Origin of the sequence: Sphingomonas sp. LaA6.9, assembly GCF_022601895.1 — a bacterium.
Taxonomy (GTDB): Bacteria; Pseudomonadota; Alphaproteobacteria; order Sphingomonadales; family Sphingomonadaceae; genus Sphingobium_A.
The window spans coordinates 1-57114 of the sequence record NZ_JAKVIO010000020.1; the positions used below are offsets into that span (position 1 = coordinate 1).

The window sequence follows — 57114 nt, forward strand, 5'->3', positions numbered from 1 at the left end:
CGCCGCTTTGCGACGGGCGTCTATCTCGACTCGATGCTCTGGGGTTCGGGCTACTGGCTTGATGATCCCTGGTATTACCGCCTGCCGCCTGCCTATGGGCCGTATCGCTGGACGCGATACTATAACGATGTGCTGCTCGTCGACACGCGCACAGGCTATGTCGTCGACGTCATCTACAGCTTCTTCTGGTGAGGGCGAAGGGCGCCCGGTCATGTGCCGGGCGCCCTTTGTTCAGGCGCCGGCGGCGACTCCCAGCACGGTAAGCACATGATCCTGTCCGTCGCGCCCCGTCCAGCGAAAGGACTGGCCGACGCTCAGCCCGATCAGCGCTGCGCCAACGGGAGTCGCAACCGAAATCCGGCCCGCTTCGATATCGGCCTCTCCGGGATAAACGAGCGTGATCGTGCGCTCCTGCCCGTCCTCGTCGCGAAAACGGACCAGCGAGCCCATCGCGATGACCGAATGTGAAATTGCATCGGTCTCGCGGATTTCGGCGCGCCCCATTTCCTGCAGGAGCACTTTGGCGACCTCAGGTGCGGTCCGCTGGATGGCATAAGCGAGATCGTAGAGCCGATCCTGATCGGCCTCGCTGACGACGATTGTTGGAAGCGGCGCGTCGCCGCTCGCGATGTGACGCATGATGGCAGGTCCTGTGCATGGGCGCGCGTGCCGGCACGGCCGCGACGCCAAGAATTCATCGGATTGTGGAAAGAGACGCCCCAAGCCGGGGCGCAGGCGCGCCCTCAGACCTGGGGCACACCCAGCTCGAGCGGGTTCTCCCGACGCGAAAGCGCGCAGTAATGGGCAGGAGCGAAAGCCATGCGCGCAACATCGTGCCTCACCCGCCGGGATTCAAGCGCAAACTGGGCGCACGGCGTGACGGTCATGCTCCGCGCGCGGCCATGACACTGCGCATCGCAATGCTCGAATTGATCCGCACGACCCCCGGCAGCCGCGACAATATCTCTTTGTGGAGCCGCTCATAGGCGGCCGCGCTCGATGCGCGTGCGCGAAGGATATAATCGACGTCGCCCGTCATCAGGAAACATTCCTCTATCTCGGGGTGCCGGCGCACCGCGCTCTCGAAGCGGTTGAGATATTCCTCGGTCTGCCGTTCGAGCGTGATCCGGACGATGGCGACGATGCCCTCATCCTCGACCCCGCCGATGATCGCGGCATAGCCTTTTATCACCCCCGCCTTCTCGAGCAGCCCGACACGACGCAGACAGGCCGAGGCCGATAGCCCGACCTCGGTCGCGAGCTTGCTGTTGGGCATCCGCGCATTCTGGCGCAGCAGCCTGATGATGGTCCTGTCGATCGAATCGAGATGCACAACAATTCTCCGCGTTCGCGAACTTATAAGCGAATTTCGTACTTAGTTTCGTCGAGTCTTCGAATAATAGAAATGATATTCGAACGATCCACCTCCATCCTGCATGTCACGACAGGAGGAGCGCGATGACCCCGGACCCGGCGATCACAGGTGCCACGGGCAGGCTGACAATCGATCTGGACGCGCTGGCCGCCAATCATGCGCGGCTGGCGGCACATGTCGCACCGGCCGAATGTGCCGCAGTCGTCAAGGCGGATGCCTATGGCCTCGGCATCGCACCGACGCTCCGGACGCTCGTTGCCGCGGGCTGCCGCAGCTTCTTCGTCGCGCATCTGGCCGAAGCGCACGAGGCAAAGCCGCTGCTCCCCGACGATGCCGATCTCTATGTGCTCAACGGACTTGTCGCGGGCACCGAAGCACTGTGCGCTTCGGCAGGAATCATTCCGGTGCTCAATACCATAGCGCAGGCCGTGCGCTGGCAGGCGCTGGCGCAGCAATCGGGCCGGCCGCTCGACGCCGCGCTGCAGTTCGACAGCGGCATGTCGCGCCTCGGCGTAGCGCCCGAGGAAGCCCGATCGCTCGCGCAGGATCCCGATTTCCGCAAATGGGTGCGGCTGCGCCTCGTCATGAGCCATCTCGCCTGCGCCGATGACAGCGCCGCGCCCGCCAATGGGGCGCAGGCCGACGCTTTTGATGCCATGGCCGCGCTCTTTCCGGGCGTCCCCCGGTCGCTGGCCAATTCGGGCGGGATCTTCCTTCCCGCGCGCTTTCGCCATGATCTCGTGCGACCCGGCATCGCGCTGTACGGCGGCACGCCGAGCGACATCACGGCCCCGTCTATGCGGCCTGTGGTGCGCCTCGAAGCGCGGATCGTTCAGCTCCGCACGATCTCGGCGGGCACAGGTGTGGGTTATGGGCTGACTTTCCGGCCCGATGGACCCCGACGCATCGCGACACTCGGCGTGGGCTATGCCGATGGCTGGCCGCGATCGCTGTCCAACAGGGGCGCGGCCTGGCGCGGCGGGAAACGACTGCCGATCGTCGGGCGCGTGTCGATGGACAGCATGGCGATCGATGTCTCCGCGCTTCCCGAGGCCTCGATCGCCGAAGGCGACTGGGTCGACCTGATCGGCGCAGACCAGACGATCGACCCGGTTGCCGCCGATGCGGGGACGATTTCCTATGAGATATTGACGAGCCTCGGCCGTCGCTACGCGCGGCGCTATGTCGGGGGCTTCGGCGCACAGGGAGCTGAATGATGCGGATTGCGGTTCTGGGCGGCGGCGTGATCGGCGTTACATCGGCCTGGTACCTGGCCGAAGCGGGGCATGACGTCACGGTGATCGACCGCCAGCCGGGCCCTGCGCTCGAGACGAGCTTTGCCAATGCCGGCGAGATATCGCCGGGTTACGCCTCGCCATGGGCGGGACCGGGAATCCCGCAAAAGGCGATCAAATGGCTCCTGATGGACCACCCGCCGCTGATCCTGCGCCCCGCGATCGACCGCGAGATGCTCGGCTGGCTCTTCGCTATGCTGCGCAACTGCACCTCGGCGCGCTATGCGATCAACAAGGAACGCATGGTCCGTCTTGCCGAATTCAGCCGCGACCGGCTGATCGACCTGCGCGCGGACACGGGCATCGCCTATGACGAGCGCATGCAGGGGACGCTGCAGCTGTTCCGCACCGAAAAGCAGCTCGCCGACGCCGCCAAGGACGTGGCGGTGCTCAAGGCCAGCGGTGTTCCCCACGAGGTGCTCGACCCCGCCGGCTGCATCGCCGCCGAGCCCGCGCTGGCCGCGGTCAGCCACAAATTCGTCGGCGGCCTGCGCCTGCCCAATGACGAGACCGGCGACTGCTTCAAATTCACAGGTGCGCTGGCCGATATGGCCGCGCGCAAAGGCGTGACGTTCCGTTACGGAGAATCGATCGAGGCGATCGACGTCATGGGCGGAGAGGTCCGCGGCGTACGCACCGATCGCGGCGAGATCGTCGCGGACCGCTATCTGGTGGCGCTCGGCAGTCATTCGGCGCGCATGCTGCGGCCGCACGGCATCCGCCTGCCCGTCTATCCGGTGAAGGGCTATTCGATCACCGTGCCCATCGTCGATCCCGAACGTGCGCCCGTTTCGACACTGATGGACGAAAGCTACAAGATCGCGATCACGCGGCTGGGCGATCGCATCCGCGTCGGCGGCATGGCCGAGATTTCGGGCTACAACAACGCGCTTCCGCCGCGGCGCAAGGATACGCTGGCCTTCTCGGTCGGCGACCTGTTCCCCGGTGCGGGCGATCTAGGCGCGGCGAGCTTCTGGTCGGGACTGCGACCGATGACCCCCGACGGCACCCCCGTGATCGGCGCGACGCAAATTTCCAACCTGTTCCTCAACACCGGGCATGGAACACTGGGCTGGACCATGGCATGCGGTTCGGGTCACATGATCGCCGATCTGATGAGCGATCGCCGGGCGGCGATCGATACCAGCGACCTTTCGATCCGCCGCTACGCCTGAGCCTCGCCCGAAGCGTCAGGCATTCTCCACAGGCGCCTTGGCGCGCCGGGGCGCCTCATGGATTCGCTCGCGCAGCAGCGCGCTTTGCGCGCGTCGCGCATATTCGTCGGCGAGTCGCGTATGGACCTTGCGCGCGCAATTCTCGGCCGCCTTGTCGGCAAGCCTGCGCTCCTCACGCTCGCGCCGCGTATAATAGGAAAGGTCGTCCTGCTCGATCATCGTCACCCTCTGACTGCTGGAACCAGCCGGATGGACGCGCCCGACCGGTGCGCTGTGCCCACCCCATCATGCGAAGCGTGAGCATAAGCCAAAGCCGCGTGAGTCGCACCCCGGTATGTGGCCAGTGAGACCCACGTTTCGGATGAAGTGTTCGGCCGCAAACGAAACGAGCGGACCCATGGCGTTTGCGACCCGTTACCTTTTCATCCCAGTAAAAAAGGAGAGGGATAATGACTGACATCGCAACCGATGAAACCGCCACGCTGATTGCATCCGACAAGGTGGAAGGCACGGCCGTCTATAACCGCCAGGGCGAGCGACTGGGCTCTGTGTCGAACTTCATGGTCGACAAGATATCGGGCAACGTCGAATACGCCGTACTGTCGTTCGGCGGCTTCCTTGGCATGGGCAAGGATCATTACCCGCTGCCCTGGAGCATGCTGAACTACGATACCACCCAGGGCGGCTATGTCGTCGATCTCGACAAGTCGCTGCTCGACAACGCGCCGCGCTATGGCGTGGATGAGGAACCTGTCTATGACCGTGATTATGGCAGGCGGGTCTACGACCATTACGGCGTCACCTACCCGTACTGATCGGCTAATATTTTTCGCAAGCTGTGCGCTGGCGCACAGCTTGCGATAGTTAAAGATGTTTTAAGGCTCCTGCGACCCAAGGGCCACTTCTCTTGGAGCGGGGGCCCGCCCTGATGGCCTGGCAGGAATTTCCTGCCAGGCCATCTTGTTTTGGGCGCATGCGAAAAAACCGCTTGATCTCAACTTCACTTGAACTTCTATCGAAGGCGCTCCGAGACACAGCAAGGAGCCACTCCGCATGCATTCCATGCTCAATATCGCACTTATCTATGGCAGCACGCGCGAGCTCAGGTTGTGCGACACCGTCGCGCGCTGGGCGATTGCCGAAATCGCAGTGCGCCGCGACATCGCGCTGGACATCATCGATCCACGCGATGAGGAAACAGGCAGCGACGTGCTCGGAACCCGGATCGAAGCCGCAGACGGCTATATACTCGTGACGCCCGAATATAATCACGGCTACCCTGCGGCACTCAAGGCACTGCTCGATTCCGCGGACGACGCATGGAGCGCCAAACCCGTCGCCTTCATCTCCTATGGGGGTATCTCGGGCGGGCTGCGCGCCGTGGAACAGCTGAGGCTGGTCTGTGCCGAGCTCGACATGGTGACGGTGCGCGAACAGCTCAGTTTCGCGAATGTCTGGGAGCAGTTCGGCGCGAATGGCGCGTTGTACGAGCCCGAGCGCGCCCGACGCGCGCTCTCGACGATGCTCGATCGGCTGGTCTGGTGGGGGAGCGTGTTGCGCGACGCGCGCGCGAACCTCCCCCGCGCCCAGGCTGCCTGATCAGTCGCGCAGCAGTTCGTTGATGCCCGTCTTGGCGCGCGTCTGCGCGTCGACGCGCTTTACGATCACCGCGCAATAGAGCCCCGCACCCGGCGTGCCGTCGGCCAGCGGCTTGCCGGGCAGCGATCCGGGGACGACCACGGCATAGGACGGCACGCGTCCCACGAAGACTTCGCCGGTCGCGCGGTCGACGATCTTGGTCGAGGCGCCGAGATAGACGCCCATCGAGAGCACCGCGCCCTCCTCGACGATCACGCCCTCGGCCACTTCCGATCGTGCGCCGATAAAGCAATTATCCTCGATGATGACGGGATTGGCCTGAAGCGGCTCGAGCACGCCGCCAATGCCGACACCCCCCGACAGGTGGACGTTCTTGCCGATCTGCGCGCAGCTTCCGACCGTGGTCCAGGTGTCGACCATCGTGCCTTCGTCAACGAAGGCGCCAATATTGACGAAGCTCGGCATCAGCACCGCGCCCTTTGCGACGTGCGCGCCCGCGCGGACGATCGAGCCCGGCACCGCTCGGAAGCCCGCGGTACGGAAAGCGGCTTCGTCCCAGCCCGAGAATTTCGACGGAACCTTGTCCCACCAGTGCGCCGCACCCGGACCGTGCGAGATCAGCGCGTTGTCGTTGAGGCGAAAGGACAGAAGCACCGCCTTTTTGAGCCACTGGTTGACGACCCATTCGCCGTTTCCGGTCTTTTCGGCGACACGCGCACGGCCCGAATCAAGTTCGGCGAGCGCATGGCCCACCGCGTCGCGCACCTCGCCTTTGGTATCGAGTCCCAGCGTCTCGCGCGCGTCCCACGCCTGTTCGATCACCGCCCGGAGATTGTCGCTCATCGTCACTCGCTTTCGGTTATGTGTTTCAGCCATTCGCCAAGATCGGCGACCTCATAGTCGATCATCCCGGCCTGAACACCCTCATTGCCGAGTTCCGAGCCATTGTTGATCCAGACGGTCGTCATGCCGAGCGCCTTGGCGGGGACGAGGTTGCGCGCCATGTCCTCGACGAACAGCGACTGGTACGGATCGATGTCGAGCGCGGTACACATCCGTGCATAGCCTTCGGCCTGCGGCTTGGGCCGATAATCGAGCTGGTGGATGTCGTAGACGGTCTCGAACACGCCCCCCAGTCCCAGCTTGTCGAGTACGCGTGCCGCATAGAGCGCGTCGCCATTGGTGAACACGATGCGCCGCCCCGGCAGCGCTGCCAGCGTCTCCGCGACATGCGCGTCGTGCGACAGCCGATCGAGCGGAATGTCGTGGACGAAATCGAGGAAATGGTGCGGGTCGACGCCATGATCGGCCATCAGCCCCGCCAGAGTCGTGCCGTGCGCCCGGAAATAGCCCTTCTGGACGCGCCGTGCCTCGACAAGATCGACCGAAAGCAGTTCGGCGATATAGGCGCCCATACGTCCGTCGATCAGCGAGAACAGCTCGGCTCCGGGCGGATAGAGCGTGTTGTCGAGGTCGAAAATCCAGTTGCGGATATGGGTGAGCGCGCCGATCATTCGGGACAGGCGTTTAGCCGAGCCTCTATATTAAGTTCAAGGCAAGCCGCGATGCGGTAGCCTTTCGATGATTCGGGGGCTGGGGCTTGGAATGATGACCGCAAGACACATCCTGTTGCTGGGCACCGCGATTCCGCTCGCGGTATCGCTGGCGGCATGCGGCGGGGGAGGCGGCGTCAATTCGACTCCGACGCCAGCGCCGCTCGCGCCGCCGCCACCGCCACCGCCGCCTCCGCCTCCCAGCACCAATTTCGATACCGCCGAATATCGCCAGTCCAACGCCGCCGTCAGTTCGAAGGCGATCAGCGCCTATCAGGCCGGCGCCACGGGCACCGGAATCACCGCAGCTGTGGTCGATAGCGGGATCAATCCGGCGCTGTCCGAGTTCGCGGGCAAGATCAGCACCGCCTCGGCCGATCTTGCGGGCACGCGTCCCATGGCCGACGAGGACGGCCATGGGACCGCGGTCGCGGCCATCATCGGAGCCGTGAAGAACGACAGCGGGATGCACGGCGTCGCGTTCAATTCGACGCTGCTGATCGCCAAGACCGACGAACCCGGGAGCTGCACCAACACCAGCGGTCCCGTCGATCAGCAGGGTTGCCAGCATCCCGACAGCGCGATCGCGCGGGGGGTCGATCTGGCGCGAACCAATCAGGCGCGCGTGATCAATATCTCGCTCGGCGGCTCGGCTGCGGGCGGCGTGCTGCGCGCCGCTATCGACCGCGCAACGGCGCAGGGGATCGTCATCGTCATCTCGGCGGGCAATGACGCCGCCGCCACGCCCGATCCGCTGGCGCAGATCGCACTCGATCCGGTTGCGCGCGGACTCGTCATCATCGCGGGGGCGCTCGACGCCAATGATGCGCTCGCCAGCTTCAGCAATCAGGCCGGCGGAGCGCAGGCCCAGTATCTGACCGCGCTGGGCAGCCGGGTGGTCACCGTCAACGAGAATGGTGCGCTGATCCAGTTCAGCGGCACTTCGGCATCCGCCCCGGTGATCTCGGGCGCGGTGGCGTTGCTCGCGCAGGCCTTTCCCAATCTCACCGGCCGCCAGATCGTCGACCTGTTGTTCAATTCGGCGCGCGATCTGGGAACTGCAGGCGACGACGCGACCTATGGCCAGGGCGCGCTCGATCTCGCGCGCGCCTTCCAGCCGCAGGGGCAGACGTCGCTCGCGGGCTCGATGACCCCCGTGTCGATCGCAAGCAATGCGACCATGTCCCCCGCAATGGGCGACGCGGCGAAGGCCGGCACTGCGCAGTCGATCATGCTCGACGGCTATGGCCGCGCCTATGTGCTCGATCTTGCACGGACGCTCAGCCCAGGCGCACGTCCGCGCGCGCTGGCCCCTGCACTGGCGCAGGGCGGCCGCCAGCTTGCCGCAGCGGGGCGCGCGCTCGCCTTTTCGGTCTCGGTCACGGATGGTGGTCGCGGCACGCGCATGCTGCTGACGCGCGAGGAGGCCGAACTGGCGCGCGCGACCGCAGGCTTCGTCGCGAGCCGGATCGCCCCGCGCACCGAGTTTGCACTGGGCTTCCATACCAGCGCGGGAACGATTGCCGCCGCATTGAAGGGCAAGCGCGAACCCGCCTTCCTCGTCGCTGAAGCGCCGACGCGTGGCCTCGGGTTCGAACGTCAGACCAGATCTGCGGTCGCGGTGCGACACCAGCTTGCCGATCTGGGCATCATGGTCACCGCCGAAACCGGATCCGCGCTGCTCTATGACCCCGCCGAGGCGGTGCGACTGCGCGGCGATTATGGCCGTCATGGCTATGACCGGATTTCGCTCGGACTCGACGGCCGACTGGGCAAGCTCGCGCTGGGTGTGGAGGCAAGCCGGCTAGGCGAGAAGGAAACCGTGCTGGGCGCGCGCTTCGGCCCAGCACTCGGCGGCAATGGCGCGACGAGCTGGTTCCTCGACGTAGATGCCGCGTTCGATCTGGGCCGCGGCTGGCAGCTGGGCGGGACGCTGCGACAGGGCATCACACGGGCACCGCTCGGCACGCTCAGGAGCAACGCCTTCGGCTTCGATGCCATCAAAATTGGCGTGTTCGACGGCAACGACCGCGTCGCGTTGCGGATGGCGCAACCGCTCAGGATCGTCAGCGGCGGCCTCCGGCTGACATTGCCCGAAAACTACGATTATCGCACTGGCATAACGACCTATGCCGTCCGCCGTCTGGGGCTCTCCCCCGTGGGCCAGCAGATAGACCTCGAGGCCAGCTATGCGCGGCCATTGGGTCCGGGCTGGCTTACCACCAACCTGTTCTACCGTCAGGATCCGGGAAATCTGTGGTACGCGCCCGATGATATCGGGGTCGCGCTCCGCTTCGGCATGGACTTCTAGACGGTAAAGCTCTCGCCGCAGCCGCACGCGCCCTTGGCGTTGGGATTGTTGAAGACGAAGCCCGCGGTGAAATCGTCCTCGACCCAGTCCATCGTCGAGCCGATCAGGTAGAGGACCGAGGCAGCATCGATGAAGAAGGGCCCGGCGGGCGTCTCGATGCGCTCGTCGAAGCTCGCCGCCTCGCTCACATAATCGACCGAATAGGCGAGCCCCGAACAGCCGCGCCGCGGGGTCGAGAGCTTGAGGCCGAGCGTGCCCTCCGGCGCGCTCGCCATCAGCGTCGCGATCCGCGCCTCCGCCGAGGGGGTCAGGATCACCGCGGCGGGACGCGCGCGTGTTGTAGTGGCCGTCATCAACTCAACTCCAAACCCGCTCACCCTGAGGAGGCACTGAGCCTGGCGAAGTCCCGTCTCGAAGGACTGCCCTTCGAGACGCAGCTTCGTCTTTGCTCAGCTGCTCCTCAGGGTGAGCGGCCAAATTCATGTCAGAGCATTCCCAGTTCGAGCTTGGCCTCATCCGACATTTTCTGCGGGTCCCATGGCGGATCCCAGACGAGATTGACCTCGGCCGATCCGATCCCCGCCACCGCGCCCACGCGAAGCTCGACCTCGGCGGGCATCGACTCGGCGACCGGACAATGCGGCGTAGTCAGCGTCATCGTGACGACGGCATGGCCGTCCTCGGTGATGTCGACGCCATAGATCAGCCCGAGATCGTAGATGTTCACGGGAATCTCGGGATCGAAGATCTCCTTCAGCGAGGCGATCACCGCCTCGTAGAGGTCGCCGCCCGGCGCGCCCGCCGGGTCGGCCGCTGGCTTCTGCGATAGGAACCCCTCGAGATAGTCGCGCTTGCGCTCCATCGTCTCGCGCGGCGTTTCGGCCGCCACGTCCTCGACGCGCGCCTTGGGGGGCTTTACCGCCTCGCCGACTTCCTCGACCAATATCTTGCGTTCCTCGTTCACCCGAAGATCCTCGTTACCCGTTCTATACCCTTGGCGAGCGCCTCGACATCGGCCTCGCTCGAATAGACGCCGAAGCTCGCACGCGCGGTGGCGTCGACTCCCAGATGCGCCATCAGCGGCTGCGCGCAGTGATGTCCTGCGCGGATCGCCACATGGCTTTCGTCCAATATGGTGCCGATATCGTGGGGATGAACCCCCTCGATGCCAAAGCTGACGATTCCCGCCGAATCCTCGGGCCCGAACAGGCGCACGCTGTTGATCGCGCCAAGCGCCTCGCGCGCGGCCTTCACCAGCGCTGCTTCATGCGCGTGGATCGCGTTCAGCCCGATCGCGTCGACATAGTCCACTGCGGCGTGGAGACCGATCACGCCCACCACATGCGGCGTCCCCGCCTCGAAGCGCGCGGGGGGCGGGGCATAGGTGGTCTTCTCGAAAGTGACCTTGTCGATCATCGCACCGCCGCCGTGCCAGGGCGGCATCGATTCGAGGATCTCGCCCCGCGCCCAGAGCACGCCGATGCCAGTCGGGCCATAAAGCTTGTGCCCCGAAAAGGCATAGAAATCGGCGCCGATCTCGGCGACGTTCACGGGCAGGCGCGGCACCGCCTGGCAGCCGTCGAGCAGCAGCTTCGCGCCAACGACATGCGCCAGTTCGGCCGCACGCTTTGCATCGAGCACCGATCCGAGCACGTTCGAGACATGCGCCAGCGCGACGAGCTTGTGCGCAGGGGTCAGCATCGCCGCAACCGCGTCGAGGTCGATCCTGCCGTCCCCGGTCAGCGGCGCGACGTCGATCCCGATCCCCGTGCGGTCGCGCAGCAGCTGCCAGGGCACGATGTTCGAATGATGCTCGAGCATCGAGAGCAGCACGCGGTCCCCCGCCTTCAGATGCGTATTGCCCCAGCTATGCGCGACGAGATTGATGCTCTCGGTCGCGCCGCGCGTGAAGACGATCTCCTCGGCCGCGCCCGCACCGATGAAGCGCGCGATCCGCTGCCGTGCCGCCTCGAACGCCACGGTCATCTCGGCCGAGCGCTGATAGACGCCGCGGTGTACGGTGGCATAGGTCTCGCCATAGCCGCGCGCGATCGCGTCGATCACGGCGCGCGGCTTCTGGGCAGTCGCCGCGCTGTCGAGATAGCGCCAGCCCTCGGGGATCGCGGGAAAGTCCGCGAGATGGTCGAGAGGGCGGGTATCCGCGAGCACGCTCACAGCGCCGCCTCCAGCCACGCATCGGCATCCGCAGTGAATGCCTCGCGCACCGCGTCCTCGCCGATCCGCTCGAGCGCGTCGGCGACGAAGGCGCGCGTCAGCAGCGCCTCGGCCTGAGCCGGGGGAATCCCGCGCGATTCGAGGTAGAACAATGCGCGCTTGTCGAGTTCGCCGACGGTCGCGCCGTGCGCGCATTTGACGTCATCGGCAAAGATTTCGAGCTCGGGCTTGAGGTTCACAGTCGCGGTGCGCTGAAGCAGCAGTCCGCGCAGCGACTGTTCGCCATCGGTCTTCTGCGCGCCGCGCGCAACCTCGACGCGCGCGGCAAGACTGGCGGCCGATTTGTCCGCGGCCACCGCGCGCCAGGTCTGGCGGCTGACGCCATTTTCGGCGTCATGACGCAATACGATCGCGGCCTCCTGCCGCTGGTCGCCACGGCAGAGCAGCGTACCGCCAATCTCAGCAAAACCCGCATCACCGGTCAGCGCCACCGCGCCGTCGATCCGGCTGTCTGCGCCACCCGCGCCAAGGAAGATGCTGACAAGGCTGGCGCCCTGCCCGACCGTCGCCTCGTCGCGCAGCGAGACGAAGCCGCTCGACTGGAGCAGGCGTACCGAGCGCATCAGCCGCGCAGTCGGCGCAAGCGTGATTTCGGTGAGGCGATTGGACCAGCCATCACCGATAAAGGTTTCGACAATGCTTGCCTGCGCGTCTTCGTCGAGCGCGATGCGCCCCGCGACGTGATTGGCGCCGCCCGTGGCGACATGGACGATTTCGACCGGCCCCGAACTCGCCGCATCGCGACCAAGCGCGAGCGTCCAGCCCTTGGCCGTGGCGAGACTCCCGAGTGGGTGCGTGCTGGTTGCGGCGACGTCGCCGACCAGCATTTCACCCGGCGCGCTCTGCGAAGCATCGAACAGGCCATCGACGAAGAGGAGGCGCGGACCGCCGAGATCGAGCCAGGGCAGCTTGGCAAGCGGACGTTCGGCGTGCGGCGCCTCCGCAAGCGTGGACAGCGCCGAAAGATCCGACCAGCGCCACGCTTCCTCGCGCGTCGAGGGGAGCGCCAATGTCACGCCGCGATCGCTCCATAGCCTTCGCGTTCGAGTTCGAGCGCGAGTTCCTTGCCGCCCGAACGGACGATCTTTCCGTCGGCCAGAACATGGACGAAATCGGGCTGCACATAATCGAGCAGCCGCTGATAGTGCGTGATCAGCAGTACCGCCTTGTCAGGCGCCCGCATGATCCGGTTGATGCCGTCGCCGACGACGCGCAGCGCATCGATGTCGAGGCCGCTATCGGTCTCGTCGAGCACCGCGAGCTTCGGCCCGATGATCCCCATCTGGACCATCTCGTTGCGCTTCTTCTCGCCGCCCGAAAAGCCGACATTCACGGGGCGCTTGAGCATCTCCATGTCGAAGCCCAGCCGGTCGGCCTGCAGACGCGCGACTTTGAGGAACTCTCCCCCCGAAAGCGGCGCCTCGCCCCGCGCCTTGCGCTGGCTGTTGAGTGCCTCGCGCAGGAACTGGACATTGGAGACGCCGGGGATTTCAACGGGATACTGGAAACCGAGGAACAGCCCCGCCGCCGCACGCTCGTGCGGCTCCATCTCGAAAAGATCCTCGCCTTCGAAGCTGACCGACCCTGCGGTCACTTCATAGCCGGGCCGCCCGCCGAGCACATAGGCAAGCGTCGACTTGCCCGCGCCATTGGGGCCCATGATCGCATGGATCTCGCCCGCATTCAGGCTGAGCGACAGCCCCTTGAGGATCGGCTTGCCGTCAACTTCGGCGTGGAGGTTTTCAATCTTCAACATTAACGGCTTCTTTCAAATCTTTAAGCTGCTCCAGATCGCCGCCATATCGGCGGTATACCGCCCTCAGCTCGCGAATATCCTCGGCTGTCAGTCGGCCAAGGTTCAAGTCGAGATAGAGCTTCCGCAGCTCACCATAGACTCTGCTCACTCCGTTGATCTGATCGAGCCATGCGAAATGCGCTCGCTCATCGCCGTCTGACCAGTAGGTCGTGCTCTCAAAGAAAAAGAGGCTAGCCAACGGACCCCTCCAGGCTGATCCCGAGCAGCTTCTGCGCCTCGACCGCGAACTCCATCGGGAGCTGCTGGAGCACCTCCTTGGCGAACCCGTTCACGATCAGCGCCACCGCGCTTTCCTGATCGAGCCCGCGCTGCATCGCGTAGAAGAGCTGGTCGTCGCTGATCTTCGAGGTGGTCGCCTCATGCTCGATCTGCGCCGAGGGATTGCGCACCTCGATATAGGGCACGGTGTGTGCGCCGCATTTGTCGCCGAGCAACAGGCTGTCGCACTGGGTGAAGTTGCGGACATTCTCGGCGGTCGGGCCGACGCGGACGAGGCCGCGATAGGTGTTGCTCGACACCCCCGCGCTGATCCCCTTCGACACGATCGTCGAGCGGCTGTTCTTGCCCAAGTGGATCATCTTGGTGCCGGTATCGGCCTGCTGGTGGTTGTTGGTGACCGCCACCGAATAGAATTCGCCGACGCTGTTCTCGCCCGCGAGCACGCAGCTCGGATATTTCCATGTGATCGCCGAACCCGTCTCGACCTGCGTCCAGCTGACCTTGGAGTTCTTGCCCTGGCACAGTGCGCGCTTGGTGACGAAATTATAGATGCCGCCGCGCCCTTCCGCATCGCCCGGATACCAGTTCTGTACCGTCGAGTATTTAATTTCGGCATCGTCCAGTGCGACCAGCTCGACCACCGCGGCGTGGAGCTGGTTCTCATCGCGCATCGGCGCGGTGCAGCCTTCGAGGTATGAGACGTAAGCGCCCTTGTCCGCGACGATCAGCGTGCGCTCGAACTGCCCCGTATTCTCGGCATTGATCCGGAAATAGGTGCTGAGTTCCATCGGGCAGCGCACGCCCTCGGGGATGTAGACGAAGGTGCCGTCCGAAAAGACCGCGCAGTTCAAGGCCGCGAAATAATTGTCGTGCTGCGGCACGACCTTGCCGAGCCACTTCCTCACGAGCTCGGGATATTCGCGGATCGCCTCGCTGATCGAGCGGAAGATCACCCCCGCCTCCTCAAGCTCCTTGCGGAAGGTCGTGGCGACCGAAACCGAGTCGAACACCGCATCGACCGCGACCTTGCGCGCGCCCTTGACCCCTGCGAGCACTTCCTGCTCGGCGATCGGGATGCCCAGCTTGCGATAGGTTTCGAGGATTTCGGGATCGAGTTCGTCGAGCGAGTTCAGCTCGGCCTTTTTTTTCGGCTCCGCATAATAATAGGCGTCCTGATAATCGATCGGCGGGATCGAGAGCTTGGCCCAGTCGGGACTCTCCATCGTCAGCCAGTGGCGATAGGCCTTCAATCGCCATTCGAGCATCCATTCGGGCTCGCGCTTCTTGGCCGAAATGAAGCGGACGGTGTCCTCGTTCAGCCCCTTGGGCGCGAAATCCTGTTCGACATCGCTGGTGAAGCCCCATTCATACTGGCTGAGCTTCTCGGCGGCAGCGAGCGCTTCGGCGTTCTTGGTGGCCATCAGTGCGCCCTCCCCGAAAGCGATGCCAGTGTCACGCCAGCGAGCGCGCCGCGTACCGCGCCGCTGACCGCATTCATGTGCGGCTTCACGCGGCAATCGGCTTCGAGCGCGCAGTCATGGGCGCCATGTTCGGCACAGGGGGTCATTGCAATGGGTCCTTCGACGGCCTCGATCACATCGGCGAGGCTGATGGCGGCGGGCGGGCGCGCGAGGCGGATCCCGCCCCCCGTACCGCGGCTGGATTCGATAAGCCCCGCAGCGGACAGCCGGCTGACCAGCTTCTGCGCGGTGGGCAGCGGAATGCCCGTCTCGGCGGAGAGCGTCGTCGCGTTCATCTTCGTCGCGCCGCAATGGCGCGCCGCGGCCGACATCATCACGACGGCATAATCGGCAAGGCTCGAAAGACGCATCTTTGCGAATGACTCTCAAATCGGACTGATTCGTTCCGATTGCCATATGGCGAGGCTCCGCCGCGGGATCAACCCCGGAGGGCTCAGCTTCCCTGAAAGAGCGGATCCGTCGGCCCGGCGATATCGACGCGACCGCGCTTCAACTGCGCAAGCACGGGCAGCGCATCCTCGAAGCGCTTGGGCGTGATCCCCGTAAATTGCTTGATTTCCTTGATGAAGTGCGACTGGTCGTAGAAGTTTTCCGCCATAAGCCCGCTTGTCTCGCCGTCGCCGAGCGCCAGCGATGCCGCCACGCGAAGCGCGCGATATTTGCGCGCGAGCAGCTTGGGCGGCGCGCCATAATATCGCTTGCACAGCCTTTCGACCTGCCGCCGCGACAGTTCCAGCGTCGCCACGAGATCGTCGACCATGGGCGAAGGGGACGCAGCGAGCCACGCGTCGACCCGGCCCGTAAAGGCGAGCGCCACCTGCCGGTCGCGCTGGATGAGCTCGCGGAACAGCGCGCTGGCGATCACCGCCTTGTCCTCCACCGTCGGCGCGGCGTGCAGGCGCTCCATGATTCCCGCCAGCGCCGCGCCGAAAAAGTCCGTGGCATCGACCGCGCGATTGACGAGCATTGATGCCTCGAACCCCAACAGCGCGCCCCAGCCCGCAGGCAGCAGTCCCGCGCCGAACAGGTGAATCGGCCCCTCGGCGCGGATATTGGTGTTGCCCGTGGTCGGGCCGATGATGCTGATGATCGGGATCTGCTGGATATGGCCATCGGCGAAACGGCATGTGCCGCTGCCCGAAAAGCCGAAGCGGATCTGCGCATAGTCGGCGCACTCGCCCGCCTCGAAGTGCGGCACATCCGCGCGGAACTCGTAAAAAGCGGTGATATAGGCGCTCAGATCCGCGTCAGGCGCGGCATAGGTCAGCGACATATCCATCGGATACCCCCTCGCATCGACCCGGCGCGAGACTAGCGCACGCCATGGCGGGCATCAAATCTCCCGATCAATCAGGGGATTCAGGTCTGGAAGACGATCGGGTCGACCTTGCCGGCAAGCTCGGCGGGCTTGACGGTCAGCTTGGCGAGAACGGGCAGATCCTCGCTGAAGCGCTTGGGGGTAAGCCCGGTAAACTGCTTGATCTCGCGGATGAAATGCGACTGGTCGTAGAAACTTTCGCCGATCAGCTCGCCGACCTCGGCCTCGCCGCGCGCGAGCGTGGTGGCGGCGCGTATTGCGCGATATTTGCGCGAAAGCAGCTTGGGCGGCACGCCATAGAGGCGCTTGCACTGGCGTTCGACCTGCCGGCGCGAAAGCCCGATCCGGTCGACGAGATCCTGCACGTCGGGAGAAAGCGCGCTTTCCAGCCATTCGTCGACGACGCGCGTGAACCAGACCGGGGTTTCCTCGATCCGCTTGGCGAGCTCACGCGTCACGCGGCTGCCGATCGCGACCTTGGCCTCCAGGCTGTCGACGGCGCGCAGCTCCTCGATCACGTCGAACAGCCCCGGGCCGAAAAGGTGCGTCGCGTCGATCGCGCGGTTGACCAGCGTCGAAGCCTCGAACCCCATCAGCGCGCCCCAGCCCGCGGGCAGCAGCCCCGCGCCGAAGATGTGGATCGGCCCCTCGACACGCACTTTGGTATTGCCCGTGGTGGGCCCAACGATGGTGACGGGCGACGACGCCTGCTCATGCCCGTCCGCGAAATGATAGGTGCCCTGCCCCGACAGCATGAAGCGGATCTGCGCGAAATCGGCGCGTTCGACATCCTCGAACACTGGGATGGGCGCACGGAATTCATAGAAAACCGAAAGTAACTCGCGCAGATCGCCTTCGGGCGCCGCGTAATCGAGCGTGATGTCCATGCCCCGTTCGACCCGATTTTATTGTTGCGGAGGGCAATATACCGCAACAGCGAAGGCATGAAAAGCGACCCGGCCGGCAGAACGCCAGCCAGGTCGTAAGTTCAAGAACCCCTAAAGAATTTCAAGGGCCCTTCGGGTCGCATGACCCTTTAGGGCCCCGGTCGACGATTCGTATTGTATGGAATCGACATGCAGCGGGATTTCTTGGTTAATTCACAATACGTCACGCGGCCTTGCCGCCCGCCGCGATCCAGGCGTCGACGCGCTCCTCCATCACGTCGAGCGGTACGGGCCCGCTCTTGAGGATGACATCATGAAAGCCGCGCACGTCGAACCGCGCGCCCAGCGCCTTTTGCGCCCTGTCGCGCAGCTCGCTGATCTTCAGCCGCCCGACCAGATAGGCAGTCGCCTGTCCGGGATAGACGATATAGCGTTCGATCGCCTTGACGATCCCGCCGGGCGCGTCGGCTGAATTGTCCTCGACATATTTGATCGCCTGTTCGCGCGTCCATTTCTTGTGGTGGAGCCCTGAATCGACGACCAGCCGGATCGCGCGGTGGAGTTCGAGCTGGAGCCGCCCGAAATCGCGATAGGGATCGGTGTAGAGCCCCATGTCCTTGGCGAGCTTCTCCGAATAGAGCCCCCAGCCTTCCGCATAGGCGGTCACGCCGCCAAACTGGCGAAAGGCGGGCACGTCCTTCAATTCGGTCTGGATCGCGAGCTGGAGGTGATGCCCCGGAATCCCCTCATGATAGAACAGCGCCTCGACCTCGGTCAGCGGCATGTCCGCCATGTTGTAGAGATTGGCGTAATAGGTGCCCGGGCGCGTCCCGTCGGGCGAGGGGCGCTGGTAGAACGCCTTGCCCGCCGATTTCTCGCGGAATGCCTCGACGGGCTTCACCACCAGCGGCGCCTGCGGCAGCGTCGCGAACCAGTCGGGCAGCTTCGCAGTCACCCATTGCTTGGCCTTCTCGGTTTCGGAGAGATAGAGCGCGCGGCCCGCCTCGTCATTCGACGCATAGAAGCGCTTGTCCTCGCGCATGAACTTGAAGAAGCCCTGCAGGTCCCCGGAAAAGCCCGTCTTCTTCATGATCTCGCGCATCTCGCCATGGATGCGCGCGACATTGTCGAGCCCGACCTGATGGATCTGGTCGGGGGTCATTGCGGTGGTGGTGTAGTTGGCGAGCCGCTCGGCATAATAGGCGGCCCCCTCCTTGAAGCGCCACACGCCGTCATCGATGCCCGCGATCGCCTGCTGGCGCTCCATCTCGGTGATCAGGCGGCCATAAGCGGGCTTGACCGACTTCATCAGCGCATCCGATGCAGCCGCGAGCAGCGCGTCCTTCTCACCCTGCGCGATATCGAGCTTCGCCACCTTGACCTTGAAATCGGCATAAAGCGGCGCCTCGGTCGCCATCCGCGTGAAGGGGAAGCCCGAGATCACGTTCTTCGAATCCGAGATCACATAAGGGTACACCCATTTGGGCGGCATCACCCCAGCGGCGGCGCGCGCCTTCGATTCAGCGATCAGCTGGTCGATCGCGGGGCCAAGACCGTTGAGGCGGCTGACATAGGCTTCGGCATCGGCCTTCGTGTCGATGCGGTGAATATTGATCAGGAAGGCAGGCAGCTGGCTGTGCGGTCCGTTCATCTGGTCGAAGACATAGCCATAATCGCGATACTGGTACGCCCGCGTGCCCCGCTCGATCATCTTCTCGAACAGGCGGAAGGACAGCGCGTTCTCGGCGTTGAGCTGCGCGGGGTCGAATTTCGCGCGCATCGCCTTCAGCGCCGCCTGATCGGCGTCATATTCGCGCTCCTCGGCGGCGTCGGTGAACTCGTCCCATTTGCCATAGTCGGCATCCTTGATCCCGCGATAGGACTTGGACAGCGGCGAGCGCGCGAGCTGCGCGGCGTCATAATCGGCGAAGAATTTGAGGATCGCCGCATTCTGGTCGGCCTGCGCCTGCGCGGGCGCGGCGACGGGCAGAATGAGCAGTGGGGCAGCGGCGGCCAGGGCCAGCGCCGACAGGGCGGGGCGGATTACGCGCATCTTGTGGAATCTCCCAGACAAAGTTCTGCGCGGGACCCTAGAGGAAAGAACGCACTGTTGTGAACTCTCCCCATAGACTCGTCGAAGCGGATATGGCGTTCGTCGAAAGCGTGTGCATCCCGGCTATGTTTTGACCCGTCCCGCCGCTGCTGCCATAGGCTTGGCGCCATGCTTTACTCGCTGCTCCGCCCGCTCGTCTTCACGCTCGATGCCGAGCGCGCGCATCGCCTCAGCATCGCCGCGCTGAAGCTGCTGCCCGTCGCCGCGCCGCCCGCGCCCGATCCGCTGCTGTCGACGCGCTTCGCGGGGATCACCTTTCCCAATCCGGTGGGGCTCGCCGCGGGCTATGACAAGGATGGCGAGGTGCCGCACGCCATGCTCGGCCTCGGTTTCGGCTTTACCGAACTCGGCACGCTCACGCCGCTGCCGCAGGCGGGCAATCCGAAACCCCGCCTCTTCCGTCTTGTCGAGGACGAGGCGGTCATCAACCGCATGGGCTTCAACAATGGCGGGCAGGAAGCGGCGCGCGAACGGCTGAAGCGCGTGGCGCACCGTCCCGGCATCGTCGGGGTCAATATCGGCGCGAACAAGGACAGCACCGACCGCATCGCCGACTATGCGAAGGGGGTCGCGGCGATGAAGGAGGTCGCGACCTACCTCGCCATCAACATCTCCTCGCCCAACACGCCCGGACTGCGCGCGCTGCAGGATGCGGGGGCGCTCGAGGCGCTGCTCGACGCGGTGACGGCCGCGCGGGGAAGCGACGGCCCGCCGATATTCCTGAAGGTCGCCCCCGATCTCGAGCCCGCCGATATCGACGACATCGCGCGCATCGCCGCGGACAAGGCACTGGACGCGCTGATCGTCTCCAACACCACCATCACCCGCCCCGCTCTCGCGAGCCGCCACGCCGGCGAAACCGGCGGCCTGTCAGGCGCACCCTTGCGCGACCTGGCCCAGCAACGCCTCGCCGATTTCCGCAAGGCAACGGGTGGCACGATCCCGCTCATCGGCACGGGCGGCATCGCCACCGCCGAGGACGCCTATGCCCGCATCCGCGCCGGCGCGAGCCTGATCCAGATCTATTCGGCGATGGTCTATGAAGGGCCGGGCCTCGCGCGGAGGATCAGCAAGGGGTTGAAGGCGCTGCTCAGGCGCGACGGTTTCGCCAATGTCGCGGACGCGGTGGGAACCGATACACGCTGAAGCCGGACCGTCCCGCGATACCGGCTGTGCGGGTGAATATCGTTGTGGCCCCGCGCCGGGGGCGGCAAAAAATCCCACCTCGGGATGACGGGAGCGATCGGATGAGGCCGCGCTCGGTGCTCCTTGCAGCAATCATGATATCGACGGCTGGGACCGGCCTTGCGCAGGAGCGCCTACTGTCATCGCCGGCGTATGTGGCGCCGATCCGCACGCCGCGCGAGATTGCCAACCGCCAGTTCGCCGCGCGCATGGAAGCGCTGCGGCAGGAGGCGGTCCGCCAGCAACAGGCCGACGGCGGCACCCTCACACCCGAACACCGCGCCCAGCTACAGGCAAAGCTCGATCGCCTTCATGAGACCCATCGACGACTGGTGGCGCGTAACGACGCCTTGAGCGTCAACGCCGACGGCTCGCGCCGGGATTGAATTGCGGGAGGCGCGGGCGACGCGCTGACGCCTGTTTTGTGCTCATTGTCGTGGATTGCGGATGAGGTCGTCTAATCGCGCGCTATAACGCAAGTCCTTTCTGGTTGATCGTTTGCCGGGTGCATGGTCGTCTTCGGGGTCGGCATCGGCCGCCACATGATGGGGCTTCGCGGGTTGAGGCTTCCAATGTGGATGACGCACTGTGCTGGTATACAGCTGTGCACCTCATCTGACGGAATGGCTCTGCCCACGTCCCGGCAGGGACGTATCGGCGCGTTCGGGCCGGACGCTAACCGATTTCTAAGTTGCGGCGGCAGATCGGTTGAACATCTCGCCGGACTTCAGCATCGCATGCATTAGGACGGCGAGCTTCCGAGCGACGGCAACAGCTGCGCGCTTGAAGCCGACGCGCTCCCTGAGCTTGAGACCCCACGTCCGCAGATCGCTATCTGCCGAGGAACGGGTGAGGACAACTGTCGCTGCTTCGTAAAGGAGACCGCGCAGGTGACGGTCTCCTCGTCGTGATATGTGGCCATCATAGTCTACTTCTCCGGATTGGTAGCGCCGGGTCGTCAGCCCGAGCCATGCGCCCACGGAGCTGGATTTCTTGAAGTTATTGGGATCTTCGATCGCAGTCGCGAAAGATGTCGCGGTGATCGCGCCTATTCCTGGGATCGACATGAGGATTTGGCACGCTTCGCTCTCGCGTGCGTCGGCAACAAGCTGCCGCCCGAGTTCGGCTGCTCTGATGCGTATGCTACGCCAAGCCTCCAGGACCGGCAGCACGATAGCGGCGAGTCCCAGTTGGTCGACGAGGAGGTTCCGAACATGCTCCTCGAACTTGCTTCCCTTGCCTGCGGGTACGAGCAGGCCGAATGTCTTCATTAGCCCCCGGATTTGGTTCGAGAGCTCTGTCGCAATCCTGACCAACCGGGTTCGTGCCGCCACCAGCGTGCGGGCCAGCATGCTGTCGAACCCCTTTACCCGCACTTCCCGGAAGAAGCCGACCTCCGCCAGATGCGCCAGACCATCCGCGTCATTCGCGTCCGTCTTGTTCGCCGCCATATCGAGCGCCGCCTTGGCATGGCGCGCATCGATGCAGATCGCCGGTAGCCCTTCTGCGGAGAGCGTATGGTAGAACCACACCGACAGGGGTCCGGTCTCGAAGATAACCCGTCTCGCTGATGGCGCGCGCTTGCGTATCAGCTCCGCAATGAGCTTCGGCTCCGACGCACACTTCCCACGCCAGATGCGCGTGCCATCACGCCGCACAGAGACGGCCGTCTCTTTCATCGACACGTCGAGTCCGATATACTCTTCCATGGCTGTTCTCCGTTAGATGCTTGGGCCCGGCGCCAGTCGTGAGCCCGTATTTCCATCTTATCGGGGAACAGCCACCCGCTTCCATGCTGCGACTGCTTTGGGGCGACTCGCTCCCGCGATTACCCCATGTGGATGGCTCCCGCTCACGGCAGCTGAGTGCCAGGATGGGTTGCTGTCATGCAAACCCGAGCAAAGGAGCCACCGCCATGGAGATTAGCACGATCGGCCTGGATTTGGGCAGTGATCAGGCAGATCGACAAATCCGATCACTTCACTTCGCAGGGAACCGATTTTTCTTTCCGCATGCCTGACCTTTCTAACCTTCGGGCCGGACTTATCGCCCTGATCGATCACAGAAAGCCAGATAATCGACTGGATATTATTGCGAGCGATTCGCATATTGTGCGTGGAAGGAACACGCCATGTCCGCCGACTATCTGAAGACGCTCACCTATCTCGCGATCCACCTCACCATCGGGTTCAGCGTCGCCTATGCGCTCACCGGATCGGCGTCGGTCGCGGGCGGGATCGCGCTCGTTGAGCCGTGCATCAACGCGGTCGCTTTCTTCTTCCATGAAAAGGCATGGCGCGGTGATTTCGCCTTTGCCCGGCTGCGGAGCATGATTTCGGCATGAGCGCTTGCCGCAAGAACAAAGGCGGCTAGTATCGCGCCCCATGTTCAAGCGCATCTTTCTGATCTTCGCCCTTTTCCTGATTCCCACCGCCGCCACTGCCCAGGGCGGTGTCGTGTCCTCGGCCGATCCGCGCGCCACCGAGGCGGGGCGCGAGATACTCCGCGCGGGCGGCAGCGCCGCCGATGCCGCGATGGCGATGATGCTCGCGCTGACCGTGGTCGAGCCGCAAAGCTCGGGCATCGGCGGCGGCGGCTTCCTCGTCCATCACGACGGCAAGACGCAGAAGATCGGGACGATCGACGGGCGCGAGATGGCGCCGAAATCGGCCTCGCCCGATCTGTTCCTCGATGATTCGGGCCAGCCGATCGGCTATCGGGACGCTTTTCAGGGCGGGCATTCGGTGGGCGTGCCCGGCAATATCCGACTGATGGCGGACGCGCACAAGCGCTGGGGCAAGCTCGCCTGGCCGCGCCTTTTCGAGCCCGCGATCCGGCTTGCCGACAAGGGCTATACGGTCAATGCGACGCTCGCGAACCGGCTCGCGATGATCGCGCCGCTCTGGTCGCGCTTTCCCGATGCGCAGGCTATCTATTGGGAGAATGGCAAGCCCAAGGCGCAGGGCGCGACGGTGAAGAACCCTGCGCTCGCCGCGCTGCTCAGGCGCATCGCAGCCGAGGGGCCCGACGCCTTCTACACGGGTCCCGCGGGTCAGGCGCTGGTCGCCGCGGTCAGCAAGGCGCACGTGAGTGCGGTGCCGATGACGCTGGCCGACCTGGCCGCCTACAGGGCGAAGGATCGCGACCCGGTCTGCGCGCCCTATCGCCGCTTCAGGGTGTGCGGCATGGGCCCGCCCTCCTCGGGTGCGACGACCGTGCTCCAGATCCTCGGTATGCTCGAGCGCTTCGACCTGAAGGCAATGGGCAAGGACGATCCGAAAGCCTGGCACCTGATCGCCGAGGCCATGATGCTCGCCTATGCCGATCGCGAAATGTATCTGGGCGATCCCGATTTCGTGAAGGTGCCCGTCGCGGGGCTGATCGACAGGCAATATCTCGCCGGTCGCTCGAAGCTGATCGCGCCCGAGACCTCGCTTGCCGCCTATGAGCCGGGCACGCCTCCGGGGGCCGAGCCGCGCACCTATGCGGTATCGAAGGAAGTCGCGGGCACGACGCATTTCGTCGCGGTCGACCGACAGGGCAATGTCGCCAACATGACCTCGACGATCGAGGGTCCCTTCGGCAGCCAGCTCGTCGCGAACGGCATGTTCCTCAACAATGAACTGACCGACTTCACCTTCGCGCCGATGCAGGACGGCGCGCCCGTCGCCAACCGCGTCGAAGCGGGCAAGCGGCCCTTGTCCTCGATGTCGCCGACGATCGTCTATGACCAAAGCGGCAAGGTCGTTCTCGCGCTGGGTTCTGCGGGCGGCAAGCGGATCATCATGCACGTCGCCAAGACGCTGATCGGTTACATGGATTTCGGGCTTCCGGCGGCCGACGCGATCGCCCTGCCCAATATCTATTTCGGCGGCGACGCGGTGATGATCGAAAAGGACACGCCGCTCGTCGCAAAACTGCCCGAAATGTCGAAACTTGGCCGTACCGTGGTCGCGTCGGATCTGGGGTCGAAGGTCAATGCCGTGGAATGGACAGCACAGGGCTGGCGGGGCGCGGCCGATCCGCGCAGCGAGGGCACCACGCTCGCGGAATGAATGGGCGCCGTTCGGGGGGACGGTCAGGGTTTATAGGGATTGGCGATGCGGCAAAGCCGTGCGTCTAATGGAGGGGTCATGCGCGAACTCGAACATTTTCCGAATCTCGTCACCATGTTCTTCAAGCGGGCCGGCGAGGAGGGCGACAAGCCCTTTCTCTGGCACAAGGCGGGGGGAAGCTGGCACTCGCTGAGCTGGCGCGAGGCTGCGGAGAAGGTGGCAAGCCTTTCGGCGGGGCTCAGGCGCATCGGCCTCAAGCCAGGCGACCGCGTCATGCTGGTGAGCGAGAACCGCCCCGAATGGTGCCTGTCGGACCTCGCGATCATGGCCGCGGGCTGCGTGACGGTGCCGACCTACACCACCAACACCGAGCGCGACCACCAGCACATCCTCGAGAATAGCGGCTCCGCGGCGGTGATCGTCTCGAATGACAAGCTCGCGCGCAGCGTGATGCCCGGCGTCGTGCGCTCATCGCAGGTCCGCGCGGTGATCGGGATCGAGCCGCTGCGCGTCGCGCAGACCGGCCATGTCGACTATCACGACTGGAACTCGCTGATCGCCGCCGAGATGCCCGACATATCAGGAGCCGCGGCAGCCGCCACCTTCGGACGCGGCGATCTGGCGTGCATCATCTACACCAGCGGCACCGGCGGCGCCCCGCGCGGCGTCATGCAGCATCACGGCGCAATCCTCCACAATGTCGAGGGCTGCTGCATCATCATCACGGAGGACTTCGGCTGGGACGACGAGGTCTTCCTGTCCTTCCTGCCACTCAGCCACGCCTATGAGCATACTGGCGGCCAGTTCCTGCCGATCGCATTGGGCGGCCAGATCTATTACTCCGAAGGCCTCGACAAGCTCGCCAGCAATATCGAGGAGGTGCGCCCGACAATCATGGTCGTGGTGCCGCGCCTTTTCGAGGTGCTGCGCCAGCGGATGGTGAAGGCGGTCGAGAAGCAGGGCAAGGTGCCGCAGGCATTGCTCAAGCGCGCATTGGGGCTTGGCGCGAAGGAACTGGGCGGCAAGCTGCCCTTCTGGGACAAGCCGATGGATGCGCTGCTCGACAGGATCTTCCGCCCCAAGATCCAGGCGCGCTTCGGCGGCCGGATGAAGGCGCTCGTCTCGGGCGGCGCGCCGCTCAATCCCGATATCGGCGTCTTCTTCCACTCATTGGGGCTGACGCTGCTTCAGGGCTATGGGCAGACCGAGGCTGCGCCCGTCATCTCGTGCAACCGCCCCAAGGCGGGGATCAAGATGGACACCGTCGGCCCGCCCATGCCGCGCACCGAGGTCAGGATCGCCGAGGATGGCGAGATCCTCGTCCAGGGCGAACTGGTGATGAAGGGCTATTGGCGCAACGAGGCCGAGACCGAACGCGTGCTGATCGATGGCTGGCTGCATACCGGCGACATCGGCCATATCGACGACAAGGGCCGGATCGTCATCACCGATCGCAAGAAGGACCTGATCGTTCTCGACAAGGGCGACAATGTCGCCCCGCAAAAGGTCGAGGGGATGCTGACGCTCCAGGCCGAAATCTCGCAGGCCATGGTGACGGGCGATCGTCGACCCTATCTCGTCGGCCTGATCGTGCCCGACGCCGAATGGGCCAGGGACTTCGCGGAGGCCAAGGGCCTTCCCGCCGACATCAGGCTGCTGCGCGAGCATGAACCCTTCCGCGCCGCGATCTCGGCGGCGGTCGACCGCGTCAACCGCGACCTCTCGGTGACCGAAAAGGTCCGCCGGTGGATCTTCGCCGACGAACCCTTCACGATCGACAACAAGCAGATGACGCCTTCGCTCAAGATCAGGCGCCATGTGCTGCGTGAAGTCTATGGCGAGCGGACCGATGCGCTCTACAAGGGCTGACGGCGCAGCGGTTACTGCGCCCGGGTATAGGGGGTGAACTGCCCCAGCCTGCATTTGCCGATCGGTATCGATCCTCCGCCGCGTTCAACCACTGAAACCAGGTCGTTGCGGCACAGATTGCTGCCCCAGAGTTCGACGATCAGGATCTGGTTGGGGCGCATGAACGGGCAGTTATCTGGCAGGTCGTTGCGCCAGAGCCGGTTACCCTGGCGGTACAGGATGGTCTTGCTGTCGATGATGTCGGGACCACCGCCCTCGCTGGCCGGAATGCAGTTCACGGGCTCGCCTGCGATCCGGCCTTCGAGCGCCTCGGCAAGTCGTTGCTGCGCGCGCTCAGAAGATGCGGCGGTATGCGTGGCGCACGAGGCAGCGAGCACCAGCACAGGAGTTAAAAGCAACGCGCGCATGATCATCGCGGCTTCCGGTAAGGGACGAAATCGCCAAAGATGCATGAGCCCGTCGAAAAGCCCGCCACGAGATCGGTGACAGTGGCGATGTCGCCGCGGCAGAGCTGGCTCGTCGTGCTCCGCGTGATGATCGCTTTGGTGTCGTTGAGCCCGGCGCAACCGCCCTGGAAGTTGTTCACATAGACCATGTCGCCGGCCATTTCATAAACCACGGCGCGATCACGGATGGTAGTGCTCGAGCGCGCCTGGTGAAGCGTGATACAATCGGTGGGTTCTCCCGACTGCACCCTGCCCTTCAGCGCCTTGGTGAGCTCTGCATCAGCACGTGCGTCGCGTTCGGCGCGCGCCGCTTCAAGCTGCGCCGTATCGGCAGTCGCGCAGCCGGCGAGGCCGGCAAGGCCCAATATCGGTATAAGGAGACGCATGGGGATACCTTTCGTGAAAGCGATTGTCCCCTGATGCCACTGATCCTACACCCTTTATCCGCGAAATGCATCCTTTTCGGCGCGGCGCTGCGCAAGCTCTTCGACGGTCGCCGCGCGCATGAAGGGATTGGTCTCGCGTTCGAGCGCGATCGTCGTCGGCACCGTCGCCTCGCCGGCCGCGCGCGCGACGTCGACCGCCTCCATCCGCGCGGCAATCGCCGCATTATCGGGCTCAGCCACGCGCGCATAGCGGCCATTGGACTGGGTATATTCATGCGCGCAATAGACGCGCGTCTCGCCCGGCAGCGCCTTCAGTCTTTGCATATTGCCAAACATCTGCGCAGCCGTCCCCTCGAACAGCCGTCCGCAGCCCATGGCGAAGAGCGTATCGCCGACAAAGATGATGTCCTCGTCGGCGAAATGATAGGCGATATGCCCCGCAGTATGCGCCGGAACCTCGAGCACCCGTGCGACAGCACCGCCCAGCGCCACCTCGTCGCCTTCGCCCACCTCGCGATCGAGCGTCGGGATCCGCGCAGCCTCGGCTGCAGGGCCCGTGATCGTGCAACCCGTCGCGGCCTTGATCTCGGCATTGCCGCCGGTGTGATCGGGATGCCAGTGGGTGTTCCAGATCTGCGTGATCGTCCAGCCGCGTCGTGCGGCTTCGGCCAGCACGGGTTCGGCGACGGCCGGATCGACGACCATCGTCTCGCCCGAGACCGATTCGTGCGCCAGCCAGACATAATTGTCGCTGAGCACGGCTATGCGGACGATCTCGATCATCGCGGCGGTCCTTTTACCAGCTGCCCGTATTGGGCATCGAGGCCCAGGGCTCGGCGGGCTCCAGCCGTCCGGCCTGAAGCAGTTCGACCGAAATATTATCGGGAGTTCTTACGAACGCCATATGCCCATCGCGCGGCGGCCGGTTGATCGTCACGCCATGGTCCATCAGCCGCTGGCAGGTCTCGTAGATATTGTCGACGCGGTAGGCGAGGTGCCCGAAATTGCGCCCGCCCGAATATTCCTCGGGATCCCAGTTGTGCGTCAGTTCGACCTCGGCCTCATCGCCGGGCGCTGCGAGATAGATCAGCGTGAAGCGCCCCTGCTCGCTCTCCATCCGCCGCGTCTCCTTCAGGCCGAGCAGCTCGAAGAAGCGGATCGTGGCGTCGGGATCGGTGACGCGGATCATGGTGTGAAGGTATTTCATCGACACATCCTGTTCAGGCGGAAAGGGATGAGCGCGATATAGGCGACCACGCCGGGCTTTGCAGCCCCTATTGCCTGGGTTGCGGCTCGGTCTTGGGCGCATCCATCGCCTCGAGCGCGGCGGCAGCGGCCTTGCCGGCTGGGCTGCCGGGCTGGTTATTGACCGCCCCCTGCCATGCCACGCGCGCGGCCTCGGGAGAGCCCGCGAGGATCGCGATATTGCCAGCCTCGAGCGCCACCGACGCATCGTCAGGGGATCGCTTCGCGGCCTCTGCGATATCGGTCTGAGCGCGCTCGACATCCTCCATCCGCCGCGCGAGCGTTGCCGAGAGCAGCCAGGCGAGCGGGTCGTCGGGCACCAGTTTCAGGGCCTGATCGAGATCGCGGCGCGCAGCGGCAGGATCGTTCATGCCCACGGAGGCGCGCGCGCGGTCGAGATGCGCCTCGCCCGCCATTTGGGCCTTGAGCGCGCCCGAGGCCAGCGCGGTGTCCAAGGCAGCGCGCGCAGCCGGATATTCGCCTGCCGCAAGCCGGGCGTTGCCCGCCTGCACCCACAGATTGGCCGCCCGGCCATCTTGAGCCATCTCCGATTCGCGCGCCGCCTGTTCGAACGCCACTGCAGCCGAAGGCCAACGCTGCTGCCGCGCATAGGCAAGCGCGAGACAATGCCGCGCGGGAACCCCTCCCCCTTCGATCCGCCACTGATTGGCCTGCTCGATCGCCTTGTCCGGCTCCTGTGCCGCCAGCAGCGCGCACGCGTCGAAGCGCGACTCCGCCGTCGGAACGGGCGTGGCCACGACCGAAGGATCAACCGCGATGGTTTGCAGGAGCAGGGCAAGGGGTAACGTCATCAGATCTCCAGCAAGCGCTCGACCGTGGCGATGAGGAGCGCGATATCGGCATCGCGCGACAGGCGATGATCGCCATCCTTGACCAGCGTCACCTGCACATCGGCTGAACGCAGCCGCTCGGCGAGACGGAGCGAGATATTCCAGGGCACGTCATCATCCATCTGGCCGTGGAGCAGTCGCACCGGACAGTCGAGCGCGATTTCGGCATCGAGCAACCGGTTTGCCTCACCCGACTCCCAAAAGCCGCGAGTCGTGACATAGGGCTCATCACTATATTCCGATGTCTCCTCGATCCTGCCGTCCGCAACAATCGCGGCCTTGTCGGCATCGCTAAAGCCCCAGTGCGTGAAATCGGGTGCCGCGGCGATACCGAGCAGCGCGCCGACGCGATCGGGCCGCGCGAGTGCGACCAGCAGCATCAACCAGCCGCCCATCGACGACCCGACAAGGATCAATGGCCCATCGGTGCGCGCATCGATCAGGTGCAGCACATCGTCGCGCCAGCTTTCCAGCGTGCCATCTGTGAAAGCACCCTCGCTCGCCCCGCAGCCCGAATAGTCGAGCCGGAGCATCGCGTGCCCCTTGCGCGCCGCCCAGCCGTCGAGCGCGATCGCCTTCGAACCCTCCATGTCGGACATGTAGCCGGGCAGGAAGACGATGGTCGGCCCGGCGCCGCTGCGATGCGCATATGCCAGGCGCAGCCCGTCGGCGCGGGGGAGATAGGCGATATCGGTCATGCCGCGCTTCTTAGCGCCCGAACCAGCCCATGTCCCCCTTCACATCGGGATCATTGCTGCAGATGTCGACCAGCGCTTCCCATTGGTCGCGCGTGAGCGCCGGGCGGTACGCGATGTCCTTCGCCGCATTCGACGCGAACAGCCGCTCGCGGTCGCCCGAGAGCGGGTGGCTCGACAAATAATTGAGCGCAATGCTCGCCTTGCCCAGTTCCTTCTCCATCTTGCCCAGCCGCGCGAAGAAACCGGCGGTTGCGACGGGCGAAATCCGCGCGCGCTTCATCGCGGCGATCGAAGCGTCGTCGGCGGCACGCTCGGCGTCGCGCGAATAGGTGGCAGCGAGCAGCGCATTGAAATAGCCGCCAACATCGCCGCTCATCCCGCCAAGAATGACGCTGAGCCCCGCCTGACGGAGCAGCGCCTGCATCACGTCGCGATTCTGGACATGACCGATCTCGTGACCGAGCACGCCGGCAACCTCGTCGGCCGAATTGGCTTCCTTGAGCAGCTGGTCGAAGATGACGATCTTGCCGCCGGGCAGCGCGACCGCGTTGACCATCGGCACCCTGGCGACGCGGACCTCGAGCGGCAGGGCTTTCGGATTGAGTTCACGCGTCAGCGCGTCGAGCGCCGCCTGCCCACCCGGGCCGTCGCAGAAGCGCCCACCGAAATCGCCGACGATCGCATCGCCGAGCTTCCTTTCAAAGCTGGGCGGCACATGCGGCGCGATCCAGCGCGGCGCGCTCATGACGACGAAGACGACGCCTGTGGCAACGACCGCGCAAGCCGCTGCCGCCCGCCACAGCCCGATCCGGTCGATGAAGCCGCCATAGCGCTCGGGCCGCGGAAGGCGTGCCGCGATTTCCTCGGGTATCGCGCCACCAAGGCCCAGCCGCCAGCCGGGACGGTCCTTCAGGCCATACACCGTGTCGCCGCCCGAAGGCCCGCGTGCGACCAGCGCATTCCAGCCGATGGGGCCGTCGCTGCCCTGATCGTCGACGAGCGTGAAGCCCGCATCGTCCGCGACCAACCGGGGCAGGCGACGGATTCCCGTTTCGCCGTCATAGTGCCAGACCGTGAAGGACGGGTGCTCCACCCCTCAGATCGCTCCGACATCGAGCGCGTCGAGCAGCCCCTCACCCTGTGCCGGCATGCGCGTGGTCGATTGAGTCAGCGCCGCGACATCGATTTCCCCGCTGGCTTCCATATGACGGATGAAGAAGCTCCAGTTGCGATAACCCAGAAAGGCGACGCCGATGCCGAGCGTAACGATGACGAGGCCGATATTGCCGAGAAAGAGCTTGATCCAGTCCTTCGTTCGCGCGGTGAATTCGAAATCGAGCGCGGTCAGGCGCAACGAGCCGACAGCCTCGCGCATGAAGGCCGCGTAATAGGCGAGGATGATCAGCGGGAAGATCAGATAGATCGCAGCGATGAAGGCAAAGGCGGTCACCATAGCGCCCGCGCCCGGCTCACCACCGCCCGCGCCCATGGTCATGATCACGGGGATCATCGCGATCAGCCCGCCGAAGATCACGATGAACGGCGCGGCATAGCACAGGATATAGCGCCACATGATCTTGCCGAAATCGGCATCCGCCGAGAATTCATAGCCGCCAAAGCTCATCTTGCCCCAGCGTTCGTTCCACAGGCTGCACATGGCCCAGGGAATCATCAGCCCTGCCGCGAGGAAACCGACAGCCTGCTTCCACACGGCCGACCAGCCATAGCCGAAACCCTGATCGTCGCTCCCGCCGCGAATGCCGCGCCACCAGCTGCGGCTGAGGCGGTAGCGCAGCGCGCGGAAGCGCGCGAGGCCGAAAAGATAGAGGAAGAAGACGTAGATGCCGAGTATGAGGATGATCGCGGCAATCTCATGGCCGCGCAGCATCATCGCCTGCAGGCCGAACTGGATGAACAGCAGCGGCACGATCAAAAGGCCCACGACGACCACGAAGCCGACGAACAGCTCCTTGCCTGTGCCCGTCCATTCCAGCCGCTCGTCGATGAAGCGCGTCTGGCTCCACAGATAGCGACGTTCGCGCGTCGTCGCCCAGAATCGGTAGAATCCGAGCGTCACGATCGTGAGCAGCAGGTTGGTGAGCGCGATCGGCGCAAACTCGCGCCAATTGCCCTCGAACGCGAATGCGCTGTCCTGTTCGTGCATCAAGCCCCCCAGCTTTGCCTTGTCATTCACAGGGTTGGCATTGTTGGGGGGAGCCGGTCAATGTCTTTGCGGGCGGGCGCTCAGATCACCCATTCGATCGAGCGCATCTCGATATTCGCCTCGCGCTTCGCCGCGCGCTTGGCGACCATCAGTTCGTAGAGCCGCTTGATCGTACCGCTGCCCGTGGTGACGAACATCCGCGGCACGAACGCGTGGAGGACACATGCTACGCCGCCCACGATCATCGCGATGCCAAATCCGCCAGCCGCGCGGAAATGCTCGGCATAGCTTTCACCGACTTCTTCGGGATGCTCGAGAAAGAGTTTACGCAGCACGCTTCGCGGTCCTTGTCTTATGGGGCTGGCGCACCGAATATCATCAATTGCGCGGCTTTGCATCCACCGCTTGCCCTTGAAGCGGCGTTGCGGGCATAAGCCGCGCGCAATCCTGCCACTTGTCCTACGAAGAGAACGCCAGAACCATGTCCGAGATGTTCAAGATCACGCTGCCCGACGGATCCGTCCGAGAGGTTGCGCCCGGGACTACCCCGGCGGACATCGCGGCTGCAATCGGCCCGGGCCTTGCCAAGGCGGCGCTCGCGGCCAGGGTCGATGGCGAGGTGCGCGATCTCAATCGCCCGCTCGAAGGCGACACCCGGCTCGCGCTGGTCACCGCGCGGGACGAGGCCGACGCGCTAGAACTCGCACGCCACGATTTCGCGCATGTTCTCGCCGAAGCGGTGCAGGCGCTGTTTCCGGGCACGCAAATCACCTTCGGTCCTGCGACCGAGGACGGTTTCTATTACGATTTCGCGCCGAAGGATCGTCCCTTCACCGAGGAGGATCTGCCCGCGATCGAGGAAAAGATGCGCGAGATCATCCGCGCCGACAAGCCGCTCGTCCGCGAAGTCTGGTCGCGCGACGACCTGATCGCGCGCTGGAAGGCCGAAGGCGAAACCTTCAAGGCCGAATGGGCCGCCGAACTGCCCGAGGGAGAGGAACTGTCGGTCTACTGGTCGGGCAAGGACTGGCTCGACATGTGCCGCGGCCCGCATTTGCCCTCCACGGGCAAGCTCGATCCGCAGGCCTTCAGGCTGACGCGCGTCTCGGGCGCCTATTGGCGCGGCGACCAGAAGAACGCGATGCTCTCGCGCATCTATGGCACGGGCTGGCTCAACAAGAAGCAGCTCGACGCGCATCTCCACCGCCTCGAGGAAGCCGGCAAGCGCGACCATCGCAAGATCGGTGCGGAGATGGACCTGTTCCATCTCCAGTCCGAGGCGCAGGGTTCGGTATTCTGGCACGCCAAGGGCTTCATCCTCTGGCGCCAGCTCGAGGCCTATATGCGCCGCCGCCTTGACGCGTCGGGCTATCGCGAGGTCAAGACCCCGCAGCTGATGGACGCCAAGCAGTGGGAACAGTCGGGCCACTGGGGCAAGTATCGCGAAAACATGTTCGTCGTCCCCGACGAGATTCCCTCGACCGAGGACGAAGGCCCGGTGCTGTCGGGCGATGCCGACCTGATGGCGCTGAAGCCGATGAACTGCCCCGCGCACATCCTGATCTTCAAGCAGGGCATCAAGAGCTATCGCGACCTGCCGATACGCATGGCCGAATTCGGCTGCTGCCATCGCAACGAGCCGCATGGTGCGCTGCACGGCATCATGCGCGTGCGCCAGTTCACGCAGGATGACGCGCACATCTTCGTCCGCGAGGACCAGCTGATCGACGAGATCCGCGACTTCTGCGACCTGCTCGACAGCGTCTATCGCGACCTCGGCTTCGAAAGCTATGCGATCAAGCTGGCGCTGCGTCCCGAGCAGCGCTTCGGCTCGGACGAGATGTGGGACAAGGCCGAGCAGACGCTGCGCGACGCGGTTGCCGCTTCGGGCCGCGCCACGGAAGAGTTCGGCTGGGAGGAACTCCCCGGTGAAGGCGCCTTCTATGCGCCCAAGCTCGAATTCCACCTGACCGACGCGATCGGACGGACCTGGCAGGTCGGCACGATCCAGGCCGATACCGTGCTGCCCGAGCGCCTCGACGCCAGCTATGTCGGCGAGGATGGCGAGCGCCACCGCCCCGTCATGCTCCACCGCGCGATCCTCGGCACCTTCGAACGCTTCATCGGCATATTGATCGAGCATCATGCCGGGCGCTTCCCGCTCTGGCTCGCGCCGGTGCAGGCGGTGGTGGCGACGATCGTCTCGGACGCCGACGACTATGCGCGCGAGGCGACCGCAAGGCTCGCGGCGGCAGGGCTGCGCGTCGAATCCGACCTTCGCAACGAAAAGATCAACTACAAGGTGCGTGAACACTCGCTGGCGAAGGTCCCGCACCTGCTCGTCGTCGGCAAGCGCGAGGCCGAGGAGGGCACCGTCGCGATCCGTACGCTCGGCAGCGAAGGCCAGAAGATCATGACGCTGGACGAGGCGATCGCGTGGCTGAAGGACGAAGCGACTCCGCCCGATCTGAAGGCGCACGGCTGAACAGGCAGAGCATGGCGGCGGCGTCGCCGCCAACGCTGCGTATCAAGTCCGCCAATCGCGACGATCTCATGGCTCAAGTCGTTAACCTGTTAAATTATGCCAAAGATGTCGCCCGACCCGCAGCCAAGGGGCAATTTCTCAATTCGCCTGATATTTGAGCTCGGACGTCGGAGCTGACCGTGTTCCGGCAACGCGATTTGCTCCGGGAAGCGAGGGCGATGGATTTTGGCCGCTCGGGTCTCATATCGATTTATTAACCATTTTCTATCAAGCAATTGACATGCTTGACGAAATTTCAACGTGGCAGCAACGGTCTCCGGTACTTTGGATACTGATATTTGCGTTTGGCCTTCTAACCCTATGCATGTTGATGGTCGCGAACCTGACCGTCACAAACTGGATTGGCCTGCTTCCAATCATCGCGTTACTTGGCGCAACTGCAGCAGTTTACAGGCGCATCAGGCCAGTTCCGGCAATTTCTGCCTTGGCAGAAGCGGTTCTAATGCTGTCGATTATTATGACCTTTGGCATAATCCTCACCTATGCGATGGGCACATCCGACATGCCCTGGAGCGACTCAGTGCTTGCACGGTGGGATGTATATTTAGGATTCGACTGGATAGCCTATGCGCGTTTTCTTGATACTCAACCGGCCATAGTCTTATCCGCTCTGCGGTGGAGCTATTGGTTATTCGTTGCACAACTTCTGCTTATCACCATCATACTGGCGGTCATGCAACGCTACGAACGCCTATCGGCCTTTCTGGCCGCCCTCGTGACGAGCCTGACTGTAACTTGTTTCATTTTTGCATTGATGCCAGCCAAATCAGCATATGCCTTCTACGATGCATCGGACCTGAACTTCGATCATCTCGCCGCCCTTAGCACAACTCAGCATATCCCGGTTCTCGAAGGCCTGCGCGACGGATCGCTCGTGTCGATTGATCTGTCAAAGCTGCATGGCATCGTGACCTTTCCGAGTTTTCATGCATGTGGCGCCGCTTTGCTCATTTGGTGTTTTTGGGCGACACGGTGGCTCCGCTATCCAGGTATTGCGCTTAACATGTCGATGCTTGCTGCAACGCCCGCACACGGGGCGCATTATCTGATCGATATCGTTGCCGGTGTATTGCTGGCCGCGTTGTCGGTATTGCTCTCGAGATATATTTTTAGACGAGCCGAAGCATTTCTTTATCAACTCCCACCCGTGGCGAGCGCGCCGGAAGCCGCCTGAGTAAAGGCCCGCGCCTTGCCCACCCAAAATAAGGCTTAACCAACAGCGCCCAACCGCCTGTCATGGTGCAGCCGATCGGCAACGGTGCGGCCCGATTCATACGCCGGATGTCGCACGCCCCTTTTCTTGTGGCCGCTAAATCGCTAAATGGCGCGCGAAGCCACGACAGGAGACACTGCTATACGTCCGCCCATGACCAGGCGCCCGCTCGCGCCGCAGATGCCGAACAACGGCCCCCGCTATAACGAATTCATCAACTCGCCCAAGGTTCGCGTGATCGACGAGAATGGCGAGAATCTGGGCGTGATGTATACGAAGGAGGCCATGGAGCAGGCCGCCGAAGTCGGGCTCGACCTGGTCGAGGTGTCCCCCAACGCCGATCCGCCGGTCGCCAAGTTCCTCGATGTGGGCAAGTACAAGTACGAAGCCCAGAAAAAGGCGAACGCCGCGCGCAAGACGCAGAAGACGCAGGAGATCAAGGAGATCAAGATGCGTCCGAACATCGATGACCATGATTACGAGGTCAAGATGAAGGCGATACACAAATTCATCGGCGAGGGCGACAAGGTGAAGGTCACCCTGCGCTTCCGTGGCCGCGAACTCTCGCACGGCCAGCTCGGCATGGCACTGCTCCAGCGCGTCCAGGAGGACACCGCCGAGGACGCGAAAGTGGAGGCCTATCCGCGCATGGAAGGCCGCCAGATGCTGATGGTGCTGTCGCCCAAATAAGCGCGCGCGAGTCCAACGATACCAGCAACCCGAATCGAACGCGCCCGCGGCTATATGCTGCGGGCGCGTCGTCGTTTTGGGACAATACCCGATCTTCAAAAAGGCTAATCCGCCTGTCAGGGCGCCGCACCGGCCGACCCGGGCGTTTTGAAGCCTCCGCATTCCGTAGCGTAAGTTGCAGTTCGCCACGCAACACTGTGGCAAAAAGGCCGCAAAGCCGCAGAAAACTGCGGCTCATCGCCGACGCGATATAGCTAGATGACGCGGCAACCGTTACAAACGCAAAAAAATATCAAAGACGGTAAAATTCGTCAGATCAGAGAGGAGAGCCTAATGCCCAAGACCCCTTGGATGCTGTCGGTGGCATGTCTTGCGATCGCAACACCCGCCTTTGCGCAGGACGCCACACAAGAAACCGCCGATCAGTCAGCGCCCGCCTCCGCCGATGCCGGCGAGATCATCGTGACGGCGCAGGGACGTGCACAGGCGCTCTCGGACGTGCCGCTGGCAGTCTCCGCGGTCACCGCCGAGTCGCTCGCCAATACGGGCGCCAATGACATCCGCCAGCTCAACCAGATCGCACCTTCGCTGCTGGTGTCTTCGACAGGCAGCGAAGCCAATGGTTCGGCGCGCATTCGCGGCATCGGCACCGTTGGAGATAATCCGGGCCTCGAAAGCTCGGTCGCGGTGTTCATCGACGGCGTCTATCGGTCGCGCTCGGGCATCGGCCTCAACGAGCTGGGCGAGATCGAACGCGTCGAGGTCCTGCGCGGGCCGCAGGGGACGCTGTTCGGCCGCAACGCCTCGGCGGGCCTGATCAACATCGTCTCGAAGAGCCCGAGCTTCGACTTCGGCGCCAATGCGGAAGCGACCTATGGCAATTATGACTATTGGCGCCTCGCAGGCGGCATCACGGGCCCGATAACCGATACGCTCGCCGCGCGGATCGACGGGGTCTGGGCCAAGCGCGATGGCTTCTACGACGACGTCAACAACGATACCGACGTCAACGATCGCGACCGCTATTTCGTCCGCGGCCAGTTGCTGTTCGAACCGTCGTCGGACCTGAGCTTCCGCCTGATCGGCGACTATACCAGTCGCGACGAGAAATGTTGCGCCGCGACCTATGTCGGCCCGACGGTGAACCCCTATATCGGCCGGCTCAACGATCCGGCGCAGAACAACATCATCCGCGTGCTGACAGCGCTGGGCCAGGATCCCGCCGCCTTCAATCAGGGTTACAGCCGCGACATTTCGGTGACACCGGGACGCAGCTATGGCGGCAAGACAACCGATTGGGGTGTCTCGCTGGAAGCCAACTGGGATTTCGGCGGCGCGAACCTGACCTCGATCACGGGCTATCGCGAGTATAAGAGCTCGCAGGGCTCCGACACCGACTACAGCACGGTCGACATCCTCTACCGCGCCGATGACGGCAATTCATCGCGCCGGTTCAAGACCTTCAGCCAGGAACTGCGCCTGCAGGGCTCGGCGTTCGACGACAAGCTCGACTGGCTCGTCGGCGCCTATTTCGCGGATGAGGATCTTCAGGTCACCGACAATCTGCGCTTCGGCGCCCAATATGGCCGCTTCGCGACCTGCCGCCTCGTGACGGGCAGCGCGCTTTCGCCGCTCTTCTCGCCGACATCGGCGGGCTGTCTTGCCGTGCGCCCACCCGCTTTCGGCGCTGCCTCGCCGATCATCTATGCGGCGATCGACCGCCTCGACGGGATTCGCGACCGCGGCAGCACGCTCGACGTCTACAAGCAGAACAGCCGCAACTACGCGTTCTTTACGCACAATATCATTCACATCACCGACCGGTTCGACCTGACGCTGGGCCTGCGCTACACCAACGAGCGCAAGAAGTTCGACGCCACCTTCGGCAACGACAACACCGCCTGCGTCGCCAACCAGCAGGCGCTGCTGCCCTTCCTGAGCAACCCTGCGCTGGCTGCGGTGGCCGGCGGCATCATCGGCCTGTCCTGCCAGGGCAATTCGACCGCCGAACTCAACGGCGTATCGATCGAAGACCGCCGCACCGAGGACGAATTCACCGGAACCGCGGTGCTGTCGTACAAGCCCACCGACGATCTCATGATCTATGGAAGCTATTCGCGCGGCTATAAGGCGGGCGGATTCAACCTGGATCGATCGGCGCTCAAATCGCCTGTCCTGCCCTTCGCGGCCACGCCGGGCGGCGCACAGGGGCTTGTCGCAAACCTGCAATTCGACCCCGAGATCGTCGACGCCTTCGAGATCGGCGCCAAATATTCGACGGGTCCGCTCAGCATCAACCTGGCGGCGTTCCGCCAGGAGTTCAGCAATTTCCAGCTCAACACCTTCAACGGCACGGTCTTCCTCGTCCAGAACATCAATGCGTGCGGCACCGACCTCGCCGGGGCGGACCGCGATTCACCACGCGCCGGTGCGCCGAACTTCAATGCCAATGCGGCGGCAACCGGAGCGTGCTCCGCCGATGAAGTCGGCTATGGCGTCAAGGCACAGGGCGTGGAATTCGAAGCTTCGCTGGTGCCCGCGGACGATGTCCGCGTCAGCCTGGGCCTGACCTGGGCCGAGACCAAGTATCGCAACAACCTGGTCGGCAATGATCAGGGCGCGCCGCTCGATCCCGCACTTCGCAAACTGCCCGGCGACAATCTCTCAAATGCGCCCGAGCTTGTCGCGACCAGCTCGCTCGCATGGACGCCGCCGCTCGGCGATTCGGGTCTGTCGGGGCTGTTCTATGTCGATGCGCGCATGACCGGCGACTACAACACCGGCTCCGATCTGTTCCCGCAAAAGGAACAGGACGGCTATGCGATCGTCAATGCGCGCGTGGGCTTGCGCGGTGAGGACGAGCGCTGGGCGGTTGAACTCTGGGCGCAGAACCTGTTCGACAAGAACTATGCGCAGGTCGCGTTCAACTCGCCCTTCCAGGAGGGCGCGGCGGGCGCGCCCTTTGTCGACCCGCAATATCCGGGCGGTCGCCAGATCTTCTCGCAGTTCCTCGCCGAACCGCGGACCTACGGGATCACGCTGCGCGGCAGGTTCTGACGCGTAGCCGAGCCTGAACGCCGGCCCGTCCCGACAAGGGGCGGGCCGGTTTGGTTTGAACCGTCGCACCGCGCCTGGCCTGGTCAGCGCCATGCTGCCCGAGGGCGCTCGTCAGCCTGATTTTTCGCCGCGCTGCGCCGCCCGACTGCTGATCTGATCACGCGGCCTTGCGGCCCTCCTGTTCGCCGCGTGCCGCCTCGAGCATCCTCCGCTCGAGCGCCTTGGTCCGCGTGGTGCCCTCGATCTTGTCGCCGATGAGGTCGGTTATGTAGAAGGTGTCGACCGCGCGTTCGCCATAGGTGGCGATATGCGCCGAATGGATCGTCACCTTCGACTGGAAAAGCGCATAGGCAAGCGCATTGAGCAGCGCGGGCCGATCGCGGGCATTCACCTCGATCACCGTATAGCGGTTCGACGCCTTGTTATCGATCAGCACCGCCGGCTCGATCTCGAACGCCTCCGCGCGCGTGCGCGCCAGCGGCTTCTGCGCCAGCCGGTCGGCGAGCTTGTGGCGATTGGCGAGCGCATCCTCGATCGCGGTTTCGAGGCGCTTCAGGCGCTGGGGTTCGTCGAGCGGCTGACCGAAGGGATCCTGGACAAGGAAATTGTCGAGCGCCATGCCGTCGCGCGTCGTGTGGATGCGCGCGTCGATGATGCTGCCACCGGCGAGATGGATCGCGCCCGCGACGCGGTAGAACAGGCCCGGATGATCGCTGGCATAGACGGTGACGAGCGTCGCGCCGCGCTCGGGATAGACCTGCGCCTCGATCGAGAGCGGATTCTCGCTGGCGGCCGCGACCAGCCGCGCATTGCGTTCGAGAACGTCCAGGGGCTCGGCGATCCAGTAGGCGTCGGTGAGTTTCTTGCGGAGCCTGGCCATTTCGGCGTCGCTCCAGCCGAGCACCTCCTGCAGCGCCGCCTGCTTGGCCGCGATGCGTTCGGCGCGGCCCTTCTGCTTGTGGCCGAGGCGCAGCATCTCTTCGCCGGCCTCGAACAGGTCGGTGAGCAGCTGGCGCTTCCAGCCATTCCAGACGCCCGGCCCGACCGCACGGATATCGACCACGGTCAGCACGAGCAGCAGGCGAAGGCGCTCGAGGCTCTGCACCTGCTCGACAAAGTCGAGGATCGTCTTGAAATCGGCCAGGTCGCGCTTGAAGGCGGTGGCAGACATCAGCAGGTGCCAGCGTACGAGCCATGCGACGGCTTCGGTCTCGGCCGCGGTCAGCCCGAAGCGCGGGCACAGCTTCTTGGCGACCTCGGCGCCGAGCACCGAATGGTCACCGCCGCGCCCCTTGGCGATGTCGTGGAGCAGCACCGCGACATAGAGAACCCTTCGGGAAACGAGCTGGTTGGCGATCACCGTCGAGAGCGGATGCTCGTCGGTGAGCGTCCCCTTCTCGATCTGCGAGAGCAGCCCGATCGCGCGGATCGAATGCTCGTCCACGGTATAATGATGGTACATGTCGAACTGCATTTGGGCCACGACACGGCCGAAATCGGGAACGAAGCGCCCGAAGACCGTCGCCTCGTTCATCCATCGCAGCACCGTCTCAGGATCGCGCGGAGAGGTGAGCACGTCGAGGAACAGCGCATTGGCGCGCGGGTCGTTGCGCACCGACGCATCGATCAGCTTTGCATCGCGCGCGGCGGCGCGGATCGCGAGCGGATGGATTTCGAGCCCGTGTTTATCGGCCAGCGCGAACATCTCGATCAGCCTGATGGGATCCCTGGCGAAGAAATCCTCGGCGGGCAGCGCGAGGCGACCGCGTTCGAGCACGAAGCCGTTGAGCTTTTTGGGGCTGCGGCGGATCATCGGCAGTCCGAAGCGGCGCCCGCGGGCGGCGTGGCTTTCGTCGAGATGCGCGAGGAACACGCCCGTCAGGTCGCCGACCTGTTTCGCGATCAGGAAATAATGCTGCATGAAGCGCTCGACCGCAGACTTTCCGGGGCGGTCGGCATAGCGCATGCGGCGCGCGATTTCGGGCTGGAAGTCGAAGGTCAGCCGTTCCTCGGCACGCCCCGCGATGCTGTGCAGATGGCAGCGCACCGCCCAGAGGAAATTCTCCGCCTTCTGGAACTGGCGCAACTCGTTCTTCGTCAGCAGCCCCTTGTCGACCAGCTCGGCGACGGTCGGCACGCGGTAGACATATTTACCGATCCAGAAGAGCGTGTGGAGATCGCGCAAGCCGCCCTTGCCCTCCTTCAGATTGGGTTCGACGACATAGCGGCTGTCGCCCATGCGCTTGTGGCGCACGTCGCGCTCGGTGAGCTTCTCGGCGATGAAGGTGCGGCCCGTCCCCGCCATCACCTCATTGGCGAAGCGGAGGCTCGCCTCGTCATAGAGCGCCTGATCGCCCCAGACATAGCGGCCCTCGAGCAAGCCGGTGCGGATCGTGATGTCGGACTTGGCCATCCGTACCATCTCGTCGAGCGACCGGCTCGACTGACCCACCTTCAGCCCCAGATCCCAGAGCGTGTAGAGCATCGCTTCGATGACCTGCTCGGTCCAGCCCGTCTGCTTCCAGGGGGTGAGGAAGCCGATATCGACGTCCGAAAAGGGCGCCATCTCGCCGCGCCCATAGCCGCCGACCGCGATCAGCGCGATCCGTTCCGAAGCGGTCGGATTATTGATGGGATAGAGCCGTTTGGTCGTGAAATCATAGACCAGCCGCAGGAGCTGATCGACGAGAAAGGCCTGGGCGGCGGCGGCCTCGCTGCCGCGCGAGGGATATTCGAGCAACCGCCGCGCGATCTCGGCGCGCCCCGCGTCGAGCGCTTCCTTCAGCAACGCCACCGCGCCCTGGCGCAGCGCGGTCGTATCGCTGCTATCGGGCATGAGCTCGGCAAGCGCGTCGGACAAGGCGCGCCGATCGACGATGGCGCGGCGCTGCGGGATGCTTTCGAAACGGACGGACATCGGGCTAGTCTAGAGCAGTTGGCGCTGGAGCGGGAACCGCTTTTTCGGCGCGCGGGCCAAGCTTAGCTTCACTTAGCTTCACAGATTTCTCACAAAACGCCATCCCGCATAGCCCCCGCCCATCCCGGCACGCACCAAGGTCCGCCCCGATCATGTCAGGAAGATCGCGTGTAGGACAGTGGCTCTGGACGCACGCTCGCAGGCTGGCCGGTCAGCCCTGCCCGTCCTCCGCCGCAAGCTGCTTCAGGCGATAGAGCGCGTCGAGCGCGTCGCGCGGGGTCAGCGCGTCGGCGTCGAGCGCCGCCAGCGCGTCGCGCAGCGCGTCCCTTGCCTCTTCGGGCGGTTGCGCCATGGCGGCAAAGAGCGGAAGGTCGTCGAGCCCGGCGGCGAGCCCGCCCGTCTGCGCGCGCCCGGCCTCGAGCTTCTTGAGCACATCCGAGGCGCGGTGGAGCACCGTGGGCGGCAAGCCCGCAAGCTTGCCAACCGCAAGCCCGTAGCTGCGATCGGCGGGGCCGTCGGCAAGTTCGTGGAGCAGGACAAGATCGCCCTTCCACTCGCGCGCACGGACATGATGGAGCGAAAGCGCGTCGAGCCGCTCGGCGAGCCGCGTCAGCTCATGATAGTGCGTCGCGAACAGGCAGCGGCTGCGGTTGATGTCATGCACCGCCTCGACGACGGCCCACGCAATCGCAAGGCCGTCATAGGTCGAGGTGCCGCGGCCGACCTCGTCCAATATGACGAAGCTGTGCTCGGTCGCCTGCGCGAGAATGGCGGCGGTCTCGACCATCTCAACCATGAAGGTCGAACGCCCGCGCGCGAGATTGTCCGACGCGCCGACGCGGCTGAACAGCCGGTCGACCAGCCCCAGCGTGGCACGCGTGGCGGGCACGAAGCTGCCCGCCTGCGCAAGTACCGCGATCAGCGCATTCTGGCGCAGGAAGGTCGACTTGCCGCCCATATTGGGTCCGGTGACCAGCCAGAGGCGTTGGTTCTCCGCGAGCCTGCAATCATTGGCGACGAAGCGCTCGCCCGCCTTTTCGATCGCGCGTTCGACGACCGGATGGCGCCCCCCCTCGACCTCGAAGCGCGGATCCTCGACGAGTTGGGGCCGCGTCCATCCACCCTCGGCGGCGCGTTCGGCCAGCGCCGCTGCGACGTCGAGCCGCGCGAGCGCATCGGCGGTGCGCGCGATCGCATCGCGCCGCGCCAGCGCTTCCTCGGTCAGGGCTTCGAGATGCGCGGCCTCGGCGGCTAGCGCATGCGCGCCCGCCTGCGTGACGCGCAGCGCCTGTTCATGGAGTTCGGGCGCGTTGAAGCGGACGACACCCGCCAGCGTCTGGCGGTGCGTGAAGCCCGATTCGGGACGCATCAGCGCATCGCCCGCCTTTGCGGGCACCTCGACATGATAGCCGAGTACGCCATTATGCCGGATCTTGAGCGCCGAAATCCCCGTCTGCTCGCGGTAGCGCGCTTCGAGCGCGGCGATCGCGCGGCGTCCGTCACCGCCCACGCCGCGCAGTTCGTCGAGCGCGGCGTCATAGCCTTCGGCGATATAGCCGCCCTGCGCCGCATCGATCGGCGGCGTGGCGACGAGCGCGCGCGACAGATGATCGACGAGCGCGCCATGCCCGTCGAGCATCGGCAACAGCCGGCCGAGCAGCACGGGCGGATCGGCAAGCCTGCCCAGACGCTCGCGCAGCAGCCGCGCCTCGCCCAGCCCGTCGCGAAGCTGGCCTAGATCGCGCGGGCCGCCGCGACCGGCAACGAGACGACCGAGCGCACGCCCGATATCGGGGAGCGCCTTGAGCGCAGTGCGTACCTGATCGCGCAATCCCGAATCGTTGGAGTAATGCTGGACCAGATCGAGCCGCTCCTCGATCGCGAGCCGGTCGGCGAGCGGCGCACCAATATCGGCGGCGAGCAGCCGCGCGCCCGCGCCGGTCACGGTGCGGTCGACCACGTCGAGCAGGCTGCCCGCGCGCGCGCCACCGCTCGATTGCGTCAGTTCGAGGCTCTCGCGCGTTGCCGCGTCGATCATCATGTGCCCGTCGACCGCGCGCCGCACGGGCGGCTGGAGGAAGGGAAGCGTCCCCTTGCCCGCATGATCGAGATAGGCGACGAGCCCGCCCGCCGCCGCAAGCTCGGCACGATCGAATCCGCCAAAGCCGTCGAGCGTCGCGACGCCGAACAGCGTCTTCAGCCGGGTTTCGCCGCCGGCGCTGTCGAAATCGGCGCGCGGGCGCGCAAAGGCCGCGTCGGGCCAGTGCCCGGCATTTTCCGCGACGACGATCTCGGCCGGGTTCAGCCGCGCGAGTTCGGCGCCAAGCGCATTGGGTTCGATCCGCGTCACTTCGAAGCGCCCCGTCGAGATGTCCGCTGCCGCCAGCCCGAGCGCGCCGCCCGCCTCGCCAAGCGCCACGAGCCAGTTGGCGGCGCGCGCGTCGAGCAGCGTTTCCTCGGTCAGCGTGCCCGCGGTGACCACGCGGACGATCGCGCGGCCGACAAGCGCCTTTGAGCCGCGCGCCTTTGCCTGTTCCGGGGTCTCGATCTGGTCGGCGATCGCGACGCGGTGCCCCGCCTTGATGAGCCTGGCGAGATAGGCCTCGGCCGAATGCGCGGGGACGCCGCACATCGGGATCGGCCGCCCGTCATGCTCGCCGCGCGCGGTGAGCGCGATATCCAGCGCCGCGGACGCGATCTTCGCATCGTCGAAGAACAGCTCGAAGAAATCGCCCATCCGGTAGAAGAGCAGGCAATCCTGCGCATCGGCCTTGAGCGCAAGATATTGCGCCATCATCGGCGTGGGTGCGGACGGAGGGGCGGAGGGCGGGCGCGATTGCTTGTTCATGGGCTCGCCGTGCTGATACCGGCTAATTTCAGCTTTGCCAAAGGTAGCATTGACCGATTTTTGTGCTTAGAGCGAAGGCGACTCTCAGCAATATCCACCGGCCGCTTGCCGTAACGGCAACGCCTGCCCGGACAACAGCAAAAGGATCCTCGAATGAGCGAAGGCAGCAACGTGAAATTCTCCGAAAAGGAGGCGCTGCTCTTCCACTCGCACGGCCGCCCCGGAAAGATCGAGATCATCGCCTCCAAGCCGATGGCGACGCAGCGCGACCTGAGCCTTGCCTATTCGCCGGGCGTGGCGGTTCCCGTGCGCGCGATCGCGGAGGATCCCGCAACCGCCTATGACTATACCGCCAAGGGCAACCTCGTCGCGGTCATCTCCAACGGCACCGCGATCCTGGGGCTCGGCAATCTCGGCGCGCTCGCATCCAAGCCCGTGATGGAGGGCAAGGCGGTGCTGTTCAAGCGCTTCGCCGACGTCGATTCGATCGACCTCGAGGTCGATACCGAGGACACCGACGCCTTCGTCAACGCGGTCGCGCTGCTCGAACCCAGCTTCGGCGGGATCAACCTCGAGGACATCAAGGCGCCCGAATGCTTCATCATCGAGCAGCAGCTGCGCGAGCGCATGAACATCCCCGTCTTCCATGACGACCAGCACGGCACCGCGATCATCACCGCCGCGGGCGTGATCAACGCCTGCCACCTGACCGGCCGCAGCCTGAAGGACGTGCGCGTCGTCGTGAACGGCGCGGGCGCCGCGGCGATCGCGTGCACCGAGCTGATCAAGTCGATGGGCGTGCCGCACGATCATGTCATCATGTGCGACCGCTCGGGCGTGATCTACCAGGGTCGCGAAGCCAGCATGGACCAGTGGAAATCGGCGCATGCGGTGAAGACCGACGCGCGATCGCTGACCGAGGCGCTGGTCGGCGCCGATATCTTCCTTGGCCTTTCGGCGGCGGGTGCGCTCAAGCCCGAGATGGTCAAGGACATGGCGCCGAGCCCGATCATCTTCGCGATGGCCAATCCCGACCCCGAGATCACCCCGCCCGAGGCCAAGGCCGCGCGCCCCGACGCGATCGTCGCCACGGGCCGGTCGGACTATCCCAACCAGGTCAACAACGTCCTCGGCTTCCCCTTCATCTTCCGCGGCGCATTGGACGTGCGCGCGACCGCGATCAATGACGAGATGAAGATCGCGGCGGCCAATGCGATCGCCGCACTCGCGCGCCAGCAGGTGCCCGAGGAGGTCGCGCTGGCCTATGGCGGCATGGCGCACAGCTTCGGCCCCGATTACATCATTCCCGCGCCCTTCGACCCGCGGCTGATGGAGGAAGTGCCCGCCGCGGTCGCCAAGGCAGCGATGGATTCGGGCGTCGCGCAGAAGCCGATCCTCGACATGGCAGCGTATCGCCAGTCGCTGAAAGGAAGGCTCAACCCGACGACCTCGGTGCTGACGCTCGCCTATGAGGCCGCGCGCGCGCATCCCAAGCGGGTGCTCTTTGCCGAAGGCGAGGAAGAGGTCGTGCTGCGCGCGGCGATCCAGTTCCGCGAGGGCGGCTACGGCATCCCCGTGCTCGTCGGCCGCGACGACGTCTATGACAAGCTGCGCGCGATGGGGGTCGACGATCCCGAAAGCTTCGAGGTGCACAACAGCGTCAATTCGAAGCTGGTGCCGCAGATGGTCGAGTTCCTGTATGAACGGCTCCAGCGCCGCGGCTATCTGAAGCGCGAGGTCGAGCGCATGGTCAATCGCGACCGCAACATCTTCGGCGCGCTGATGCTGCAGCTGGGCGAGGCCGATGCGATGATCACGGGCGTTACGCGCACCTATTCGCGCACCATGCGCGAGGTGCGCAAGGTGATCGACAAGCGCGCGGGATCGACGCCTTTCGGCATCCACGTCCTCGTCGGGCAGAGCCACACCGTGTTCATGGCCGACACCACGGTCAATGAGCGGCCGGGCGCGGAAGAACTCGCCGACATCGCCGAGGGCACTGCCGCGGTGGCGCGCCGCATGGGCCATGAGCCGCGCGTGGCCTTCCTGTCCTATTCGACCTTCGGCAATCCCGAGGGCAACTGGCTCGAAAATCTGCGCGCCGCGGTCTCGATCCTCGACCAGCGCGGGGTCAGCTTCGAATATGAAGGCGAGATGGCGCCCGACGTCGCGCTCAATCCCAAGGCGATGGCGCACTATCCGTTCAGCCGCCTTTCGGGGCCGGCCAACGTCCTCATCATGCCCGGCCTGCAATCGGCGAACCTCTCGGCCAAGCTGCTGCGCGAACTGGGCGGCGATTCGGTGATCGGGCCGATGCTGGTGGGCATGGAAAAGCCGATCCAGGTCGCGACGATGTCGTCGACCGCGTCGGAACTCGTGACGCTCGCGGTGCTCGCGGCCGCCGGGATCGCGGGCTGACCATAAGAAAAAGGGATTTCGGCGCGGGCCGAAATCCCTTTTCTGTCAGATTCGATAAGGCCTGTAGCTGGTTACTGCGGCCCCTGACCGCCGCCGCCCATGCCCGGCGCGCCGACCGCGCCGATATTGCCGAACAGCTCCTGGAAGAAGCCGCGTTCGCGGCCGAGCGTCGGCGTCTTGTTGCCATCGGGATGGATCGAAACGATTTTTTCGAGCCCCTGCCGGTCGACCGCGGCGACATTGCCCGCCGCGTCGAAACGGACGTGAAGGATCGTCTGCTCGGCAGGCTTGGGGTTCGCGAAGGCAAGCTGCTTGGTCGAACGCGAGACATAATACCAGTCGGCCGCGTCGAACTGACCGACAAAGGTGGGCCGGCCCAGCGTCCCCTCCACCGATTCGCGATTGTCGACGCCAGGCTTGATCCCCTCGATCAGCTGATTGTCGACGATATAGCCCTGGTGTGCACGTATGCGGGTGCAGCCGCCCGTCGCGATCAGCGCCACCACGGCCGCCGCGATCACCGGCATCGCCCTTTTCGTCATCACCATTTTGCGGCTACTCCTCGAATCTTGCGCAATTGCTTGGCGCTGCCCATTGCAAGGCGCGCGTGCTGCCTCAATATGCGCTGGATTGCCGCCCGACAAGGGCAGGCCTTACCGGGAGCAGACTGAACCGTGTCGATTTTGAGCCGCCTTTTCGCGAGGCAAAGCGGGCGCGATGCGCTGGTGCCGCTGTACAGCAGCATCGTCGAGGCCGCGCGCGCCCCCGCCTGGTATCTGGACGGGGGCGTTGCCGACACGGTCGATGGTCGCTTCGACATGGTGGCCGCACTGGTTTCACTGACGCTCGTCCGGCTCGAGCGCGAGGGCAAGAGCGGCGCCGACCTGTCGGTACTGCTGACCGAGATCTTCATCGACGACATGGACGGACAGCTGCGCCAGATCGGTGTCGGCGACGTCGTCGTCGGCAAGCATATCGGCAAGATGATGAGCGCGCTGGGCGGGCGTCTCAGCACCTATCGCGGCGCGATCGCGGGCAATGAGAGCTGGGAGGACGCGCTGGCGCGCAATCTTTATCGCGGCAACCCGCCCGCCCCCCCGGCGCTGGCATTCAGCACCGCGCGCATGCGCGCGCTGGTCAGCGAACTTGATGCCCTCGACGCAGCCGTGCTGGTCGCCGACGGATTCCCGAAGCCATGAGCGCGCCCGTACCCGAGTTCAGCCGGATCGTCCGGGTCGACACGATCGGCGAGCGCCCGCGAACGATCGCGATCGCAGCGGACGAGGCAGAGCGTGCGGCGCTGGCCAAGCGTTTCGGGCTGATATCGATTGCCAGGCTCGAGGGCAGCGCCGCGGTGGCCAGCGTCGCGGGCGGGATCAGCGCCATGGGCCGCATCGCCGCGCAGGTTGAGCAGAGCTGCGTCGCGACGGGTGAGAGCGTCCCCGCCGCGATCGACGAAGCCTTTGCGCTCAAATTCGTCGCCGAAGCCGGCGAGGACGCTGGCGAGGAAATGGAGCTGAGCGAGGACGAACTCGACATCATGGAGTTCGACGGACAGGCTATCGACCTGGGCGAGGCGCTGGCCCAGACGCTGGCGCTGGCGCTCGACCCGTTTCCGCGCAGCCCCAATGCCGAAGCCGCGCTGAAGGCGGCGGGCGTGCTGAGCGAGGACGAGGCGGGGCCCTTCGGCGCGCTCGCCGCGCTCAAACAGACGCTGGAGAAGAAGTCGCCGCAATAGCCGGCGGCCGGTGACTGGCGCCCCGCGCTCCCAAATCCGGTTTTTCATATGAAATCACTATGAAGCGCGGCGCGCAGGCGTCTCGAATCCCTATGCCGCGCCCGTTAGATCGATGACGGTTCGCGCTTGGCGGTGCGGTTGTGCGCCAAAGCCGATGGTTTCCACAGGAGTGGTTTCGTGGGCATTATCTTGAGGATCAGCGGATTGATCGCGATCGGCCTGTACATTCTGGCGGGGCTCGGACTTGAACATCTGGCCGCCGCGGGCGGCCGGCACGATCCGAGCGCGCTGGAGTTTCTGCTGGCGGCGCTGAGCTTCGCGTGCGCCAGCGCAGGTGCGGCGCTGCTGCTGTGCGGCCCGAAGCTGCTGGAGCGCCAGCCGGTATCGTTCAGATGGCGGCGCAATCAGTGATCGAACAGCGCCTTCAGCTCCTTCTTCAGGATCTTGCCGCTGGCGTTGCGCGGCAATGTCCCGGCGCAGAAGTGGACGCGCACGGGCGCCTTGAACGCCGCCAGCCGCGCGCGCACCCAATCCTGCAGCTCGGCTTCGCTTGCCGACATGCCCGGCGCCAGATGCACGACCGCGGCGGGCTCCTCCCCCAGCGTGCGGTGCGGCAGCCCGATCAGCGCCGCATCGGTCACGGCCGGATGGTCATAGAGGACGTTCTCGACCTCGCTCGAATAGATATTCTCGCCCCCGCGGATGATGATGTCCTTGGCGCGATCGACGATGTAGCAGAAACCCTCCTCGTCGAGCCGCCCCAGATCGCCGGTGCGGACCCAGCCATCGACGAAGGTGGCCGCGCTCGCCTCGGGCTTGTTCCAGTATCCCGCAACGACCTGCGGCCCTTTGACCCAGATCTCGCCGACCGCTCCCGCAGGAAGCGCGGTGACGCCGTCTTCGGCGGTGACCTTCAGTTCGGCCACGGGCACCGCGGGGCCGCAGCTTTCGGGACGGTGCTGATAATCCTCGGCGACATGGCTCGTGACCGTCGCAGACGTCTCGGTCATGCCCCAGCCATTGCCCGGCATGCAGCCGAACTCGGCGTGGATGCGACGCACGAGTTCGGGCGCCGAGGGCGCGCCGCCATAGCTGATCGTTTCGAGGCTTGAGAGGTCGTAATTGCCGCGTTCGGGATGTTCGAGCAGCTGCCACGCGATCGTCGGGACGCCGCCCGTCGCGTTCACGCGCTCGCGCTGGATCAGCTCGAAGGCCTGCACCGTATCCCATTTGCGCATGAACACGAGCGTGGACCCGCCGAACACCGCCCCCATCAGCGCGGCGTTACACGCGGTGACATGGAACAACGGAATGACGAGCAGCATCGTTTTGGGGCTGGAAGGCGCGGGCAGCTCGCCCCGGCGCAGCGCAGCGCGCGCGGTCGAATAGGCGCTCGACAGGATATTGGTGAGGATGTTGCGATGCGTGCCAAGCGCCCCCTTGGGGTGCCCGGTCGTGCCCGATGTGTAGAAGATCGTCGCGAAATCGTCGGGGTCGATCGCGATTTCGGGCAGATCGGAATCGGGCAATGACGACCAGTCGTTGGGCAGTCCCAGCAGGCTTTCGAGCAGTTCCACACCCTCGATCGGCTGCGCCGAGCGGCTGACGATCACATGGCCGAGATCGGGAAGTGCCGCGAGGTGCGGCGCGATCCGCGCGTGACGCTCGGCATCGCACAGCAGCAGCCGCGTTCCCGAATCGCCGAGCGCATATTCGAGTTCGGGGCCCGTCCACCACGCATTGAGCGGAACCACGATCGCGCCGATCGCGGCGGCCGCGAAAAAGGCGACGGGCCATTCAGGCAGGTTGCGCATCGCGATCGCGACACGGTCGCCCTTGCCGATTCCGCGCGCGACGAGAATCTGCGCCAGCGTCGCGGTCGCGCGGAAGAAGGCGTCATAGCTGACGCGCTCATCCTCATGGACCGTAAAGGTGCGCGCGCCGTGCGATCCGGCGATACGGGCAAGCGCCGCGAGCGTCGGAGGGACATTCTTCCAGGTCCGCGTCGGAACCCCGCGGATCACGACCTCTTCCATTTCGAAGGGTGCGCCTGCTGCGCACAGCATCGACTCGATCTGCGCGAGCGAATAGGCTGGCCAGCTGTTCTGCACAGCGTCGACCGACTTTTGCAACTCGCCCATTGCGCTCTCCGTTCATGATTCGGGTTTTTTCAAAATCCCTTGATCAGAGGGAGGATATGCGGGATTTGCGATACCCTCAAGCCACGCCGAGCGCAGAGCCTTGTTTTTTTGAATTTACGGTATGGCCGAGGGCCATGGGAGAATGCGATGATCCACGACGGCACCCCCGAGGAACTGATCGAGCGCCTCAAGAGCCTGCTCAACGTCGAGGAACTCGATCGCGACCTTTATCGGGGGGCACGGGTCACCGAGGGGCGCGGCAGGGTATTCGGCGGGCAGGTGATCGCGCAGGCGCTGGCGGCCGCGAGCCGCTCGGTCGACGATGGTCGGCCGCCGCATTCGCTCCACGCCTATTTCATGCGACCCGGCGACGATGCGCTGCCGATCATCTACCGCGTCGAGCGCGACTTTGACGGGCGCAGCTTCGCCACACGCCGCGTCATCGCGCTTCAGCGCGGCGTGCCGATCCTCAACATGGCGGCGTCGTTCCAGACCCCCGAAACGGGCCTCACGCACCAGAGCGCGATGCCCGTCGTCCCGCCGCCCGAAGAGCTGAAGCCCGAGCAGGAGATCGTTCGCCGCCACGCCGACACGGTGCCCGAAGAACTGCTCAAATGGATGAACTCGCCGCGGCCGATCGAGATCCGGCCGGTCGTGTCGCGATGGGAACGCGCGGACCACATCCTGCCCCCGGTACAGAATATCTGGGTACGCGCGGTGGCCCCGCTGGGCGACGATCCATCGGTGCACCGCGCGGTGCTTGCCTATCTGTCGGACTTCATGCTGCTCGCCACGTCGACGCTGCCGCACGGCGTCCACTGGGCGCTCGCCAATGTCCAGTCGGCGAGCCTCGACCATGCGCTGTGGATCCATGAGGATTTCCGTGCCGACGAATGGCTTCTCTACAGCATGGACAGTCCATGGGCGGGCCATGCGCGAGGTTTCAATCGCGGCTGCCTGTTCAGCCGTGACGGGCGCCTCGTCGCGAGCGTCACGCAGGAAGGCCTGATCCGGATCCGCGGCTAGAGGGCGCTTACTCCGTCACTTCACCTTGAAGTGGTCGATGAAGATCGCGAGGCGCCAGTCCATCCGCTCGGTAATGCTCTCACCGCTGCGGCGCATGGCGTCGCCGATCAGCGCCTCCAGCTCGAAATCGCCCACCACCATGTCGAGATAGAGCTCGGCGGCCGCCTCGGGATCATCGAACCGGGCGCGGCCATCGGCGTTCCACCTACGGAATATCTGCGCGAGGTGCTCGACGCGACCGAGATGGATCTCGCGGTAGAAGCTGCGTGCAAATTCGGGATCGCTGATGCTTTCCGAAATGACGATCCTGAGCATCGCCGCCTGGCGCGGCTGCAGCACGATTTCGAGGATGCGTCGTGTGAGGCCGCGCAGAATCTCGGCCGCCGATTCGGTGTGCTCGACCAGTTCGTCGAACTCCGCCTGCCGCTCGCATTTGTCGCGCTCGATCACCGCGCGAAGCAATCCGTGCTTGTTGCCGAAGAGCTCATAGGCGGTTGCCAGCGACCCGCCCGAGCGGCGGATGATCGTTGCCAGGCTGACCCTGGCGACGCCCTGCTCGAGAAACAGCGCTTCCGCAGCATCAAGTATCGCGCGACGCCGCTCTTCCCTGCGCACATCCTGCGTCGCCGCCGATGTTCCGCCTCTGTCTATGGTCTTGATCTCCAACGGACGGGCCCCTCTCCCTTTGTCGTTGACGTGTAATGTACGTTACATTACTGGCGCTCGCAAGCCGAATGCGATATGCGTTACGGCAAGAATCGAGATATTCAGGGAAAGCAAAGCGATGCGCCGCACCACGACCCTTCGAAACGCGGCATCCGGCGCACTCGCGGCCACGCTGCTCGCGCTGGCGGGATGCTCGGGTGGCGAGCAGCCTGCACCCCCGCCGCCCGCCGTCGACATCATCACCATCCGTCCGCAGGCGATCGATAACGTCATCGAACTGCCCGGCCGTATCCAGGCGGTGCGCACCGCCGAGGTGCGCGCGCGCGTCAACGGCATTGTCGAGCGACGCCTGTACGAAGAAGGCACCGACGTCCGCGCGGGCCAGCCGCTGTTCCAGATCGACCCGCGCGAATTGCGCGCCAGCCTCAATGCGGCGCTGGCAACGCTGTCACGCAACCAGGCGACCGCTGCCAACGCGCAACAGGACGTCCAGCGCTATCAGGGACTGATCACCGATCAGGCGATCTCGAAGCAGGAATATGACGCAGCGGTCGCGCGGCTGCGGACGGCGCAGGCAGACGTCGCGCTCGCCAGGGCACAGGTCGAAAGCGCGCGCCTGAACCTCGGCTACAGCACGGTGACCGCGCCGATTTCGGGTCGCGCCGGGCGTGGCCAGGTGACCGAGGGCGCGCTGGTGAGCGCAGCAGGCGGCACGCTCTTCACGACGATCGAGCAGCTCGGCACCGTCTATGTGAACTTCTCGCAATCGAGCTCGGACGTGCTCGCAGTGCGCCGCGATGTGAGCGCGGGCCGGCTCAAAATGCCCAGTAACGGCCGCCTGCCCGTCGAGCTCATCCTCGAGGACGGCAGCGCCTATGGCCTAGGCGGCCATATCGACTTCCTCGACCTTGCGATCGACGAGGCGACGGGCACCGCCGCGATCCGCGCGGAATTCCCCAACCCTTCGCGCCTGCTCCTCCCCGGCCAGTTCGTCCGCGCGCGCGCCAAGGCGGGCGTCCGTTCCGACGGGCTACTCGTCCCGCAGCGCGCGGTGAAGCTTACCGCACAGGGCGCGACCGTCATGGTCGTGGGCGACAAGAACATCGCGACGGTGCGCAACATCAAGCTGGGCAACCTTCAGGGTTCAAGCTGGGTGATCCGCGACGGCTTGAAGGCGGGGGACCGCGTGATCGTCAACGGCCTGCAAAAGGTGCAGCCGGGCTCGCCCGTCAGCATCTCGACGCCCGGCGCGAAGCCTGCGCCCGCCAAGCCCGCCGCGACGCGCTGAGAGAGCCCCGATGAGCCTCCGCTTCTTCATCGACCGCCCGGTCTTCGCCTGGGTCGTGGCGCTGTGCATCACGCTGGCAGGAATGATCGCGCTGCGCGCGCTGCCCATCGAGCAATATCCGACCGTGGCGCCGCCCTCGCTCACGATCAACGTCACCTATCCCGGCGCCGACGCCTCGGTGCTCGAGCAGAACGTCACGCAGATCATCGAGCAGGAACTCAACGGCGTCGACGGCTTCCTCTACATGTCGTCGACCAGCCGGTCGAACGGCACCGCGGCGATCACGGTCACCTTCGAATCGGGCACCGACATCGATATCGCGCAGATGGACGTCCAGAACCGGTTGCGCCGCGTCGAGGCGCGGCTGCCCGAAGAGGTGAGGCGTCAGGGGATCCAGGTTGAGGAAGCCAATAGCGGCTTCCTCATGATCCTCGCGCTCACCTCGAAGAGCGGCAACACGCCGACGCTCGAACTCGGCCATTTCGCGGTGACGCGCGTGATCGACGAGCTGCGCCGCGTGCCCGGGGTCGGCAACATCCAGTCGTTCAGCTCCGAATATGCGATGCGGATCTGGTTCGACCCCGACAAGCTCGCGACCTACAACCTCTCGCCCGCCGACGCGCTCGCCGCGGTGCAGGAGCAGAACAGCCAGTCGCCCGGCGGCCAGCTCGGCGATCGTCCGCTCGCCCGGGGCATGGAGCTCAACGCCACCATCCTGACGCAGAACCGCTTCACCACGCCCGAACAGTTCGCGGGGATCATCCTGCGCGCCAATCCCGACGGTTCGGCGGTGACGCTCGGCGACGTCGCGCGTGTCGAGCTGGGTGCGCAGAGCTACGTCTTCGACACCGAGCTCAACGGCAAGCCATCGGCAGGCATCGCGATCCAGCTCAAGCCCGGCGCCAATGCGCTGGCGACCGCCTCAGGCATCCGCACGCGCATGGCCGAGCTCGAAAAGGGCTTTCCCGCCGATATCAGCTGGTCGGTGCCCTTCGACACCACGCCCTTCATCCAGACTTCGGTCGAGGAGGTGGTCAAGACGCTGGTCGAGGCGATGGCGCTCGTCTTCCTCGTCATGTTCCTGTTCCTCCAGAACTGGCGCGCGACGATCATCCCGACGATTGTCGTGCCGATCGCGCTGGCGGGCGCGTGCCTCGGGCTGTGGCTGTTCGGCTTTTCGATCAATGTGCTGTCGCTGTTCGGCATGGTGCTCGCGATCGGTATCCTCGTCGACGACGCGATCGTCGTGATCGAGAATGTCGAGCGCATCATGGCCGAGGAACATCTGTCCCCCTATGACGCGACGGTGAAGGCGATGGACCAGATCACGCCCGCGATCATCGGCATCACGCTCGTGCTGATCGCGGTATTCATCCCGATGGCCTTCTTCCCGGGCTCGACCGGCGGCATCTACCGCCAGTTCTCGGTCACGCTCGCCATTTCGATCGCCTTCTCCGCGCTGCTCGCGCTCACGCTGACGCCCGCGCTGTGCGCGACCTTCCTGCGCCCGCACGAGGCGCTGGCCGAAGAGCCCACCAACCCCGTGCTGCGCGCGCTCCACCGCTTCTTCGTGCGCTTCAATGGCTGGTTCGGCCGCGTCACCGATCGGTATCAGGGTCGGGTCGGCGGTATTCTCGCGCGTCCCTTGCGCTTCCTCGGCATTTTCGTCGGGCTTGTCGCCATCACCATCTTCCTGTTCGGCCGTCTGCCGGGCAGCTTCCTGCCGCAGGAAGACCAGGGCTATCTGATCACGGTGGTCCAGGCGCCGCCGGGCGCGACGACCGAGCGCGCCAATGTCGCGATCGAGCAGGTCAAGGACTTCTATCGCGCGCAGGATCAGGTCGCGAGCGTGATCTTCGTCCGCGGTTTCAGCTTCTTCGGGCAGGGCCAGGCCAATGCGATCGCCTTTGCCTCGCTCAAGCCCTGGGAGGAACGCCCCGGCAAGGAAAACCGCGCCGACACGCTCGCGGGCAAGGCGATGGGGCTGATGATGAGCATCAAGGATGCCTTCGTCTTCACGCTCAATCCGCCCTCGATCCCCGAGCTCGGCGTGGCCTCTGGCTTCACCTTCAAGCTGCAGAACCGCAGCGGCGCGGACTATGCCGCGCTGCAGGCCGCCCGCAACCAGTTGCTCGGCATGGCGTCACAGAGCCCCGTGCTCGCGGGCGTCCGCCCCGAGGGGCAGGAAGACGCGCCCCAGCTCCGCGTCCAGATCGATCGGATCAAGGCGCGCGCGCTCGGCCTGTCGATCGCCGACGTCAACGCGACGCTCGCGATCTCCTTCGGCAGCG

Annotated in this window: 54 protein-coding genes (1 of these 54 only partly in view); 23 read left to right on the top strand and 31 right to left on the bottom strand. The window is 64.9% G+C overall.

The window, feature by feature from the left end; all coding sequences use genetic code 11:
- Positions 1 to 192, top strand: a 192-nt coding sequence (locus tag MKI88_RS11325; protein ID WP_241631493.1) for an RcnB family protein, incomplete at its 5' end; no start/stop codon positions are given.
- A gap of 39 nt (positions 193 to 231) precedes the next feature.
- On the opposite strand, the gene rnk is transcribed toward MKI88_RS11325, so the two are convergent.
- Positions 232 to 639 (bottom strand): nucleoside diphosphate kinase regulator, encoded by a 408-nt coding sequence (gene rnk, locus MKI88_RS11330; protein ID WP_241631494.1) that lies wholly within the window; start codon positions 637 to 639, stop codon positions 232 to 234.
- 244 nt (positions 640 to 883) lie between these two features.
- Positions 884 to 1333 (bottom strand): Lrp/AsnC family transcriptional regulator, encoded by a 450-nt coding sequence (locus MKI88_RS11335; RefSeq protein ID WP_241631495.1) that lies wholly within the window; start codon positions 1331 to 1333, stop codon positions 884 to 886.
- A 125-nt stretch (positions 1334 to 1458) separates the two neighbouring features.
- Here MKI88_RS11335 and alr point away from each other — a divergent pair, with 125 nt between their 5' ends.
- Complete coding sequence (gene alr, locus MKI88_RS11340) at positions 1459 to 2592, top strand: alanine racemase (protein WP_241631496.1); 1134 nt, start codon at positions 1459 to 1461, stop codon at positions 2590 to 2592.
- Entirely contained in the window at positions 2592 to 3845 is a 1254-nt protein-coding gene (locus MKI88_RS11345; RefSeq protein ID WP_241631564.1) for a D-amino acid dehydrogenase, read from the top strand. The genes alr and MKI88_RS11345 overlap by 1 nt, the downstream gene beginning before the upstream one ends.
- A 15-nt stretch (positions 3846 to 3860) precedes the next feature.
- On the opposite strand, the gene MKI88_RS11350 is transcribed toward MKI88_RS11345, so the two are convergent.
- Positions 3861 to 4070 (bottom strand): hypothetical protein, encoded by a 210-nt coding sequence (locus MKI88_RS11350; protein ID WP_241631497.1) that lies wholly within the window; start codon positions 4068 to 4070, stop codon positions 3861 to 3863.
- A gap of 224 nt (positions 4071 to 4294) precedes the next feature.
- On the opposite strand from MKI88_RS11350, the gene MKI88_RS11355 reads away from it, so the two are divergent.
- Both MKI88_RS11355 and MKI88_RS11360 read left to right on the top strand, forming a co-directional pair.
- On the top strand, positions 4295 to 4660 hold the full coding sequence (locus MKI88_RS11355) for a PRC-barrel domain-containing protein (protein WP_241631498.1): 366 nt from the start codon (positions 4295 to 4297) through the stop codon (positions 4658 to 4660).
- 238 nt (positions 4661 to 4898) lie between these two features.
- A complete protein-coding gene (locus tag MKI88_RS11360; RefSeq protein ID WP_241631499.1) occupies positions 4899 to 5444 on the top strand; it encodes an NADPH-dependent FMN reductase in 546 nt (181 codons plus the stop codon).
- Here the strand turns inward: MKI88_RS11360 and dapD are convergent, their stop codons facing one another.
- Positions 5445 to 6287, bottom strand: coding sequence for a 2,3,4,5-tetrahydropyridine-2,6-dicarboxylate N-succinyltransferase (gene dapD, locus MKI88_RS11365; RefSeq protein ID WP_241631500.1), 843 nt, complete (start codon positions 6285 to 6287; stop codon positions 5445 to 5447).
- Between the two features lie 2 nt (positions 6288 to 6289).
- The gene (locus MKI88_RS11370; protein WP_241631501.1) at positions 6290 to 6958 is read right to left on the bottom strand and encodes a pyrimidine 5'-nucleotidase; all 669 of its coding nucleotides are present in this window, start codon (positions 6956 to 6958) and stop codon (positions 6290 to 6292) included.
- A 91-nt stretch (positions 6959 to 7049) separates the two neighbouring features.
- On the opposite strand from MKI88_RS11370, the gene MKI88_RS11375 reads away from it, so the two are divergent.
- On the top strand, positions 7050 to 9308 hold the full coding sequence (locus tag MKI88_RS11375; RefSeq protein WP_241631502.1) for a S8 family peptidase: 2259 nt from the start codon (positions 7050 to 7052) through the stop codon (positions 9306 to 9308).
- Here the strand turns inward: MKI88_RS11375 and MKI88_RS11380 are convergent.
- The 11 genes from MKI88_RS11380 to MKI88_RS11430 form a co-directional block, all read right to left on the bottom strand.
- A complete protein-coding gene (locus tag MKI88_RS11380; RefSeq protein ID WP_241631503.1) occupies positions 9305 to 9661 on the bottom strand; it encodes an iron-sulfur cluster assembly accessory protein in 357 nt (118 codons plus the stop codon). The genes MKI88_RS11375 and MKI88_RS11380 overlap by 4 nt on opposite strands.
- 131 nt (positions 9662 to 9792) lie before the next feature.
- Positions 9793 to 10272: an SUF system Fe-S cluster assembly protein gene (locus tag MKI88_RS11385; protein ID WP_241631504.1), complete on the bottom strand. Its 480-nt coding sequence runs from the start codon at positions 10270 to 10272 to the stop codon at positions 9793 to 9795.
- Positions 10269 to 11483: a cysteine desulfurase gene (locus tag MKI88_RS11390; protein WP_241631505.1), complete on the bottom strand. Its 1215-nt coding sequence runs from the start codon at positions 11481 to 11483 to the stop codon at positions 10269 to 10271. The genes MKI88_RS11385 and MKI88_RS11390 overlap by 4 nt, the downstream gene beginning before the upstream one ends.
- Entirely contained in the window at positions 11480 to 12559 is a 1080-nt protein-coding gene (locus MKI88_RS11395; RefSeq protein ID WP_241631506.1) for a SufD family Fe-S cluster assembly protein, read from the bottom strand. The genes MKI88_RS11390 and MKI88_RS11395 overlap by 4 nt, the downstream gene beginning before the upstream one ends.
- Positions 12556 to 13299, bottom strand: a complete 744-nt coding sequence (sufC, locus tag MKI88_RS11400) for a Fe-S cluster assembly ATPase SufC (protein WP_241631507.1) — start codon at positions 13297 to 13299, stop codon at positions 12556 to 12558. The genes MKI88_RS11395 and sufC overlap by 4 nt, the downstream gene beginning before the upstream one ends.
- On the bottom strand, positions 13286 to 13537 hold the full coding sequence (locus MKI88_RS11405) for a hypothetical protein (protein ID WP_241631508.1): 252 nt from the start codon (positions 13535 to 13537) through the stop codon (positions 13286 to 13288). Before MKI88_RS11405 ends, sufC begins: the two co-directional genes overlap by 14 nt.
- The gene (gene sufB, locus MKI88_RS11410) at positions 13530 to 14999 is read right to left on the bottom strand and encodes a Fe-S cluster assembly protein SufB (RefSeq protein WP_241631509.1); all 1470 of its coding nucleotides are present in this window, start codon (positions 14997 to 14999) and stop codon (positions 13530 to 13532) included. Before sufB ends, MKI88_RS11405 begins: the two co-directional genes overlap by 8 nt.
- Positions 14999 to 15409: an Rrf2 family transcriptional regulator gene (locus MKI88_RS11415; RefSeq protein WP_241631510.1), complete on the bottom strand. Its 411-nt coding sequence runs from the start codon at positions 15407 to 15409 to the stop codon at positions 14999 to 15001. Before MKI88_RS11415 ends, sufB begins: the two co-directional genes overlap by 1 nt.
- Before the next feature lie 83 nt (positions 15410 to 15492).
- Complete coding sequence (locus tag MKI88_RS11420) at positions 15493 to 16338, bottom strand: helix-turn-helix domain-containing protein (protein ID WP_241631511.1); 846 nt, start codon at positions 16336 to 16338, stop codon at positions 15493 to 15495.
- Between the two features lie 80 nt (positions 16339 to 16418).
- The gene (locus MKI88_RS11425; RefSeq protein WP_241631512.1) at positions 16419 to 17264 is read right to left on the bottom strand and encodes a helix-turn-helix transcriptional regulator; all 846 of its coding nucleotides are present in this window, start codon (positions 17262 to 17264) and stop codon (positions 16419 to 16421) included.
- 223 nt (positions 17265 to 17487) lie between these two features.
- Positions 17488 to 19317: a DUF885 family protein gene (locus MKI88_RS11430; protein ID WP_241631513.1), complete on the bottom strand. Its 1830-nt coding sequence runs from the start codon at positions 19315 to 19317 to the stop codon at positions 17488 to 17490.
- A 168-nt stretch (positions 19318 to 19485) separates the two neighbouring features.
- On the opposite strand from MKI88_RS11430, the gene MKI88_RS11435 reads away from it, so the two are divergent.
- A complete protein-coding gene (locus tag MKI88_RS11435) occupies positions 19486 to 20523 on the top strand; it encodes a quinone-dependent dihydroorotate dehydrogenase (RefSeq protein WP_241631514.1) in 1038 nt (345 codons plus the stop codon).
- A 101-nt stretch (positions 20524 to 20624) separates the two neighbouring features.
- Positions 20625 to 20948: a hypothetical protein gene (locus MKI88_RS11440; RefSeq protein WP_241631515.1), complete on the top strand. Its 324-nt coding sequence runs from the start codon at positions 20625 to 20627 to the stop codon at positions 20946 to 20948.
- Between the two features lie 300 nt (positions 20949 to 21248).
- Here MKI88_RS11440 and MKI88_RS11445 read toward each other — a convergent pair whose 3' ends face one another.
- The gene (locus MKI88_RS11445; protein WP_241631516.1) at positions 21249 to 22271 is read right to left on the bottom strand and encodes an IS110 family transposase; all 1023 of its coding nucleotides are present in this window, start codon (positions 22269 to 22271) and stop codon (positions 21249 to 21251) included.
- Between the two features lie 422 nt (positions 22272 to 22693).
- Here MKI88_RS11445 and MKI88_RS11450 point away from each other — a divergent pair, with 422 nt between their 5' ends.
- The 3 genes from MKI88_RS11450 (at position 22694) to MKI88_RS11460 (ending at position 26486) form a co-directional block, all read left to right on the top strand.
- Positions 22694 to 22906: a DUF2061 domain-containing protein gene (locus tag MKI88_RS11450; protein ID WP_241631517.1), complete on the top strand. Its 213-nt coding sequence runs from the start codon at positions 22694 to 22696 to the stop codon at positions 22904 to 22906.
- A 40-nt stretch (positions 22907 to 22946) separates the two neighbouring features.
- Positions 22947 to 24617: a gamma-glutamyltransferase gene (gene ggt / locus MKI88_RS11455; protein ID WP_241631518.1), complete on the top strand. Its 1671-nt coding sequence runs from the start codon at positions 22947 to 22949 to the stop codon at positions 24615 to 24617.
- Positions 24618 to 24695: 78 nt separating this feature from the next.
- Positions 24696 to 26486, top strand: coding sequence for a long-chain fatty acid--CoA ligase (locus MKI88_RS11460; protein WP_241631519.1), 1791 nt, complete (start codon positions 24696 to 24698; stop codon positions 26484 to 26486).
- A gap of 11 nt (positions 26487 to 26497) precedes the next feature.
- Here MKI88_RS11460 and MKI88_RS11465 read toward each other — a convergent pair whose 3' ends face one another.
- The 9 genes from MKI88_RS11465 to MKI88_RS11505 all read right to left on the bottom strand — a co-directional run bounded on the left by MKI88_RS11465 (position 26498) and on the right by MKI88_RS11505 (position 32611).
- Positions 26498 to 26899, bottom strand: coding sequence for a hypothetical protein (locus MKI88_RS11465; RefSeq protein WP_241631520.1), 402 nt, complete (start codon positions 26897 to 26899; stop codon positions 26498 to 26500).
- Positions 26896 to 27318, bottom strand: coding sequence for a DUF6491 family protein (locus tag MKI88_RS11470; protein ID WP_241631521.1), 423 nt, complete (start codon positions 27316 to 27318; stop codon positions 26896 to 26898). Before MKI88_RS11470 ends, MKI88_RS11465 begins: the two co-directional genes overlap by 4 nt.
- A gap of 54 nt (positions 27319 to 27372) precedes the next feature.
- Entirely contained in the window at positions 27373 to 28101 is a 729-nt protein-coding gene (gene gloB, locus MKI88_RS11475; RefSeq protein WP_241631522.1) for a hydroxyacylglutathione hydrolase, read from the bottom strand.
- Positions 28102 to 28114: 13 nt separating this feature from the next.
- Positions 28115 to 28525 (bottom strand): VOC family protein, encoded by a 411-nt coding sequence (locus MKI88_RS11480; protein WP_241631523.1) that lies wholly within the window; start codon positions 28523 to 28525, stop codon positions 28115 to 28117.
- Between the two features lie 67 nt (positions 28526 to 28592).
- On the bottom strand, positions 28593 to 29375 hold the full coding sequence (locus MKI88_RS11485; RefSeq protein ID WP_241631524.1) for a tetratricopeptide repeat protein: 783 nt from the start codon (positions 29373 to 29375) through the stop codon (positions 28593 to 28595).
- Positions 29375 to 30112 (bottom strand): alpha/beta hydrolase, encoded by a 738-nt coding sequence (locus tag MKI88_RS11490; protein WP_241631525.1) that lies wholly within the window; start codon positions 30110 to 30112, stop codon positions 29375 to 29377. The genes MKI88_RS11485 and MKI88_RS11490 overlap by 1 nt, the downstream gene beginning before the upstream one ends.
- 10 nt (positions 30113 to 30122) lie before the next feature.
- Complete coding sequence (locus tag MKI88_RS11495; RefSeq protein ID WP_241631526.1) at positions 30123 to 31205, bottom strand: M48 family metallopeptidase; 1083 nt, start codon at positions 31203 to 31205, stop codon at positions 30123 to 30125.
- A 3-nt stretch (positions 31206 to 31208) separates the two neighbouring features.
- Positions 31209 to 32276 carry a YjgN family protein gene (locus tag MKI88_RS11500; RefSeq protein WP_241631527.1) on the bottom strand — a complete coding sequence of 356 codons (1068 nt, stop codon included), beginning with the start codon at positions 32274 to 32276 and terminating at the stop codon, positions 31209 to 31211.
- Between the two features lie 80 nt (positions 32277 to 32356).
- Positions 32357 to 32611: a DUF6356 family protein gene (locus MKI88_RS11505; protein WP_241631528.1), complete on the bottom strand. Its 255-nt coding sequence runs from the start codon at positions 32609 to 32611 to the stop codon at positions 32357 to 32359.
- A gap of 146 nt (positions 32612 to 32757) precedes the next feature.
- Between MKI88_RS11505 and thrS the strand changes: the two genes are divergently transcribed.
- The 5 genes from thrS (at position 32758) to MKI88_RS11530 (ending at position 39781) form a co-directional block, all read left to right on the top strand.
- Positions 32758 to 34761: a threonine--tRNA ligase gene (gene thrS / locus MKI88_RS11510; protein WP_241631529.1), complete on the top strand. Its 2004-nt coding sequence runs from the start codon at positions 32758 to 32760 to the stop codon at positions 34759 to 34761.
- Positions 34762 to 34772: 11 nt separating this feature from the next.
- Positions 34773 to 34919: a hypothetical protein gene (locus tag MKI88_RS11515; protein WP_241631530.1), complete on the top strand. Its 147-nt coding sequence runs from the start codon at positions 34773 to 34775 to the stop codon at positions 34917 to 34919.
- Between the two features lie 122 nt (positions 34920 to 35041).
- Positions 35042 to 35995, top strand: coding sequence for a phosphatase PAP2 family protein (locus MKI88_RS11520; protein ID WP_241631531.1), 954 nt, complete (start codon positions 35042 to 35044; stop codon positions 35993 to 35995).
- Positions 35996 to 36187: 192 nt separating this feature from the next.
- The gene (infC, locus tag MKI88_RS11525) at positions 36188 to 36724 is read left to right on the top strand and encodes a translation initiation factor IF-3 (RefSeq protein WP_241631532.1); all 537 of its coding nucleotides are present in this window, start codon (positions 36188 to 36190) and stop codon (positions 36722 to 36724) included.
- A gap of 333 nt (positions 36725 to 37057) precedes the next feature.
- Complete coding sequence (locus tag MKI88_RS11530) at positions 37058 to 39781, top strand: TonB-dependent receptor (protein WP_241631533.1); 2724 nt, start codon at positions 37058 to 37060, stop codon at positions 39779 to 39781.
- A 157-nt stretch (positions 39782 to 39938) separates the two neighbouring features.
- Here the strand turns inward: MKI88_RS11530 and MKI88_RS11535 are convergent, their stop codons facing one another.
- Positions 39939 to 42698: a [protein-PII] uridylyltransferase gene (locus tag MKI88_RS11535; RefSeq protein WP_241631534.1), complete on the bottom strand. Its 2760-nt coding sequence runs from the start codon at positions 42696 to 42698 to the stop codon at positions 39939 to 39941.
- A 211-nt stretch (positions 42699 to 42909) separates the two neighbouring features.
- On the bottom strand, positions 42910 to 45546 hold the full coding sequence (gene mutS / locus MKI88_RS11540) for a DNA mismatch repair protein MutS (protein ID WP_241631535.1): 2637 nt from the start codon (positions 45544 to 45546) through the stop codon (positions 42910 to 42912).
- Between the two features lie 153 nt (positions 45547 to 45699).
- Here mutS and MKI88_RS11545 point away from each other — a divergent pair, with 153 nt between their 5' ends.
- The gene (locus tag MKI88_RS11545; RefSeq protein WP_241631536.1) at positions 45700 to 47964 is read left to right on the top strand and encodes an NADP-dependent malic enzyme; all 2265 of its coding nucleotides are present in this window, start codon (positions 45700 to 45702) and stop codon (positions 47962 to 47964) included.
- Between the two features lie 71 nt (positions 47965 to 48035).
- Here MKI88_RS11545 and MKI88_RS11550 read toward each other — a convergent pair whose 3' ends face one another.
- Entirely contained in the window at positions 48036 to 48506 is a 471-nt protein-coding gene (locus MKI88_RS11550; protein WP_241631565.1) for an outer membrane protein assembly factor BamE, read from the bottom strand.
- A 132-nt stretch (positions 48507 to 48638) separates the two neighbouring features.
- Between MKI88_RS11550 and MKI88_RS11555 the strand changes: the two genes are divergently transcribed.
- The 3 genes from MKI88_RS11555 (at position 48639) to MKI88_RS11565 (ending at position 50113) form a co-directional block, all read left to right on the top strand.
- Positions 48639 to 49163: a ubiquinol-cytochrome C chaperone family protein gene (locus MKI88_RS11555; protein ID WP_241631537.1), complete on the top strand. Its 525-nt coding sequence runs from the start codon at positions 48639 to 48641 to the stop codon at positions 49161 to 49163.
- A complete protein-coding gene (locus MKI88_RS11560) occupies positions 49160 to 49702 on the top strand; it encodes a YceD family protein (protein ID WP_241631538.1) in 543 nt (180 codons plus the stop codon). The genes MKI88_RS11555 and MKI88_RS11560 overlap by 4 nt, the downstream gene beginning before the upstream one ends.
- A 204-nt stretch (positions 49703 to 49906) precedes the next feature.
- Complete coding sequence (locus MKI88_RS11565; RefSeq protein ID WP_241631539.1) at positions 49907 to 50113, top strand: hypothetical protein; 207 nt, start codon at positions 49907 to 49909, stop codon at positions 50111 to 50113.
- Here the strand turns inward: MKI88_RS11565 and MKI88_RS11570 are convergent.
- Complete coding sequence (locus MKI88_RS11570) at positions 50107 to 51843, bottom strand: class I adenylate-forming enzyme family protein (RefSeq protein ID WP_241631540.1); 1737 nt, start codon at positions 51841 to 51843, stop codon at positions 50107 to 50109. The two genes, MKI88_RS11565 and MKI88_RS11570, sit on opposite strands and share 7 nt — an antisense overlap.
- Positions 51844 to 51990: 147 nt before the next feature.
- Between MKI88_RS11570 and MKI88_RS11575 the strand changes: the two genes are divergently transcribed.
- Complete coding sequence (locus tag MKI88_RS11575; protein WP_241631541.1) at positions 51991 to 52869, top strand: acyl-CoA thioesterase II; 879 nt, start codon at positions 51991 to 51993, stop codon at positions 52867 to 52869.
- A 15-nt stretch (positions 52870 to 52884) separates the two neighbouring features.
- Here MKI88_RS11575 and MKI88_RS11580 read toward each other — a convergent pair whose 3' ends face one another.
- Positions 52885 to 53535, bottom strand: coding sequence for a TetR/AcrR family transcriptional regulator (locus MKI88_RS11580; protein WP_241631542.1), 651 nt, complete (start codon positions 53533 to 53535; stop codon positions 52885 to 52887).
- A 118-nt stretch (positions 53536 to 53653) separates the two neighbouring features.
- On the opposite strand from MKI88_RS11580, the gene MKI88_RS11585 reads away from it, so the two are divergent.
- Both MKI88_RS11585 and MKI88_RS11590 read left to right on the top strand, forming a co-directional pair.
- On the top strand, positions 53654 to 54823 hold the full coding sequence (locus MKI88_RS11585) for an efflux RND transporter periplasmic adaptor subunit (RefSeq protein ID WP_241631543.1): 1170 nt from the start codon (positions 53654 to 53656) through the stop codon (positions 54821 to 54823).
- 10 nt (positions 54824 to 54833) lie between these two features.
- Positions 54834 to 57114, top strand: the 5' portion of a protein-coding gene (locus MKI88_RS11590; protein ID WP_241631544.1) for an efflux RND transporter permease subunit. It continues 893 nt past the right edge of the window; 2281 of the gene's 3174 nt are visible here — the first part of the coding sequence; its start codon is at positions 54834 to 54836; the stop codon falls past the right edge of the window.

Bases quoted from the DNA above. Each gene is read 5' to 3' on its own strand.
- rnk (WP_241631494.1), bottom strand. From the start codon at position 639: ATGCGTCACATCGCGAGCGGCGACGCGCCGCTTCCAACAATCGTCGTC.
- alr (WP_241631496.1), top strand. From the start codon at position 1,459: ATGACCCCGGACCCGGCGATCACAGGTGCCACGGGCAGGCTGACAATC.
- MKI88_RS11345 (WP_241631564.1), top strand. From the start codon at position 2,592: ATGCGGATTGCGGTTCTGGGCGGCGGCGTGATCGGCGTTACATCGGCC.
- MKI88_RS11355 (WP_241631498.1), top strand. From the start codon at position 4,295: ATGACTGACATCGCAACCGATGAAACCGCCACGCTGATTGCATCCGAC.
- MKI88_RS11360 (WP_241631499.1), top strand. From the start codon at position 4,899: ATGCATTCCATGCTCAATATCGCACTTATCTATGGCAGCACGCGCGAG.
- dapD (WP_241631500.1), bottom strand. From the start codon at position 6,287: ATGAGCGACAATCTCCGGGCGGTGATCGAACAGGCGTGGGACGCGCGC.
- MKI88_RS11370 (WP_241631501.1), bottom strand. From the start codon at position 6,958: ATGATCGGCGCGCTCACCCATATCCGCAACTGGATTTTCGACCTCGAC.
- MKI88_RS11375 (WP_241631502.1), top strand. From the start codon at position 7,050: ATGATGACCGCAAGACACATCCTGTTGCTGGGCACCGCGATTCCGCTC.
- MKI88_RS11380 (WP_241631503.1), bottom strand. From the start codon at position 9,661: ATGACGGCCACTACAACACGCGCGCGTCCCGCCGCGGTGATCCTGACC.
- sufC (WP_241631507.1), bottom strand. From the start codon at position 13,299: ATGTTGAAGATTGAAAACCTCCACGCCGAAGTTGACGGCAAGCCGATC.
- sufB (WP_241631509.1), bottom strand. From the start codon at position 14,999: ATGGCCACCAAGAACGCCGAAGCGCTCGCTGCCGCCGAGAAGCTCAGC.
- MKI88_RS11415 (WP_241631510.1), bottom strand. From the start codon at position 15,409: ATGCGTCTTTCGAGCCTTGCCGATTATGCCGTCGTGATGATGTCGGCC.
- MKI88_RS11420 (WP_241631511.1), bottom strand. From the start codon at position 16,338: ATGGATATGTCGCTGACCTATGCCGCGCCTGACGCGGATCTGAGCGCC.
- MKI88_RS11425 (WP_241631512.1), bottom strand. From the start codon at position 17,264: ATGGACATCACGCTCGATTACGCGGCGCCCGAAGGCGATCTGCGCGAG.
- MKI88_RS11430 (WP_241631513.1), bottom strand. From the start codon at position 19,317: ATGCGCGTAATCCGCCCCGCCCTGTCGGCGCTGGCCCTGGCCGCCGCT.
- MKI88_RS11435 (WP_241631514.1), top strand. From the start codon at position 19,486: ATGCTTTACTCGCTGCTCCGCCCGCTCGTCTTCACGCTCGATGCCGAG.
- MKI88_RS11440 (WP_241631515.1), top strand. From the start codon at position 20,625: ATGAGGCCGCGCTCGGTGCTCCTTGCAGCAATCATGATATCGACGGCT.
- MKI88_RS11445 (WP_241631516.1), bottom strand. From the start codon at position 22,271: ATGGAAGAGTATATCGGACTCGACGTGTCGATGAAAGAGACGGCCGTC.
- MKI88_RS11450 (WP_241631517.1), top strand. From the start codon at position 22,694: ATGTCCGCCGACTATCTGAAGACGCTCACCTATCTCGCGATCCACCTC.
- ggt (WP_241631518.1), top strand. From the start codon at position 22,947: ATGTTCAAGCGCATCTTTCTGATCTTCGCCCTTTTCCTGATTCCCACC.
- MKI88_RS11460 (WP_241631519.1), top strand. From the start codon at position 24,696: ATGCGCGAACTCGAACATTTTCCGAATCTCGTCACCATGTTCTTCAAG.
- MKI88_RS11465 (WP_241631520.1), bottom strand. From the start codon at position 26,899: ATGATCATGCGCGCGTTGCTTTTAACTCCTGTGCTGGTGCTCGCTGCC.
- MKI88_RS11470 (WP_241631521.1), bottom strand. From the start codon at position 27,318: ATGCGTCTCCTTATACCGATATTGGGCCTTGCCGGCCTCGCCGGCTGC.
- gloB (WP_241631522.1), bottom strand. From the start codon at position 28,101: ATGATCGAGATCGTCCGCATAGCCGTGCTCAGCGACAATTATGTCTGG.
- MKI88_RS11480 (WP_241631523.1), bottom strand. From the start codon at position 28,525: ATGAAATACCTTCACACCATGATCCGCGTCACCGATCCCGACGCCACG.
- MKI88_RS11485 (WP_241631524.1), bottom strand. From the start codon at position 29,375: ATGACGTTACCCCTTGCCCTGCTCCTGCAAACCATCGCGGTTGATCCT.
- MKI88_RS11490 (WP_241631525.1), bottom strand. From the start codon at position 30,112: ATGACCGATATCGCCTATCTCCCCCGCGCCGACGGGCTGCGCCTGGCA.
- MKI88_RS11500 (WP_241631527.1), bottom strand. From the start codon at position 32,276: ATGCACGAACAGGACAGCGCATTCGCGTTCGAGGGCAATTGGCGCGAG.
- thrS (WP_241631529.1), top strand. From the start codon at position 32,758: ATGTCCGAGATGTTCAAGATCACGCTGCCCGACGGATCCGTCCGAGAG.
- MKI88_RS11515 (WP_241631530.1), top strand. From the start codon at position 34,773: ATGGCGGCGGCGTCGCCGCCAACGCTGCGTATCAAGTCCGCCAATCGC.
- MKI88_RS11520 (WP_241631531.1), top strand. From the start codon at position 35,042: ATGCTTGACGAAATTTCAACGTGGCAGCAACGGTCTCCGGTACTTTGG.
- infC (WP_241631532.1), top strand. From the start codon at position 36,188: ATGACCAGGCGCCCGCTCGCGCCGCAGATGCCGAACAACGGCCCCCGC.
- MKI88_RS11530 (WP_241631533.1), top strand. From the start codon at position 37,058: ATGCCCAAGACCCCTTGGATGCTGTCGGTGGCATGTCTTGCGATCGCA.
- MKI88_RS11535 (WP_241631534.1), bottom strand. From the start codon at position 42,698: ATGTCCGTCCGTTTCGAAAGCATCCCGCAGCGCCGCGCCATCGTCGAT.
- mutS (WP_241631535.1), bottom strand. From the start codon at position 45,546: ATGAACAAGCAATCGCGCCCGCCCTCCGCCCCTCCGTCCGCACCCACG.
- MKI88_RS11545 (WP_241631536.1), top strand. From the start codon at position 45,700: ATGAGCGAAGGCAGCAACGTGAAATTCTCCGAAAAGGAGGCGCTGCTC.
- MKI88_RS11550 (WP_241631565.1), bottom strand. From the start codon at position 48,506: ATGACGAAAAGGGCGATGCCGGTGATCGCGGCGGCCGTGGTGGCGCTG.
- MKI88_RS11560 (WP_241631538.1), top strand. From the start codon at position 49,160: ATGAGCGCGCCCGTACCCGAGTTCAGCCGGATCGTCCGGGTCGACACG.
- MKI88_RS11570 (WP_241631540.1), bottom strand. From the start codon at position 51,843: ATGGGCGAGTTGCAAAAGTCGGTCGACGCTGTGCAGAACAGCTGGCCA.
- MKI88_RS11575 (WP_241631541.1), top strand. From the start codon at position 51,991: ATGATCCACGACGGCACCCCCGAGGAACTGATCGAGCGCCTCAAGAGC.
- MKI88_RS11585 (WP_241631543.1), top strand. From the start codon at position 53,654: ATGCGCCGCACCACGACCCTTCGAAACGCGGCATCCGGCGCACTCGCG.